We start from the raw sequence: 57,671 nt of genomic DNA on the forward strand, positions 1-57,671 counted from the left end.
GGGATCGTTGCCATGGCGACAAGCAACAGATTGAGAATGAGCTTCACCCGATCCTTGTCCGCATTGGCGTGAGGTCCCGTCCATTCAATGACAAGGCGTTTGTTGAGCGCCACCAGATCGCATGCTGCACGCTCGGCCTCACCGGTATCCAGCGGGGCAGCAATCGTGCCGGATGCGCCGAAAGCGAGGCGGGCAAATTTGAGATGCGTGGCGGCACTGTGCGTGCTCTGGCGGATAAGGCTCAACGCTTCCTCATCCATGCCCCCTTCATCAAGCAGCTCCAGCCCGTTTCCAGCCGCACCGATCGGGTTAACGACATCATGGCAGATGCGGCTCGCCAGCAATGCAGCCAGATCGGGCCCGCTCAGCGTCAGATTGGGGTTCCTTGCCATCATGTATTCCTTTCGGTTTCTCACCTGCGGTCCAGCTGCCGGAACCATCCGGTCGCTGTCGAGCCCTTTGTGGCGCCACACTCTGAAAAACACCACATTTGGTAAATCCATTGTTAAGAGGTGGTTGTCACAATGAAGTTCGAGCACACGCTTGTCAGATTCGCGAGAAATCGCAATGCCCGATCATGAAAAGAATGGAACTGCCATGCGCGCAACCCCATCCCCGATCCTAAAGCCGATCACGATGATCGCGCTTTTTCTTGCCCTTTGCGTTGCGCCGTCCGGAGCGGCCTTCGCCCAGCAGGCTCAACCCCAACCGCAGCAGAGCAACAGCTACTCGGCTGACGAAATCGTTGCCGCAGGCAGCAATTTCTTCGGTGAAGCCAGCGCTGGCCTTGCCACCGCGCTTCAGAACGCCTTTTCCAAATATGGCTTGCCAAATGGTTATGTTCTCGGCAAGGAAGGCTCCGGCGCCTTTATTGCCGGCCTGACCTATGGCGAGGGCACGCTCAACACCAAGAATGTCGGCCAGCACCAGGTCTTTTGGCAGGGCCCCTCCTTCGGCTTCGATTATGGCGGAGACGGCTCGCGCGTGATGATGCTGGTCTATAACCTGCCGGCCGTGAGCGAAATCTACCACCGTTTCGGCGGCGTTTCCGGCTCGGCCTATGTCGTCGCCGGTTTTTCGATGCAGGTTTACAAGTTCGGCAATATCATTCTGGTTCCGGTTCGCTCCGGTGTCGGCGCCCGGCTTGGCGTCAATGTCGGCTATCTGAAACTGACCCAGAAACCGACCTGGAACCCCTTCTGACCGCGAGTTCCCATGCGCAAAACCAGAGACGATGCATTGAAACAGGAAATCGAAGGGCGCAGCCGCGCCCTTCGCCTGTCGATCGCCCAAGCGCGAGACAGCCGGGACGACGATGCCCTGCGACAGGGGTTGGCCGAGCTTGGCGCACTGATGATTGCCCATACATGGCTGATCGAAGGGGCCGATCCAGCACTTGCCAAGACCCTTGAAACGGCTGCCTCTCATGGCGACCGGAAAAGCCTGGCCGCGCGGGCCGCAGAACTGATCGCCGCCCTTGAGCGCTGACGCGCCGCTACGGGCATCTCAGCCGATACGCTGCTTTTTCAAGGCCAGCTCATACAGTGCAATCCCCGCCGCCATGGACACGTTGAGACTGTCAAGCTCCGGCGACTGGGCAATACGCACAGGGCTGAAACGCTGCATGATTGCAGCCGGCAGTCCATCACCTTCCGTACCGAGAACCAGCGCTGTACGCCTTGACGGCTGAAGGTGATCAATCGTCGTTTCCCCGGCAGGTGACAGGGTGAGGATCTGAAAACCGGCCTCCGCCAGCATTGTCAGCAGGTTCTGCCCGTTTCCAGCCCTTATCCACGGCATCCTCAGTACCGAACCGACGGAAACCCTCAGGCTCTTGCGATAAAGCGGATCGCAGGACGTTTCATCCAGCAGCACGGCATCAGCGCCAAAGGCCGTCGCATTGCGAAACAGGCTTCCGGCATTGTCATGATTGGAAAGACCGATTGCCACCGCGACAAGCGCGTCCTCAGGCAGGCTTTCAACAAGCTGCACGGGGTCAGCGGTGGCTGATCGTGTTCCAAGAGCCAGAACACCGCGATGCATATCGAAACCGGCAATGGCATTCATCACGCCTGCATCGCAGACATAAACGGGTACATCGGCCGGAAAGTCCGCAAGAATATCGGAAATGCCGGAAAGACGGTTTTCCAGAACCAGAATGCGGTCTGCCCGAAAGACCCGGCCATGAACCTGAGACAGGACGCGAAGAACCACCGTGCCTTCGACAATGAAATGACCGCGCCGGCCGACAAGATCCCGTTCGCGGATGGCACGGAACGGCGCAACCCTCTCGTCATCCGGATCCGTAATCGTCTCGAAAGGCATGACGGCGTCAGGGAATGGAAACCGTTGCCGCCATGCGGCCGGTCGTCAGATCGAAAATATAAACGGCCTGCCTGCCATCGGCACGGGTACCGAAAAAGGTAACGGAGCCATCACCATAGGAAACCTGCTCAACCTTGAAACCATCCGGCAGTGGTGCAACAAATTCCAGCGGCGCCCCCGAAGGCACGGCAAGCGCATGACCGGCCGGAGCCGTGTCATCCGCGCGCGAGGAGATCTTGTAAATGATGGCACCAAAAACCGCGAACAGACTGACAATCATGATCACGGCAGAGATAATCTGCAGTCTCAACATCTTGCGACGAACGATATCGAGTGCCGGGTCGAGCGGCTTTTCATCCTCGGCGTCGTTGCGATCATGTGCCATAGTCAATTGCCCTTGAGCCTTGTTTGCCGTAAAAGCGCCAGTTCCTCAATGTCAGGTCCAGAAAAGAAATGACGGATAAAGCCCCCTTTAAACAAGCCGAGCCCAATAGAAAAGACTTTCTCGTCGAAGAAGACGGGAAAGAGCGGCTTGACACGTTTCTTTCCCGCCAGATGGGCGACGCCGTATCGCGCAGCCGGATCAAGGCCATGATCGTCAAACAGGCCGTGACCATCAACGGCGCGGTGTGCACCAACCCCTCACGCAAGCTGAAGCCGGGCGAAACCGTTGCGCTGGATGTGCCGGAGCCGGAAGACCCGACCCCCTTGCCGGAAAATATTCCGCTCGACATCCTGTATGAAGACGACGACCTGATCGTACTCAACAAGCAGGCCGGGCTGGTCGTGCATCCAGGGGCTGGCAATTGGACGGGAACGCTGGTCAACGCCCTGCTCCATCATTGCGGCAACACGCTGTCCGGCATCGGCGGTGTGAGACGGCCCGGCATTGTGCACCGGCTCGACAAGGATACGACGGGCGTCATGGTTGTCGCCAAGAATGACCGCGCCCACCAGTCGCTGTCTGCGCAATTTGCCGATCACGGCCGCACCGGACCGCTGGAGCGCGCCTATCTGGCACTTGTCTGGGGCCGTCCGAAAACCCTGACCGGCACGATCGACGCACCGCTCGGGCGCAGTGGCGACCGCGTGCGCCGCGCCGTCAAATCCGCTGAAAGCGCCGATGCCGATTTCGCCATCACGCATTACACAGTCGTTGAGCGCTTCGGTGAAAAGGCGGATGGAACCGCCACGGCAAGCCTGGTTGAATGCCGGCTGGAGACAGGGCGCACCCATCAGATCCGCGTCCACATGGCCCATATCGGTCACCCGTTGATCGGCGATCAGGCCTATGGTGCCGGCTACAAAACCAAGGCCAACAAGCTCGATGATGAGGCCCGTATCGCGGTGACGGCATTTCCGCGCCAGGCGCTCCACGCCTATCTGCTGGCCTTCGAACATCCCGCAACCGGTGAGACAATCCACTTCGAAGCCCCGCTGCCACCCGATATGGAAACCCTTTGTGAGGCTTTCAGGCAGGCCCGGACCGCCAGCTGAGCCTCTTGAAAGATTGAAGCGGCGACACCATATCTGAATTTCCCTTCGCGCGGTTCGCATGAACGCGCCTAACCTTGGAACCTGCTGAAGCTTCAATCATTCCGTTTGAAAATAGGGGTTCAACATACAGGGGTCTCTGCATGGCTAACAATATTATTCCCAGCATCCGTGCCGGCGAGAATGGCCTTAATCGTTATCTCGAAGAAATCCGTAAATTTCCCATGCTGGAACCGCAGGAAGAGTACATGCTCGCCAAGCGGTTTCAGGAACATGATGACCGCAAGGCTGCCCACAAGCTTGTCACCAGTCACCTGAGGCTCGTTGCCAAGATCGCCATGGGGTATCGCGGCTATGGCCTGCCGATCGGCGAAGTGGTTTCCGAAGGCAATGTCGGCCTGATGCAGGCGGTGAAGAAATTCGATCCTGAACGCGGCTTCCGCCTCGCAACCTACGCCATGTGGTGGATCAAGGCCTCCATTCAGGAATATATCCTGCGCTCCTGGTCTCTGGTGAAAATGGGTACCACCGCCAATCAGAAGCGCCTGTTCTTCAACCTGCGCCGCCTGAAGGGCAAGATCCAGGCCATTGAAGATGGCGATCTGAAGCCCGAACAGGTCAGCGAGATTGCAACCAAGCTCAATGTGAGCGAGGAGGAAGTGGTCTCCATGAACCGCCGCCTCTCCGGCGACGCCTCGCTCAATGCGCCGATCCGCGCTTCCGAAGGCGATGCCGGGCAATGGCAGGACTGGCTTGTCGATGATAGCGACAGCCAGGAGCAGATGCTGATAGATCAGGACGAGCACGACACCCGCCGGCAGATGCTGGTTGAGGCGATGAATGTGCTGAATGATCGCGAAAAACGCATTTTCACCGCTCGCCGTCTGAGTGAGAACCCGGAAACGCTTGAGGAGCTTTCCGCCGAATTCTCGATCAGCCGCGAACGCGTCCGCCAGATTGAGGTCCGGGCTTTTGAGAAGGTGCAGGAAGCGGTTCAAAAGCAGGTCCTGGCCAATGCACGCGCGTTGCGCGCCGTGCGCGAGGAAGAGGCCTGAGCCTCAGCCCGATCGATCATATGAAAAAGCCGCGGCGTGAAATCGCCGCGGCTTTTTTGCTGTTTTCGTTGTGGCGCCAGCAATCAGTCGGAATAATAGCCGGAATAATAGTAATAGTAGTTGCCAAACAGATTGGTCCGTTCCAGCTGATTCATGATCGCCAGTAGCGAGCCGTCATCCTTCATATTGGCCCGCAGCGCATTGGTGGAACGGCGTGCGCTCTGCTGCGAGGTGCTGGCCCACTTGATGACATATCCAACGACATCGGCGAAACGGGCAAGATACAGCCCGTCGACAACCGGCTCAATCGGCGGCGTATCAAGAATGATGAAGTCAAAGTGGCGACGCGCGCTTTCGAGCAGCTTGGCGATACGCTCGCCCATGAAGAGCTCATCGGTGGCAAAGTCGGTCCGGCGGCTGCCAAGCAGCACTGTCAGCCCCGTCAACGGATCAGTGACCGTGAGATTGGCAAGCGAAGATCCCGCCGAGGAGCCACGCAGGAAATCGACAAGACCAGAGCTGGGTTCCATGCCAAGGTAACGGTGCACACTCGGTTTGCGCAGGTCGCAATCGATCAGAAGCGTCTTCTTGCCCGAAATCGCATAGGTCCGTGCCAGAGAAAGCGACATGGTCGACTTGCCTTCACCAGGAACAGCCGACGTCATCATGACAATGGTCCCAAGACCGTCTTCATGATCCGTCGGCTGGCCGGCAGCGAGTGCGGCCTTGCGTTTGTTATATTGTGCCTGTTCAATCGCGACGCGCACACGCCGGATCGATTCGGCAAAAGTCGACAGCGGCGATTCAACCACCAGATTGGCGAGCGATGTCCGTCCGCCAGAGCCATCCTTCATATCTTCATTGCCCGCAGAGGAATTCTCACGCGGTGTAAGTGTCGCCAGCGGCAGGTGAAGAACCGATTCCACCTGCTCCTCGGTGGTAAACCCGCCAACATAGTGTTCACGAATGAAGGCAAGCCCCAGACCAATACCGAACGACAGCAGCAGAGCAGCAGCAAAGATAAGCTGCTTGTTGGGATAGGATGGGCCGGCCGGGATCATCGCCCGCGAAACAATGCGGCTGTCGGCGATCTGCAGCGACGAAAGGTTGTCGAGTTCCTGCTGACGCGACAGCAGGTTCTGATATTGCGTACGGGCGATATCAGCCGACTGGCGGAGGCCGTAAATTTCCGTCAGGACTTCGGGCGGCAGGTCACTCTGCAGCACGGAACTGCGCAATTGCGAACGCAGATCTTCCGATTGCGTTTGCTGGACGCTGATCTGATTGCGAAGATCACTCGCGGTATTTTGCGCCTGTTCCTTCAGCGAATTCTCGATCTTGGCCAGCTCAGCCCGCAAATCAACGGCGCGTGAACTGTTTTGCGGAGCATCGCCAAGCTCGGCATTGACCTGCTGCCACTGACCCTGAAGCGCCGAAGCCGCCTCCGTCTGCAGCGAAGCAACAAGCGTCGAAAAATCACTGGTGCCAAGACTGCGGTTAATGATTTCCAGACGCGACTGGTCGTCACTGCTCTGCTTTGAAAGGGTATTGAGCTGATCGCGCAGGGCAGCAAGATCGGAAGAGCCCGTCTCATCCTGCAGGCTGTCAATGTTGTCGAGAATATAGTTATCAAGCTTTTTCTCGGCTTCAACAACGGCCTGGCTAGCCGTCGATACACGGGACTGGATAATGTCACGTGCGGCAACGACCGAAGAAATCTTGGCCTGCACCTGCTGCTTGATATAGGCATCGACCACAGCATCGGCCAGCGTCGCAGCCTTTTGCGGATCCGTTGACGTGACGGTCACCGAAATCAGATAGGTCAACCCGCTTCGGCTGACAGAAACGGCCGTCTTGAAACGGTTGAGAACCTTGGACAGGGCGTCGGGGCCCTGAACGGAACTGGCGTCTGACAGGTGGAGCTTGCTCAAAACCCTTTGCATAAGGGAGATATGAACACCGAACTCCGGATCCTGAACAAGGTTCTGATCATTGATTACCTGCAGGAGCACACTATTCGAGGAGAGGATCTTAACCTCGGATTCAACCCTGGCATTATCACCCGATGCAGCACTGTAAGAGGTCTGCGGATCCAGCAGATTCTTCGAACTCGTATCGACAAAAACAAGTGCGGTCGCCGAATACTTAGGTGTAATTGAGTAAACAGCGGCTGAAGTGATTACCGTTATGCCAATGACCACTGACAGGATGAGCCAGATCTGCCGCCTGATCATGGCTACCAAGCTGCGAATATCAATTTCATTATCCATAATGCACTCAACGTTTCGAAAAGGTAATGACAGGATAATTCTGGAAAAAATTTACATAAGCAACATTCAATACCAGAATCCGATGCGGAGTAAACTCTTATCAAGAACCACTGCCACCAACCTCCAGCACGGCATCGGGCTTGCCGTAAGAAAGTTTCAGACAGGAAAGGCGACCGGAAAAATAGGCACCGGTATCCAGGTTAATGCGATTGCCGATCCGCTCCACCTGCTTGACAGGCGTATGCCCATGGACAACGACAGGCCCATCCGTCACGGGACCACCATGTTCGGCTTCCTCGCGATCCGGCCGGATCCACAGGAGATCGGCATCGACCTGATCTTCGAGCGCAACGCCATGTTTCAGGCCGGCATGCACGAAACACAGACCGGGAAACCTGATCATCGATGGCAGCCCCTCAAGAAAATCGACATGTTCTTCCGGAATATGGCTGGCAACAACAGTATCAAGATGCTTCCGCGCACGCTGCATATCCTGAACACCATAGGATTTAAGCGTCTCTTCACCACCGAAATTAAGCCAGTGATGATCACTCGCCGGCCGCCGCATGAAAGAGAGCATCTGCTCTTCATGATTACCGGCCAGACACAATCTGCGCAACCCCGCCTGCTGTCGCGCCATCAGGAAGTCGATCATCTGTGCACTTGCGTGCCCGCGATCGACATAGTCCCCGAGATAGACAATCCAGGTTTCACCGGCAATATTCTGCGCTGCGTGAGCAATTTCAGCTTCCATCTGACGGGCAAGATCAATGCAGCCGTGAACATCACCGATGGCGAAAATCGCAGCCGGCACTTTATCAAAGACCATATGGCGCCTGCCAGCAATCTGCTCCGGCTTCTTTTTGAACAACTTGCCCAGAAACTGCATATTCAGGATTCTTTAGCCTCCGCCGTCGCGTCGCGCTCACGCGGCAATCGTGTTTCGCCAATACCATTGGCAAGAATCGCCACGAACAGCAAGGTAACACCCTCCATTTCGAGACTGAAATCGACAGTCGAATGAACAGCCGCCGTTACGATGACGCCAATGGCAGCAATACTACCAGAAGGATCTTCGGCCAGAGAGAAGTCAGATCGGAGAATACGCCAGAAGACAAGTGCCACGATGACCAGCGGCATGGACCCGAAAATCAACCCATATTCACTCCACAGCGCCAGATAGGTGGAGTGGGCAAGATCCCAGAGATAGTCTGCCGACAACGCATCCTGATGGAACAGCGGAAAGGCAAATTCGAAGCCATTGCCACCGAAGCCGAGCAGCGGACGATCCATGAACATTCGCCATGTCTGTTCATAAAGCGCCGCGCGAACTGCAACGGAGATCGAGGCGGTGTCATAACTGAAGCGGTCCACAAGTGAAGAGCCGTAAAACGCGACCACGAGACCAAAGGCGGCCAGCAGAACAGCAAGAAGACCAACGATACTGCGTGTCGTGACAGCAGATCTGAAATTGGCCGCCATGATTGCACAGGTCACGATACCGCCCAAAAAGGCCGCGATATTGCCCATGCGCGACTCCGTCGCGACGAGAGCCATAACGACCAGAAGAAGGCCCACAACATATAGGATGACCCCGTCGCGCGCGGTCAGCAGATCAATCAGCTTGCGTCCGCCATCGCGCCGATATTTGGACACCCGCGTTCCGATAAGCGCGGCTCCCAGCGGGACGCCAAAGGCCAGGAAGGTGGCAAAAGAATTTCGATTGACGAAACCGCCTGTCACCGATCCGGTATAGGCCCATTTATGTACGAAAAGGATCTTGTCGCCGAACTGGAACCGCAAAAGCAGGCCATAAACGGCGTGGGCGACGATAATGGCAAACAGAACCCTGGTGAAGAATGCCGAGCGCCCCGGATTGGCCGCAATCTGCAGCACCAGATAAAAGACGGAGCCATATGTCAGCCAGCGCAGGAGCGCCAGAAAGGTATCCCCCGGGGCAACGGAAATTGTGTCGCCGCCGCCATAACCGGAAGGAAAGGCCAGTATGTTGTTCGACAAAAAAGAGAACACAGGCATGACCTGAACCAGACAGTAGGCCGCGAAGGCGAAGAAAAGCCCCGCAATCAACGGGAATTGTGACGGCAGTACACGTGGTGTTATGTCATAGCGCATGACGCGCCACACGTAGAGCACCATCCACCCGAAGACTACGGTGGCATCCAGCGCCCATACTGCCGGGCGGTTCCCGCCCAGCATGAGCGGCGTAACCAGCAGCAGCACAGCCAAAAAGAAAAGTGTCCGGTTGTTCAACACGGACCGCGCCTGACGGCTTGGTTTGGATTTTCTCTTACTCATGTGCGATTTTCGATTTTTCCTGCCCCATATCTACAAGCTCTGCCATCCCCAGTCATTGACCGGATTGCTCTTTTGCAAGGACCCTGACACGAGTGAGAAAACGCCTCTGTTCTGTCTGCGTAAGCGTTTCGACAATATCCACCGCGCGCGCCCGGAATGCTTCGTTGGCGACATAGCGGCGCGCCAGCATATTGCTGCCATTGTAGGTACTTGCAAGAAGCGCAATATCCTTGTCTTCCAAGGCAAGGTTCTCCTGCGACATCTGATCACGATAGGTTTCCACGAACCAAAGCCGTTGGTTTGCCAGCCAGCCCTCGTTGGGACCAAGTGCAAAAGCTTCGCTCAACAACGCGTTGGACAACTCGACATTGCCCTCAATCATAGCAGCATAGGAGCCAACGAACCGGGCAAAACTCATCGAGGGCATAACATCGTCAATCGCTGCAGCCGTCTGAACGCAGTTCGCAGCGAGCTGATTGACCTGCTCCTCGGTTGCGGCATAGCCGGACCGGCGCTGCAATACGTTGTAGCAGCGTTGCAACACCGCCTTCTTGGAGCGGGACGACGGTGCAAAAGCAAGCGGCCCCGAAAGAAGGGCCGTACCGTAAATCGGCTCGGACGCATCCGGGGACAGGATATCCTCAAATTCACGCCAAAATGTCGCAGCTGAAAATAACACAGCAAAAACAAAGCCTAAAAGAGCGGCCCAGCGCCAGAACTGCACTCTCGCCTTCACCATCGGCCTCCCAAGACGAACATGTCAGACATACATCCAGGCAACGATATATGGTTCAAACCAATACTCCTGTATTCCGACGCGACTGGCAAATGCCTGCAACATCTGGCCCGTTCAATGCCGGCACCGAAATCATCAACTGAAACCTTTGTTCATAGTTCGCTCATATACGGTGAGTGAACAAATTAGTACCCGAAATTCAGGTCTCAATGACAGACAGCGCTACCAAAATCAAAAAAAAGCCTGTCACGCCTCCTTTGGCTTACCTTTCTCGGCAATTGCAATACCTGTAATTGCAAGGGCAAGCGCAACAATATGAAAGAGTTGCAGCTCTTCACCAAGCAGGAAAACAGCCAAAAGAATACCAAAGACGGGAATCAGGTTGATAAACAGGCCGGCGCGGTTGGGACCGATCAATTCCACACCGCGAATGAAAAGCGCCTGAGAAACCAGCGACGGCAGCAGCCCGGTATAGATGACGGCGAGAATGCCGACCATATCCGTCGGCACCTGCAGTTCACCGCTTCTGGCTTCGATGAAAACCATGGGCAGGGCAGCAAGGAAAGCGCCGGAGCAACAAGCCATCATCATGGATCGCCAGTTCAGCTTCGGTTTCCACCGCAGCGAGACGGTGTAAAGCGAATAGCACAGGACAGCCATCACCATCAGAAAATCCCCGAAGTTGATGGTGAGGCGGGCAAGGTCGGCTGGCTGTCCGTGGGTTACGGCGATAACGACGCCGACAAGGGTCAAGAAGAAGCCAAAAAGCTGTGCGACGCTGGCTTTGATTCTGAACAGCGCAAAATTGAGCAGAAAGATCATCAGTGGAATGCCCGCCTGATCAACAGCGCCATTGATGGCGCCGGTATGTTTCAGCGCGGAATAGAGAAATGCGTTGAAAGCCGAAAAGCCGATCGCGCCATAAGCCAGCAGCAGCAACCAGTTGGCACGGATGACAGACCAGTCCCGGCGGATTTGAGGCAGTGAGAAAATCGTGACGGCAATGGCCGCGATCGCCCAGCGCGATGCATTGAGCATCATCGGAGACACATGACCGACAGCAAGCTTGCCCGCAACCAGATTGCCCGCCCACAAAAGCGTGGTTATCGTCAACAGACTATAGGCCTTGATCTGCATGGATGATTCGCTCCCGCCCGCGATGGCCGCGCCTGAAATGCCGCCAAAGGTGTGTTTTTATTTGTTTCCGGCCTTCGAATAGACTGCCGCTTGTGCCATTGTCACGCGAAAACATAGCCGGGTCATCTTGAAAGAGTCGCATTCTTGGACACAGGTCTTTATACATGCGCACGTTTTCAGTATCCGGGACAGACGGTCCTTATAGGTAGGTAAAATGACGAATGTTGTGGTGGTCGGCTCGCAATGGGGCGACGAGGGCAAGGGTAAAATTGTGGATTGGCTTTCGGAGCGTGCCGACATCGTCGTGCGCTATCAGGGTGGCCACAATGCCGGTCATACGCTGGTGATTGACGGTGTGAGCTACAAGCTCTCGCTTTTGCCTTCCGGTGTTGTACGACCCGGAAAACTCGCAGTTATCGGCAATGGTGTTGTCGTTGATCCCCATGCACTGATTGCCGAAATCGGCCGCCTGGAAGCCCAGAACGTCAAGGTTTCACCCGAAAACCTGCGGATCGCAGATAATGCAACGTTGATTCTGTCACTTCATCGCGAGCTTGACGGCATGCGCGAAGACGCCGCCTCCAACAGCGGCACGAAGATCGGCACGACACGCCGCGGTATCGGCCCGGCCTACGAAGACAAGGTCGGACGCCGGGCGATCCGGCTGATGGATCTGGCCAATCTCGAAACACTGCCGGCCAAGGTCGATCGCCTTCTGACACACCACAACGCACTGCGTCGCGGTTTTGGTGCACCGGAAGTCAGCCATGAGACCATCATGGAAGAACTGACATCGGTCGCTGATCGGGTGCTCTCTTTCCGCGAGACGGTCTGGCTGCTGCTCGACAAGGAGCGCCGTCGCGGTGCGCGTATCCTGTTCGAAGGTGCCCAGGGCAGCCTGCTCGATATCGATCATGGCACCTATCCCTTCGTCACCTCGTCAAACACGGTCGCCGGTCAGGCTGCGGCCGGGTCCGGCATGGGTCCGGGCGCGCTCGGCTATATTCTCGGCATCACCAAGGCCTATACGACCCGCGTTGGGGAAGGCCCCTTCCCGACCGAACTCACCGATGAGGTCGGTCAGTTTCTGGGAGAGCGCGGTCGTGAATTCGGCACAGTCACCGGGCGCAAGCGGCGCTGCGGCTGGTTCGATTCCGTTCTGGTGCGCCAGGCAGTCGCAACCAACGGCATTACCGGCATTGCGCTGACCAAGCTGGATGTTCTCGACGGTCTTGATGAAATCAAGATCTGCGTCGGCTATGAGCTGGACGGTAAAACACTGGAAAGCCTGCCGGCAAGCCAGGGCGATCAGGCGCGCGTCAAGCCGGTCTACATCACCCTAGAAGGCTGGAAGGAATCGACCGTTGGCGCCCGTAAATGGGCCGATCTGCCAGCGCAGGCGATCAAATATGTTCGCCAGATCGAGGAGTTGATCGGCGCGCCGGTTGCCCTTCTTTCCACCAGTCCGGAACGGGACGACACGATTCTCGTCACCGATCCATTTGAAGACTAGACATAGTCAGATTATTGTTCCGGCCCGTAACCGGGCAATTGGGGTTTATGCATGGCGGATTTCGCTTCAGTCATTCGGCGGGCGGTAGAAGGATTACCGGAAAACACGCCCGAACTGCGCGCGCGCGTTTATGAAAAAGCGCGGGCCGCAGTGATCAGGCAATTGGAGAACATGTCTCCAAAGCCTCCCGAATCCTTGATGAAACGGCAAATCGACAAGATTGACACGGCGATCGCCGAGGTTGAGAGCGAATTTGCCGAGGCGATTGGCGAAGATGAGGTGATTGACGCACCTGACGATGCGCCGCCGCCCGTGGCCGAAATGCCCGTACCCGCGCCAGCCCCCGCCCCCCCAAAGGCCCCGCCGGCGCCGGAACAATATGCACCCGCCCCGCCTGTGCAACGCATCGAGCCGGAAGCGCAGCCGGAGCCGGTTGAACAATGGCAGGAACCGCCACCATCGCGAACGCCGGAAAGATCCTGGCCTGCACAGCACCGCGACGTATGGGAAGAACCCGCAGCGGCTCCGGAACAGGAAGAGCCATCCCCCGAGCCGGAGGACCAGGGCGAGGATTATGACTTCGATGGTCGCCGCTCAGTGCCAGCACCGCCGCCTTCGCCGGAACCTGTTGAAGAAGAAGATATTTTCGGCCAGGGGCATCACGCGCGCAGCATGAGCGAACCGCTGGCGCGTGCACCGCTAACGCCGAGCCAGGATGAAGGCTGGGGCGGCACGGATGAAAGCGATGCGCCATCCGATGACGATGGCTGGCAGCCCGAAACGCCGCAGCGTCATGCTTCGCAGCCAAAATCTGCATCGCGAAATGACGCGGAAGACGACAGCTTCGACAGTGCCTATATGGCCGGGTCGATCCCACTGGCCCCTCCGCCGCCGGCACGCCCTGCCTCAAACGCAGAATGGGACCATGTCGATACCATTCTTGGTCTGGCACCCGGTGGCACCCATCCGGATTTTGACGATCTTGATGACGAAGACGACGACACGCCGTGGCATGATGACGACGAGCCCGGCCGGAGCAAATCCATTCTGCGCCGGATGCTTCTGCCGGTTATTGCCCTGGTTGTCGTGATAGCGCTTGGCATTGGCGGATATTTCGGCTGGATGCACCGCGACCAGCTGCAAAGTCTTGTTGCCAGCGGTGAAGGCACGCCTGCCACCGAAACGGCAGCACCGGCGGCATCAAGCCCTGCCACCTCCGACGATACGCCCACAGTTGCTGCCAGCGAAGGCGGCACGATCGACAAGCCTTATACGCAGCGCCTGCTGCCCGATGGCAACGAGGTTGATGAGGGGCTGCCCGCAGAAGGCTCAGGCAGCGGCACCACGCAGAGCGTTGCGGCACAGACCACGCCGAGTGCCTCGGCTGTGCCTGAGGGAACGGATACATCGACGACGCCGGCTCCACCGGTTGGCTCAGCCCAGAAAATGTATCTATATGAAGAACAGCTCGGCCAGTCCGTGCCGTCGGCCTTCCAGGGTACTGTGGAATGGAACCTGAAGCAGCAGAACAACAATACATCGGTCCCTGAACCGGTGATCGAAGGCAAGATGAGCGTTCCTGATGCCAAGCTTTCCGGTACGATCACCATTCGCCGCAATGATGATCCCTCGCTTCCGGCCAGCCATCTGATCGATATTTCGTTTGATCTTGGCGATGGTTTCGATGGCGGCGCCATCGACAATCTGCAGCGCATCTCGCTGAAGGAAACCGAAGCAGCCCGTGGTGATCCGCTGGTGGCGGTTTCGGCCAAGATTACCGACAATCTCTATATGGTCGCTCTCAATGATTTCGATCAGGCGCGCAACCAGAACCTGACCCTGCTGCAAGACCGTAACTGGATCGACATTCCGGTCACTTACAGAAATGGCCGGCGCGCACTGCTGACGCTCGAAAAGGGCACGACCGGTGAAGCGATCTTCGACCGCGCCATTCAGGAATGGCAGGCGCTTGGAGACATCACCAGCGGCAGCAACTGATCCGCAGGAGACCACCAGAGGCAGGCCCTCTGACCCTGTCTCATCAATCGCCCGCCGGCAATGCCGGCGGGTTTTTGCTATCGGCGATGCGCCGGCCTGGATCTCCCGATAGGAGCATTTGCGATTCTGCTCTCTATTTGGCATCACGCGGAGCGCAAAACGATGCTTTTGTCCGCCCTGCATTTTCCCTAAGCCTTGATCAGACGCAAAAACGCTCCGATTTACCCGGTCCGGCACGCCTGCCGGGGCGGACAGAACCTCAATGCGGTAGGGAACCATGGCAAAACGATTTTACTGGAACGAACTGATCAGCCGCGAATTTGCAGCGCTCGACCCGAATACGACAATTGCGGTTCTGCCGGTCGCTTCCACCGAACAGCATGGCCCGCACCTTCCCGTTGCGACGGATGTGGCGATCGCCCGCGGCATGCTGGATGCGCTTCAGGCGCGCCTGCCGGAAGACCTCGACGTGCTGGTGCTGCCCGTTCAGGAAGTCGGCAAGGCCAATGAGCATATTTACGGCCCCGGCACCCTGTCTCTGCCGGCAGAATTGCTGATCCAGGCCTGGACCACAATTGGCGAGAAGGTTGCCGCAGCCGGCCTGCGCAAGATGGTGATCATTAACAGCCATGGCGGCAACCTTGACGTCATGAACATCGTCGCCCGCGAATTGCGCGTGCGCTACCAGATGGCCGTGGTCGCTACGCAATGGGGCCGGTTCGGCCATCCGGAAGGCTTGATCAGCGAAGATGAGCGCACTTTCGGCATCCATGGCGGTGAGGTCGAGACATCGCTCATGCTCAAGTTCCGCCCGGAACTGGTCAGCATGGACCATGCCAAGGATTTCGTTTCGCTTGCCAAGTGGCAGAAGGAAAATACCAAACATCTTCAGCCGACCCCGCCACATACGCTTGCCTGGATCGCCCATGACCTGAACCCTGACGGCGCGCTCGGCAATGCTTCGATCGCCACCGTGGAAAAGGGAGAGGCCATCTGCGCCCACCAGATCACCGGCGTGATCGAACTGCTTTATGATCTGAAATCCTACCCGCTCGACAAGCTTTACAGCCCGGCCTGAGGCTGGCGAGAGGCTTTATTGCGCTGGCGGCGGCAGATGTTGCTGCTGCTGCAATTCCTCGATCATCGCGACCAGCTCCTGCAAAAGATAATCAACGAAAAGGCTGGTCGCGGCATCAAGTGGTGCCCGCGACCGCGAAAACAGTTTCATTGGCTGATGGCGCATATGGGCATCGGCGAGCGGCCGGAAAACCAGCTCGCCGCGCCTGCATTCCGAATAGACATCCAGCGGATTGAGGAAGGTCAGCCCTGTTCCCGCCTTCACCAGCAGCTTCAGCATCTCCGAGGCATTGGTTTCCAATACCGGCTCAATCGGCAGCGACAGAGGCGACAGCGCAAGATTGATGACATTGCGCAGGCTGGTGCCCGATTGTGCCAGCACCAGCGGCTCCTGCACCACATCCGAAAGATTGACCTTTTCGGCCGACGCCAGCGGGTGATCCGGCGGCATGACGACGCCGATCGGCACATCAAAGGACGCAAGCGCCCGGATGCCGGGCGTTGCCGGAATGTTGAAGCCGAGCCCGATATCCACATCGCCGGTCAGCACCATGGCAATCGTCGTCGTTCCACCATCGGAGCGCAGATTGATCCGCACACGCGGATTGTTTCGGATAAAACGGGCAATCACCTCTGGCAGCGGCCCGGCAGCCAGCCCCACCGTGGTCACCAGCGTCACCTTGCCGGCCTGCGGCATTTTCAGCGCCCTTATCCGGCTTTCCAGCTTTTCATAGCTCTTCAGCACTTCGCGGATATGTTCGACGCACATCTCTCCGGCCGCCGTCAGCCGCAATCCGCGCGGCAGGCGTTCAAACAGGGGGGCTCCCAGTTCTTCCTCCAGCGCAAGGATCTGTCGATTGACCGCAGACGAGGCCACATTCAGCCGCGCCGCCGCCTTTCTGATGGAGCCACAACGGGCGATTTCATCAATATATTGCAGTTTTCTGGAATGCAGCATGTCAGCACCCGCGACCCTCTTTGGCACGTGTCCGCGCATGCTTAGCGCAATTTCGCGACAGCTGCAAAAAAAGCATCGTCTCGCTCGATTTCAGGCACTTCCCAAGACGCACGCAAAACGTTCATATGATTTTGCTGATAATCAATTCCAACAGACAATAACGGGGAACAGCGGAATGATAAGACATACAAAGGCAGCGGCCCTTTCGGCCACGGCCATTCTCACCCTATTGGCCGCAAGCGCGCCGGCAATGGCGCTCGACAAGGTCAAATTCGGCACCAACTGGCTCGCCGAAGCCGAACATGGCGGTTACTACCAGGCGGTGGCTGATGGCACCTATGAGAAATACGGCCTTGATGTCGAGATCGTCCAGGGCGGCCCGCAGGCGGCCAACAGCGCATTGCTGATTGCTGGCAAGATCGACTTCTACATGGGCTCGCCGCAGGGTTCGATCAACGCGATTATCCAAGATATTCCGATCATGGACGTTGCCGCGATTTTCCAGAAGGATCCGCAGATCCTGATGGCGCACCCCGATCAGGGCATCGAAAAATTCGAAGATCTCGCCTCGCTGCCCACTATCCTGATGGGCAAGGACGGCTTTTTATCCTATTTCGAATGGATGAAAGCCAATTTTACGGGCTTCTCCGACAGCCAGTACAAGCCCTACACCTTCAATCCGGCCCCCTTCATTGCAGACCCGAAGTCGGCCCAGCAGGGCTATCTGACCTCGGAACCCTTCGCTGTCGAACAGCAGGCCGGCTGGACGCCCAAGGTCTTCCTCTTGGCAGATCAGGGCTATTCGCCCTATTCGGAAACCATAACCGTGCAGAAAAAGCTGGTGGAAGAGAACCCGGATCTCGTCCAGCGCTTCGTCGACGCGACGATCATCGGCTGGTACAACTATCTCTATCACGACAACAGCGCCGCCAACGCCCTGATCAAGAAAGACAATCCTGACATGACGGACGAGCAGCTCGCCTATTCGATCGCCAAGATGAAGGAATATGGCCTGGTCGAATCGGGCGATGCCGATGAAGGCGGTATCGGCTGCATGACAGACGCACATTACAAAAAATTCTACGATGAAATGGCCGCTGTCAGCCTGTTTGAAAGCGGCGTCGAGTTCACCAAGGCCTATACGACCGATTTCGTCTGCAAAAATGTCGGCGCCGATCTGAAACCGTAACAGATCGATCACATTTTGCGTGCACTGCCTAAGCGCATGACGACGCGCTGCGACATCGCTATCACGCCCGGCCTCCGGGGCTTCCATCTCGCCGGAGCATTTATCCTGACTAAAAATACACGCATTACAGATCATCGACATATGTTTACTTTTCATAGGTTGTATTTTCACCATTCGACTTCAGACATACTGTGTTTCTGCTGCGACATCTCAGCACGTAAATGCGGCGATCGGCATAGTTTTCAAAGGAAAATCGGGCTGATACGACCTCAAAGAACCCAGCAATTAAGCAGGTGCTGTTCAATTTTTACGCAGAACGAACACAAAAGCTTCATTTTACCAATTGGTGCAAAAAAGAGAGCGATGTGAACGAATTTTGGTGCTTCTCAAGGCGCAGTCCAGTCGCTCAAATAGACTTTCGGATCGTCAATTTCGTGACACCGTTACAGCGAAGGGGAATAGCTAAATGTCCATTTTTTCGAAAACCAGTTTGCTTGGCGCAGCAGCAACCGTTGCCGTAATGGCAGCGGTATCCAGCCCGGCAATGGCGCTCGACAAGGTCAAGTTCGGCACCAACTGGCTCGCCGAAGCCGAACATGGCGGTTACTACCAGGCCGTTGCCGACGGCACCTATGAAAAATACGGCCTTGATGTCGAGATCGTTCAGGGTGGCCCGCAGGCTGCCAACAACGCGCTCCTGATCGCCGGCAAGATCGACTTCTTCATGGGCACGCCGCTGACCAATCTGAACGCCGTCGCCGAGGGTATCCCGATCGTCGATGTCGCCGCGATCTTCCAGAAAAGCCCGGAAATCCTGATGGCCCATCCCGATCAGGGCATCGACAAGTTCGAAGATCTGGCAACGCTTCCGACCATTCTGATGGGCAAGGACGGCTTCCTGTCCTATTTCGAATGGATGAAGGCCAACTTCGAAGGCTTCTCCGATAGCCAGTACAAGCCCTACACCTTCAACCCGGCCCCCTTCATCGCCGATCCGAAGGCTGCCCAGCAGGGTTACCTGACCTCGGAACCCTATGAGATCCAGAAGCAGACCGGCTGGGAGCCGAAGGTCTTCCTTCTCGCCGACCAGGGCTACTCGCCCTATGCCGAAACGATCACGGCCCGAACCAAGCTGGTTGATGAAAACCCGGATCTGGTTCAGCGCTTCATCGATGCCTCGCTTGAGGGCTGGTACAACTACCTCTACGGCGACAACGCCGCTGCCAACGAGCTGATCAAGAAGGACAATCCGGACATGACGGATGGTCAGATCGAATATTCCATCGCCAAGATGAAGGAATATGGCATCGTTGAATCCGGTGACGCTGACGAAGGCGGCATCGGCTGCCTGACCAAGGCCCATTATGACGGCTTCATCGCTGACATGGTCAAGGCCGGCGTTGTCAAGGAAGGCCCGGATTACACCGCAGCCTACGATACGGACTTCGTCTGCAAGAAGGTCGGTATGGACCTGAAGAAGTAATTCTTCCCATCTGAACGCCGCTGGCCCGCACCATATTGCGGGCCGGCTCCAGCAACGCCCAAGAAACCGGATCGAAGCGAATGTCGCAAACAGGCGCCGCACTTGCGGATACTACTCCTCCATCGCTCGCCAAACCGCTGGTCAAGATGGAGCATGTGAGCAAGGTTTTCTCCAACGGAACGCTCGCTCTCAACGATATGTCGCTCACCGTGGAACGCGGTCAGTTCATCAGCCTTCTCGGTCCCTCGGGCTGCGGCAAGTCAACGGCGCTGCGCATCATGTCGGCACTCGGCGATATCACAACGGGCACGATCGACTGGCCGAGCTCGCGCATTTCCTCCAAGGGCCGTCCTGAAGGCGATATCAGCTTTGTCTTCCAGGAACCGACGCTGATGCCGTGGAAGACGGTGTTCGGCAATGTCTATCTGCCGCTGAAGCTGCGCGGCATCACCAAGGCTGCCGCAGCACCGGAAATCGAAAAGGTCTTGAAGACCGTCGGTCTGCAGGACTTTGCCGATGCCTATCCGCGTGAACTGTCCGGCGGCATGAAAATGCGCGTCTCCATCGCCCGTGCGCTTGTGACCAAGCCCAAGCTGCTGCTGATGGATGAGCCCTTTGCCGCCCTTGATGAAATCACCCGCCAGCGCCTCAATGACGACGTGCTGAAACTGTGGCGCGAGACCGGCATCACGGTCATCTTCGTGACCCATTCCGTTTTCGAATCCGCTTATCTTTCCAGCCGCATCGTTGTCATGCGCGCGCGCCCCGGCCAGGTTTTTGACGACTTCCCGCTCGTCACCAGCGCCGAGCGCGACGAAGACTATCGTACCTCGGAAGAATATCGCGCCGCCTGCGAGAAGGTTTCACACTCGCTGCAGGGCGCCATCCAGGCAGCCGGAGGACAACACTGATGAGCGATCAAGCCATTGAAGCCGTCAACATGCGGCCACAGCAGACTTTCTTCACCAAGAACAAGGATATGATCCTGCAGATCGGCATTCCGGTTCTGGTTATCTTGTTCCTCGTCTTCGTCTGGCAGATGATCGTTATCATCTATCAGACGCCGCCCTATATCCTGCCGGGCCCGACGCTGGTCGCCGAAGCCTTCGTGCGGGACTGGGGCATTCTGGCTCCGGCACTGTGGGTCACCACCAAGATCACCTTCATCTCGCTGTTCCTCGCCCTTGTCGGCGGTGTCGGCCTCGCCGTGATCATGGTCCAGTCACGCTGGCTGGAGCTGGCGCTCTACCCGATCACCGTCATCCTGCAGGTCACGCCGATCGTGGCGATCGCACCGCTGATCCTGATCTATACGCCGACCACCCAGGTCGCGCTTCTGATCTGCGCCTTCCTCGTCGCCTTCTTCCCGATCCTGTCCAATATGGCGCAGGGCCTGAAGAGCGTCGATCACAACCTCATCAATATGTTCGAACTCTACGGCGCCTCACGCTGGCAGACGCTCATTCATCTGAAGCTCCCGGCCTCGCTGCCCTATTTCATGACCGGTCTTCGGATTGGTGGCGGCCTTGCCCTGATTGCGGCTGTCGTTGCGGAATTTGCCGCCGGCTCTGCAGGCGCGGGCTCGGGCCTTGCCTTCCGCTTGCTGGAGGCACAGTTCCGCCTTAACATTCCGCGTCTCTTTGCAGCGCTGATCATGCTCGGCATGCTGGGTGTCGCAATCTTCGCGCTCACCTCCTTCATCGCCTGGCTCAGCCTGCATCGCTGGCATGAGAGCAGCATCAAGCGGGAAAACTGATGTCCATGAATTTCGTCGAACTTCCTTCAGCGCGTCGTTTCGCGCTGAAGCATTGCACATTGCCGAAAATTGCCGTGAATGGTGCCGATGACTTCACGGCCCGCGAAGGTCTGATCAAGGCTGATCTCATCATCGCCGATGGCAGGATCGAACAGATCCTGCCCTATGGCGCAGCTGATGCCGGACTTCCCGCAGCCGATCTGCGCGACGGCATGGTCTGGCCCTGCTTTGCCGAACTCCACACCCATATCGACAAGGGCCATATCTGGGAGCGCCGCCGCAATCCCGATGGCACCTTCATGGGCGCGCTGGAAAATGTGAAACTCGACCGCGAGGCCAACTGGTCGGCGGACGATGTGGCCGCGCGCATGGAATTCTCGCTGAAGACGGCCTATGCCCACGGCACCGCCCTTCTGCGTACCCATCTCGACAGCCTGCCGCCGCAGCACCGCATCTCCTTCGAGGTCTTCTCCGCGATGCGCGAGAAATGGAAGGGCAGGATCGAGCTTCAGGCGGTCGCGCTTTTCTCCACCGAGATGATCTTCGAGCCATTTTTTGACGACCTCGTTCAGGTGATCCGCACACATGGCGGCCTGCTTGGCGGCGTCACCATGATGCTGCCCGATCTCGACGCCCAGCTCGACAAGATGTTCCGCACCGCAAGCGATAACGGTTTCGATATCGACCTTCATGTCGACGAGACCGAAGAACGCGAAGTGCTGACGCTGAAAAAGATCGCCGAAGCCAAGATCCGCAACGGCTATGAAGGCAAGGTCACGGTTGGCCATTGCTGCTCGCTGGCGCGCCAGGATGAGGAAACGGCGAAACGCACCATTGATGTGGTCGCCAAAGCCGGTCTTTCAGTCGTCTCGCTGCCGATGTGCAACATGTATCTGCAGGACCGGCACCCGGGCCGCACACCACGCTGGCGCGGCGTCACCCTGTTCAAGGAACTGACCGCCGCCGGTGTTCCAACCTGCGTTTCCTCCGACAATACCCGCGACCCCTTTTACGCCTATGGCGATCTCGACGGTGTCGAAGTCGTTCGTGAGGCGGTTCGCATTCTTCAACTCGACCACCCTCTCGATGAGGCCGCGCGCATCATGACCCGCACGCCGGCCGAAATCATGGGGGTTGCCGACCGCGGCGTGATCGCCGAAGGCGGCCCCGCCGATCTCGTCTTGTTCAGCGCCCGGCGCTGGAGCGAGTTTCTGTCCCGTCCGCAGGCTGACCGCATCGTGATGCGGAATGGCATGGGCATCGACCGCAGCCTGCCGGATTATCGCGAACTTGACCCGCTCATGGATGAGTGAACATGACTGACTATCAGCAGATCAAGGCCGAACTTGAAGGCATTGCCATCGAAGACAATCCCGCAATGGTTCTGCGCAAGAGCCGGGACTTCTACTGGTATTCGCCGATCCTCAAGGCCCAGCTCGAAAATGTGACCGGTGACCTGATCATCTCGCCGGAAAATGAAGACGAACTGATCAAGGTGCTGAAGGTTGCCTTCAAGCATGACGCGCCCGTGACCGCGCGTGGCGGCGGTACCGGCAATTACGGCCAGTCCATGCCGCTGTCCGGCGGCATCGTGCTCGACATGACCAAAATGAACCGGATCAAGCTGATCGAGCCTGGCCGCGTCATTGCAGAACCCGGCATCATCTGCGCCGAGCTTGATCGCCAGACCAAGGCCCATTCCGGCCAGGAACTGCGGTTTCACCCCTCCACCACCGGTCAGGCTACCCTCGGCGGCTTCATCGCCGGTGGTTCGGGCGGCGTCGGCTCGGTTCACTGGGGCGGTCTGCGTGACCTCGGCAATGTGCTGCGTCTCAGGATCGTCACACTGGAAGCCGAACCGCGGGTGATGGAGCTGACCTCGCTTGATCTGCTCAAGGTCTCCCATGCCTATGGCACCAACGGCATCATCACCGAAGTGGAAATGCCGCTGGCACCTGCCTATGAATGGGTGGATGTGATCGTCGGCCATGACAGCTTCATGGATGCCGTGCGCTTCTCCGATCATCTGGCAAGCTCTACCGGCATTCTCACCAAGGAAATCGCGCCGATCGCGGCACCGGTTCCCTATAGCTACTTCACCCGGCTGAAGCCTTTCCTCGAAGAAGGCGAATCGATCTCGGTCGTCATGGTAGCACCGCATTCGATCGAGCCGTTCAAGGCGCTGGTCGAGGTTCATGGCGGCACGATCCGCTACCGTTCCGATACGGCTGAGAACACCAAGGGCGTGCCGCGCGCCTATGAGCTTGGCTGGAACCACACGACGCTGCGCGCGATGAAGATGGAGCCTGACAACTTCACCTATCTTCAGGTTCAGTATCCGAGCCCCGGCCATGTCGCCAAGGTTCAGGAAATGTGCGAAATCTTCGGCGACGAGGTAATCGGCCATCTGGAATTCCTGCGTTTTGATGGCGCAATCCAGTGCTCGGGCCTGCCGCTGGTGCGCTACACCACGCCGGAGCGCCTGGAAGAGATCATCCGTATTCACGAAGAAAACGGCTGCCCGGTCTTCAATCCGCACCGCTACACGCTGGAAGAAGGCGGCATGAAGCAGACAGATGAGCGTCAGCTGGAATTCAAGAAGGAAACCGATCCGAAGGGTCTGCTGAACCCCGGCAAGATGATTGCCTGGGACGACCCGGAATTCGATTTCAAGGCCGGCAAGAACTACCTGTTCAAGGGTATCACCGCCGTTACCGGAGAATAGCATGCGCGTTCTAGTCCTCTTTTCGCATCCGGTGGAGACCAGCTACGGCGCGGCTCTCCACCGCCAGGTGGTCGAAAGCCTGACGGCGGCCGGCCATGAGGTCGATGATTGCGATCTTTATGCCGAAAATTTCTCGCCGGTTCTGACCCGTGAGGAGCGGATGGGCTATCACACCTATCCGGAAAACACCGAACCAGTGAAAGGTTATGTCGAGCGGCTGAAGGCGGCGGAAGCGCTTGTCATCTGCACGCCGATCTGGAATTTCGGCTTCCCGGCGATTCTCAAAGGTTATTTCGACCGCGTCTGGCTGCCGGGTGTCAACTTCTCGATCGAAAACGGCAAGGTGCAGCCGTCGCTACGCCATATCCGCAAGATCGCCGCTGTCTTCACCTATGGCGGCGACCGCAAGCGGGCCTTTCTCGCTGGTGATCCGCCGCGGAAGCTGTTCATGCGGGCGATCCGCGTTCAGGTGAAGCTTGGTGCGCCGGCGAAGTTCCTCGCCCATTACGATATGAACAACTGCACACCGGAAACACGGGCGAAATTCCTCGCCAAGGTGAAGCGGGAAATGGAAGCTTTCTGATAGTTTTCTTGCGCCCGCCCTTTACAAAGCGGGTCATCTGACTAGGTCTTAAAGAGGCCCTGCCGTCATCAAACCACGGCAGGGCCTCTTGAACGTTTGTGGGAGGGGAGACGGAAAGGAAGAGAATGGCCGATCAGTTCATCGTCGACGAAAGCCGGTTGCGGAAACTCCGCGGCCATGTCCCCGTCAATGCCGTGCTTCACGTCTGGCTCAAGGCGACACAGCCGCATGCGGCGGCCGAGCTTCGCCTCGCTCTCAATGACCGGATTTTCGGCAATGTCTTCGTCGAAAATGCCGAGGAATATGAATTCCGAATGTTCTTCATGCCCCATGGCGGCGAGCTGGAATGTGCCTATGATCCCGAAACCACGACGATTTCGGTCGCCTACTGGTTCACCGATGCCTCGGTGCTTGAGGAAGGCATCACGGTTTTGCGCACCCATGCCGCCAATGCACCGGCGCCTGCCCCCGGCAGCTATCATTTCCGTCCGCCCTTCGGCTGGATGAATGATCCGAACGGATTTGGCCGCTTCAACGGCTCGGCTCACCTGTTCTACCAGCATTACTCCCATGGCCTCACATGGAACACCATGCATTGGGGTCACGCCATTTCCGAGGACTTTCTCCACTGGCGGCATCTGCCGATTTTCCTGTTTCCGTCAGAAGACCTGACCCACCGGCCGGACCGGCGCGGCGGCGCCTTTTCCGGCTCGGCCATTCCACTCGAAGACAGCGCCGGTATTCGCGTCTTCTTTACCGAACATGTCATCGAACGCGCGCCCGAACGCGAAATCCAGATGATGGCGACCTCACAATCGCTGATCTTCGCCGGCGCGGCAAAGCTTCTGATCGGCGAGCGGCCGGCGGACCAGAACCTGACCCAGGATTTCCGCGATCCTTATGTGTTCCGCGGGCCCGATGGCTACTGGAAGATGCTGCTCGGCAGCCGCAGCGGCGAAGCCGGTGTCGTGCTGCTCTACGAAACCGCCGATGTCACTGCGGCGTCAGGCTGGGAATTTGTCTCAATTCTGCATTCCGACAGCCGCTTCAATACCCAGGTGATCGAATGTCCCTGCCTGCTGCCGCTTGACGGCCCTGCGGGTGATCCGGCAACCCACTGGGTGCTGATTGCCGGTCTGATGCACAGCCATGACGCGGTGACGGGGCGCAAAAACCTGACCTCTGCCACTGTCGGCCATTTCGATGGCAAGCAATTCACGCCGGACTTCGAACAGGAACTGGATTTCATCGCCGACAATTATGCCTTCCAGGCCTTTCTCGATCACGGAACGCCGGTCGGCATTGGCTGGCTTGCCAACTGGGCCGATGCCCGCCCGGAAATCGATTTCCCGACGGCCATGACGCTGCCGCGCAATATCGTCTACGAGGACGGTGTGCTGAAAACACCGCCGATCGCTGGCGTCGAAGCCTTGCGCGCCGCACTGGTCGACGAGAGCGCTCTCGCCAGCGGCGAAGCGGTGGAGCTGGAACAGGGGCAGGCAGAGATCATCATCACGCTCCATGACGACGACGCGCCCTTCGAGCTTGATCTCTACCACCACAATCTGGAAATCATTCTCCGGCTTGACGGTGATGGCCTGCGCCTCACCTATCACGACGACACGCATCAGCCGAAGCCAGACTATGTCGCCCCCGGCGCCAGGCCGCGCGAACTGCGTATTTTCCTTGATATCGGGTCAATCGAGATCTTCGCCGATAATGGCCGCTGGACCGGAACCAAGCGCATTGCCGGCTTCGACCCCGTCCATTCACTCAGGATCCGCGAGGGCAATATTGCCTCGGCAAAGATCTGGACGCTGGCACTATGATGAAAAGGCGCCCTAAGGGGCGCCTCAGGCTGCTGAAAAACCTCGCCACCTTTTCTGGCGTCATGCCTGTGCTGGTCACAGGCATCCAGCCGGCGCGCGTCCGCGCGGCGAAAGAACTTTTCTATTCAATGCCTTATGAATCTGGATCCCCGTGACGAGTGTACGGCCTTGATACATACCTGACAGATGTTCGGAGACATGCCTGACACTTCTCGGATTGCAATCTGGGAGGTTCGGATGGGGTGGGAGACGAAGTCTTTGGTGGATCAGCGGTTGGAGTTTTGCCGGCTTTGTGCGCTTGAGGGCGCGAATGTTTCGCAATTGTGCCGACGTTTCGGGATTTCTCGCCAGACGGGCTATGTCTGGCTGAAGCGTTTCAGGGCCTGCGAGGGGATGCAGGATCGCTCGCGGCGGCCGCATGCCAGTCCGCGGCGCACCGATCAGGCGCTTGAACAGGCTGTGCTTGAGGTGCGCGATGCGCATCCGGCCTGGGGCGCCCGCAAGATTGCGTGCCGGCTGGAACGAGCGGGGATCGATCCGCCGGCGGCGTCGACAGTCCATGCCATCCTGGTCCGACACAAGCGGATCGCAACGCCTGAGGGCGCCGGCCCGGCCTATGGACGTTTCGAGCGCGAAGCGCCAAACCTGCTGTGGCAGATGGACTTCAAGGGACGTTTTCAGCTCGTCTCGGGAGACTGGTGTCATCCGCTCACCGTCCTCGATGATCATTCGCGGTTTGCCCTCGGGCTTGAGGCCTGCGCCGACGAACGGATGATGACGGTTCGCAGACGGCTGGAACGCATCTTTCATCACCACGGGCTGCCGATGGCAATCTATACCGACAATGGAAACCCTTGGGGAACCGGCGTTCCGCACGGCTGGACACGCTTGCGCGTCTGGCTCCTCAAGCTGGGGATAGAGCTCATTCACGCCCGCCCCTACCATCCACAGGGACGCGGCAAGAACGAACGCTTCCACCGCAGTTTCAAGGCTGAAGTTCTCGCCTTTCAACCGTTGTCAGACTTCAGGCAGGCGCAAAGGGCGTTTGATCGCTGGCGTGAACTCTATAACCATCATCGGCCGCATCAGGGCATCGCCATGGCCGTGCCCGCAAGCCGCTACAGCCCGTCGCCCCGAAGCTTTCCCGCCACTGTTCCCGAGCCCGTCTATGATCCAGGCGAAATCGTCAGGCGGGTCAGCAGCACAAAGGCCTATGTCGCATTCAACGGCAAGGCATGGCGTGTGCCGAAGGCCTTTCAAGGGGAAACCCTTGCCATCAGGCCCCTCGAAATCGACGGCCAACATGGCGTGTTCTTCGCAGCAAACCAGGTCGCCCTAATCGACCTCAACAAAGACGAATAACTGTCAGGCATGTCTCCGGGCTTTACAACGAGCACGGGGATGACGACGGAGGGGGCGGCCATTCCACCCCGAACAGGCAATCTGAACGACTTTGTCAGCAGGCTGAGACGCCCGAAGCGGCGCCTCATCAGTTCCGTTCAAAGCACCTTTGCCGCTGTGACTTCCACTTCGACGAGGAATTCTGCACGGGTAAAGCCGCCGACAACCAGCAGGGTCGAGACCGGCAGGGGATCAGACGTATAGCGGTCGCGCACTTCCATATAGGCCGGAAAATCCTCACGCATGGTGACATAGCCATTGATGCGGATGACATCGGCAAAGCTCATGCCGCCTTCTTCCAGGATCTTGCGGATCGTCTCGAAGCACAATTCGGCCTGACCCGTAACTGTACGCGGGATCACATCATCCGGCCCGATGCCGAGCTGCCCGGAGGTGACCAGCAGTGATGCGCCTGGCGGCACGTAAAGGCCATGGCTGTAATGGCCGAAAGGTTGGCGCACGCCGGGCGGGTTGATGCTCTTTTTCATCAGGATTGCCTCCGAAGCCAGCACATCGCCGATGAAGCCTGACGGCCGTCTTCGGAAAACAATGTGCAATCTCACGATGTTGTTGCGGCCCATATGCACCCGACCGGGCGATATGGGCAGCCTTTATGTCAGTCACGCATGGCCGGGATGGCCGCTGCTGTCAAGCTTTTCCCACACCCTGCCGGGCCTTACGCGCCATAGCCGCGCACGCCCTTGATCTCAAGAAAATCATGCATGCCCCAATCGGCAAACTCCCGACCATTGCCGGATTGCTTGTAGCCGCCAAAGGGAACCTTGGTGCTCCAGGCCGGACCATTGATCGAGACATTGCCGGCGCGCAGCTTTGCAGCCACATCGCGCGCATGGCCAAGATCGCCGGACTGGACATAGGCGGCCAGCCCGTAAACCGTGTCATTGGCGATCGCGATTGCCTGTTCTTCGGTTTCATAAGGCAGAACCGACAAGACCGGACCGAAGATTTCCTCACGTGCAATCGTCATGTCATTGGTGACGCTGCCGAAAATGGTCGGGCGGACATAATAGCCGCGATTGAGCCCATCCGGGCGGCCGGGGCCGCCGGTCACCAGTTCGGCACCTTCGGCAATCCCCTTTTCGATCAGCCCCTCGATCTTGTTGAACTGCACTTCGGAAACGACGGGCCCGAGATCCGTCCCTTCATTGGCCGGATCACCGGTCACAAGAGCCTCCGCCGTCGCCTTGGCGATGGACAGCGCCAGATCATGCCGGCTTTCCGGCACCAGCAGACGCGTCGGCGCATTGCAGGACTGGCCGGAATTCTCGAAACATTCGGTAACGCTGTAGCGCACGGCCTTTTCCAGATCGGCGTCGGCCAGGATGATATTCGGCGATTTGCCGCCCAGTTCCTGGCAGACGCGTTTGACCGTATCCGCGGCCGTCTTGGCGACAATGATGCCCGCCCGGGTCGAACCGGTAAAGGATACCATATCGACATCCTCATGACCGGCCATGACCTGCCCGACATCGGGACCGGTTCCGTTGACGAGGTTGAACACCCCCTTCGGCACGCCGGCCTCTTCCATGATCTCCGCAAAGATCAGCCCCGTCAGCGGCGCCACTTCCGAGGGCTTCAGCACCATGGTGCAGCCGGTGGCGATCGCCGGTGCCACCTTGGCGGCAATCTGGTTCAGCGGCCAGTTCCACGGCGTGATCAGGGCACAGACACCGATCGGTTCCCTGAGGATCATCGCCTCGCCGCAAGGGTCTGAGAAGGAAAATTCCGCCAGCGCTTCCAGCGTGGATTTGATATGCGATGCGCCAACCGGAACCTGCGAGCCTTTCGCAAGGTTGACCGGAGCGCCCATTTCCAGCCGCACAGCTTCGCTGAGATCGTCAAAGCGAGCCATATAGCAATCAAGGATCTTTTCCAGAAGCGCCATGCGCTCTTCCCGGCTGGTCTGCGAGAAGCTGGCAAAGGCGCGCTTTGCCGCCTTCACGGCAAGATCGGCATCTTCCGCCGAACCGCCGGAAATTTCCATGAAGGGCTCTTCCGTTGCCGGGTTGATCACCGGAATGATCTTTTCCCTGACGGGTGAAACCCAGCTGCCATCGATAAAGAATTTCAGATTATTGCTCATGGAGTGCTCCCTCAATATCACGATGCGGGCCTGATGCCCGGCCTTCATGCGCCGCTTGAAAACCTCAGCCTTCCGGATTTTCCGGAAGCTGCCAGTCGATCGGCTCCATGCCATTCTTTTCCAGAAACGCGTTGGCCTTGGAAAAGTGCCGGCAGCCGAAGAAGCCATTATGCGCGGAAAGTGGCGAAGGATGTGGCGCTGTCAGCACCAGATGGCGATTGCGGTCGACAAAGGCCGCCTTCTTCTGTGCATAGGCGCCCCACAGGATGAAGACCACATGCGGGCATTCCTCGTTGACGATGCGGATCACCTGATCGGTAAACTGTTCCCAGCCGCGTCCGCGATGTGAGGCGGCCTGCGCCTGCTCGACCGTCAGAACGCTGTTGAGCATCAGGACGCCCTGACGCGCCCAGTGTTCAAGAAAGCCATGGCGCACCGGTTTGAAGCCGATATCACTCGCCAGTTCCTTGTAGATATTGACCAGCGACGGCGGCGTGCGCACGCCGGGCTTGACCGAAAAGCAGAGCCCATGAGCCTGCCCCGGCCCGTGATAGGGATCCTGTCCGAGAATGACGACACGGACATTTTCAAGCGGCGTCAGATCGAGCGCGCGAAAATATTCGGACCCTTTGGGAAAAATATGCTTGCCAGCCTGTTTTTCCGCCGTCAAAAAAGCGCGCAGCGATTGCATATAGGGACTGGAAAATTCACCGGAAAGCCGCGTTTTCCAGCCTTCTTCAAGCCTGACCTCGCTCAAGGTGAGCCTCCCGTGATTCACGTTACGTCACATTCTTCGCAATTGGTTAGCGCCCTCACCCGGCAAATGCAAATCGACAACCGGTCAGGACACGTCTTTGCCTTGCTTTTCGCCAAGAGATGCAACGACAAAGATGTACAAGCAGGGCCGAGAACGATTGACCGGGCGAACGCTGCGCGCCAAACTGCCGCGCGTGATCAATCCCTACGAGAAACAATCCTGACACAAGGATTAGAATTATGCGCATGATGAACAAGACGATGCTGGCAGCTGTCGCCAGCCTGGCGCTTTGCGGCCTTGCCGGCCCGCTTGCCGCACAGGATGCAACCGAGAAGACCGTGGCCATCACCTATATCGTCGAGCACCCGGCTCTCGATGCTGTCCGCGAAGGCATCGTTGAGGGGCTCGCAGAGGCCGGCTTCACCGAAGGTGAAAACCTCAAGGTCGTGGCTCGCTCGGCCCAGGGCAATATGACGACCCAGACGCAGATCGCCGATGAGTTTGCCGGCCTGAAGCCCGATGTCGCCGTTGGCATTTCCACGCCGTCCGCCCAGGCGCTCAAGGCCTCCATGGGTGACAGCCCCGTCGTCTTCGCTGCCGTGACCGATCCGGTCGCCGCTGGCCTGGTCACCGACAAGGAAAAGCCTGAAGCCAATATTACCGGTACATCGGATCAGCAGGATTATGCGCCGATGCTCGCCCTGATCAAGACGCTCCTGCCTGATGCCACCAAGATCGGCGTCATCTACAATCCGGGCGAAGCCAATTCGGTCGCGCAGGTTGACGGTATGAAGGCCGTCGGCGAAACCATGGGCTTCACCATTGTCGACAGCCCTGCCGCCCAGTCGACCATGGTTCCCGATGCCGCCCGCAATCTGGTCGGCAAGGCCGACGCTATTCTGCTGCCGACTGACAATTCGGTGATTTCCGTGCTTGAAGCCATCATCACCGTCGGTGAGCGCGCCAAGCTGCCGGTCTTCACCTCCGATACGGAATCGGTTGAACGTGGGGCCGTCGCCGCCCTCGGCTTCAACTATGGCGAGATGGGCAAGGTCACCGGCAAGATGGTCGCCGACATTCTCAACGGCACGCCGATTGCCGATATCCCGGTCGTCGTTCCCGGCAACCAGGACCTCTATCTCAACATGAAGGCCGCAGCTGGCATGGGCGTCACGATCCCCGACGACATCAAGGCATCGGCCAAGAAGGTCATCGAATAATATGACGCTTTTCGCTCTTGCCGGTGCGCTGGAAACGGGGTTGCTTTACGCGCTCGTCGCTCTCAGCATCTACATGTCATTTCGGGTTCTTGATTTTCCCGATCTGACGGTAGACGGCAGTTTTCCACTGGGGGCGGCCGTTTCGGCCGCTGCCCTTATTCACGGCATTGACCCGTTTATCGCGACGTTTTTCGGCGCGCTGGCGGGAGCGATTGCAGGCTTTGTCACCGCATTGCTCAATGTGCGGTTCAACATCATGAACCTGCTGGCAGGCATTCTGGTGATGGTGGCGCTGTTTTCCATCAATCTGCGCATCATGGGACGACCAAACCTGCCCGTATACGGTCATGATACGGTCTTCACCCGCGCCGATCACCTGTTCAATGCGGGGCTGTGGAGCAACTCGATTCTGCTTCTCATCATCGCCGTTGCCGCCAAGCTGATTATCGACTGGTTCTTGAAGACCGAGCTCGGGCTTGGTCTCAGAGCATCGGGAGAAAACCCGGCCATGGCAGAGGCACAGGGCATCAGAAATGGCGCGATGACGCTTTTGGGCATGGCGATCGCCAACGCGCTCTGCGCACTTGCCGGTTCGCTCTTTGCCCAGATGCAGGGGGTTGCAGATGTCACCATGGGTGTCGGCACCATCGTAACCGGCCTTGCCGCGCTGATCATAGGTGAGGCGATCCTCGGCCGTCGCACGGTGTTTCTGGCGACACTCGGCTGCATTATCGGCGCTGTCGTCTATCGCGTCTTCATCGCACTGGCGCTTTCGGCCGGCTTCATCGGTATTCAGCCACAGGATCTCAATCTGATCACCGCCATTGTCGTCGCCGTTGCCGTCGTGCTGTCGCAACGGCGCGGCCGTAAGGGGCGTATCAAGCCGCTGTTCAATTTCCGCCTTGTCAAGGCGCCTGAACAGGCTGAGGAGAAGGTGGACTGATGCTGCGACTGACCGATATTCACATCACCTTCAACCCCGGCACTGCCACAGAAGTGCGGGCGCTGCGCGGCGTCAATCTCGATATTCCCGAAGGCGAATTTGTCACCGTGATCGGCTCCAACGGCGCTGGCAAGTCGACGCTTCTGTCGGCGGTTGTCGGCACAGTCCGCCCCGATACAGGTTCGATCTGGCTCGACACCGATGATGTCAGTGACTGGCCCGCTGCCAAGCGCGCCCGCCATGTCGGCCGCGTGTTTCAGGAGCCGCGTCTCGGTACATGCTCATCGCTGACGATCGAGGAAAATCTGGCGCTTGCGGCTGCGCGCGGCAAACACCGCTCGCTGAAGCTAGCACTTGGTGGACGCGGACAGAAAAAGCTCTTTGCCGAACAGCTTGAAAAGCTCGGCCTTGGCCTGGAAAACCGCATGGGCACGCCGATCGGCTCCCTCTCGGGTGGCCAGCGCCAGGCGGTCAGCCTGCTGATGGCAACGCTTCTGCCGATGAAGATCCTCGTTCTCGATGAGCATACGGCAGCGCTCGACCCGTCTGCGGCGGAAAAGGTGCTGACGCTGTCGGCAGAGATTGCCGAAACCCGAAAGCTCACCACGCTGATGGTCACCCATTCCATGCGCGATGCCCTTGCCTATGGCAGCCGCACGCTGATGATGAATGCGGGCCGGATCGTGCTCGACATCAAGGGCGAGGAACGGGCGAAGCTCACCGTCACCGACCTGCTGGAGCGCTTCGGCAAGGCGGCAGGCACCGTGATCGACGACGACCAGTTGATGCTGGCCTGATCGCCTCTCGACGGTCTGCGTATTGAAGCGCCGCCTCCGGGCGGCGTTCAGCTTGCTGACAAACCCTATCCCCTTCGCTAACGTCATGCCTGTGCTTGGTCCACAGGCATCCAGCCGCCGCGCATCCGCGTGGCGTAAAACTAAGCTTATTCAAAGCCTTAAGAATATAGATCCCCGTGACAAGCACGGGGATGACGACGGAGGGGTGGTTATCCTTCCCCCCAAACAGACAAGCAGAATGACTTTATCAATAGTTTGACGCCGCCTCCGGGCGGCGCTTTTCTTTTGCGCGAAAAAAGGGGCGGCCGGTCCCAAGCCAGCCACCCCTTCGCAGGAAAGCATTTCGGTGTGCGCGGGCGATCAGCCCGCCGCGCGCAACACTTCGGCAAAGGCCATCATGAACGGCCCGACGCCCTTGATATCGTCCGGATTGATCATTTCCGTCAGATAATAGCCCGGCGTGCCGTCACGGAACACACCGCCAAAGCCACCGAGACCCGCAACGCAGACGATCTTGCCAAGCACGCGCCGGCCTTCGGCACTGGTTTCGAAGGCATGGGCATAAAGCGCATCAAAAGCGTTGCGACCGATTGCCGGATCAACGCCCGTGAGGCCAAGCCTGCCGCTCTTCATATAGGCATAGGCGAACATGACCGAGGCCGAGCTTTCGGCATAGTTGCCGCCGAGCTGCGGCATGTCGGTCACCTGAAGCCAGCGGCCATCTGCCGTACGCAGTTCGGCGAGCCGTGCGGCAAGCGCCGTCCAGCGCGCAATCAGTTGATTGCGTTTTTCACCTTCGGGCAGGCACTCGATCTCATCGACCAGCGCCATGGCGAGCCAGCCGATGGCACGCGACCAGTGCGCCGGCGCCTGACCGGTTTCCTTGTCAGCCCAGGGCTGAACCTTTTTGGAATCATAGGCATGACGATAGAGCCGGCTTTCAGGATCATAGGTCAGATCGAGCCCGGTCAGCAGTTCATCTACCGCTTCCTCCACGAGCCCGGCATTGCCATAGGCCTTGCCATATTCCAGCTTGAACGGCAGCCCCATATAGAGCCCGTCAAGCCAGACCTGTTCGGGATAGCGGAACTTGTGCCAGTGCGGCCCCTCCGCGGTGCGCGGATGGCGAGACAGCTGAAGCGCCAGCGTATCGGCGGCCTTGCGGTAACGCTGGTCGCCGGTCTTTTCCTCAAGCCAGACAAGGGCCCGGCCGGACAGTACATTGTCGATATTGAAATCTTCCAGCGTATAGCCGGCGATTTTGCCGTCCTCGCTGATCTGGCCGTTGACCAGCCGGATCAGATGCGAAAGCCAGCGCTCCTCGCCCGTCACCTCATAAAGCGAGATCAGACCGCGATAGAGGCAGCCATCCTCATAGCACCAGGAGCCGCCCTTATAAGGGCTGTAGTCGCGGGCATAGTCATCGCAATAGCGCAGTAGTGCCTGCTTGTAGAAGGGCGTCGTCGCCCCCTCGCGCTCGAACACGATATTGGTGGCAGAGACGAAAGCATTTTCGGCAATGATGCCGCCATGGCGAACCGGATCGATATCGCAAGCCATAACCGGTGGCTGGGCGACGGCCTCAGGGGCAAAGGAAACCCGGTAATCTTCGATCGTGACGTTCTCGATCGGCATTTCCGGCAGCCCGTAAAAGGCGGCAGCGGCCGTGTGGACATTGCGGGCAACGATCCGTTTGAAGGCGATATCGGCCATCAGCGGCGTGCGCTCATCAACGGGAAGCAGATCGCGCGACTGAACATAGTCAGACTTGCCATCGGCATCGCAGAAATAAAAGCCGTTCATGACGAAGGGACTGGCGACATTGTCCATGACGCAATCCTCAACGAGAATGCGAGAGACAAAACCGCCACGGCCACGCCGCGTCTTGACGCGCAGGCCACGATCCGTGTCGCGCATTTCACAGCGGCGAACCGTGACACCGGACACCGAGCCGCTCATCTCCGAGCCGATGACGATGCCGCCATGACCGCGTTCCATGAAGCAGTTCTCGATCGTAACATTGCGGGTCGCACCCTCAAGGCCACCTTTGGGATCGCGCTTGCCCGCCTTGATGGCGATGCAATCGTCACCGACAGAAAAGCGGATGCCGCGCATGGCCACATCGGTGCAGCATTCCGGATCAAAGCCGTCCGTATTCGGCGAATGGGCATCGCTTTCGATCTTGATGTCGGCCGCAAGGATGTTACGGCAGTAAACCGGATGCACCATCCAGGACGGCGAGTTGCAAACCGTAAAGCCGGTCAGTGTCAGATTTTCACAACCCGACAGGAACAGTGAGCGGGCGCGGCGCGCGCCATTGCGGCTTTCCTTCGCCCAGCTCCACCAGTCACCCCGGTCGCCACCGGCGTCAATGCGCCCCGGACCGGTAATGGTAATATTGTTCTGATCAATGGCGGTGATCAGCGAGGCATAGCAGGGCTCGGCCACACCTTCCCAGGTGCCCAGCACCCGGCCATCTTCGTGGCGGGCCGGCAGGATCTGGTACTGATCGCGATCGGCAATACCCCAAAGCACCGCACCCTCATCCAGAAGAACCGTGAGACCGCTCTTCAAAAACAGCGGGCCGGACTTCCAGACGCCCGCACCGATCCGCAGCGTTCCACCCGCAGGCAGACCATCGATAGCCGCCTGAATGGCGCTCGCATTGTTTTCAGAGACCGTTGTCGCGCCGTGATCGGCGATATCGGCAAAACCCGTCTCTTCGGCCGTTGAAAATTCAAATGTCTCGCCGGCAATTGTCAGGCGGTATTTCGTGTCCGGCTGAAGGCCGGTCACGGTGAAGATTGTTTTCTCGGTCCTGCCCGTTTGCCGAACCTCGTCAAGCGTTTCGCTGACGATGTGCCAGTCAAGCGGCTGCTTGAGAAAATAGTGATTTTGCGACGAAAAAGCAGCAAAAGTCGCCGTCCTCGCCGAAGCGGCGAGCAGCTCTATGGCAGTCATGTCCTTGATCCAACTTGGAAAACCGGGGCGGCAACAGCAAAGGCCGCCGCCCCTTCGTTGACGCTATCAGTTATTGATGCTGTCGAGGACGTCCTGAAGGTTATAGACGATTTCCTCGGCAGCCGTTTCGGAGTCGATCTGACCGTAGGCGAATTCTTCCATCACGTCGCCAAAGGCCTGAACGACCTGCGGGTGCTCATTGAGCGGCGAGATGGTCGGGCCGGTGGCATCCATGATGATCTGATGTGCTTCGATCTGTTCCGGTTCAATTTCGCCGGCAGCACTCAGCTGATCAAAAGCCTTCTTGGAGGCCGGAATACCGCGTGTGGTGCCCAGAATTTCAACGGCCTTTTCGTCGTTGAGCAGGCAGTTCACCACAGCAGCAGCATCCTTCGGGTTCTTCGAATTCTTCGAGATCGAGAACAACATGGAAGGCTTGCGATAGACACCGTCATTGGTGGCACCGTCAGCCAGCAGGATCTTGTGCGGCACCAGCTTCTGGCCTTCCTGCAGCGGATCGGAGATCTTGAAATAGACCGTATCCCACTGGAAGGTACCGGCAATGTGACCGTCAGCCCAGTTCGGGTTTTCGTTCAGAGCCAGGTTACCGGCAGCCGCGACGTCCGGCCACGGAATGATGACGCCTTCATCCTCGAACTTCTTGTAGAGGTCGAGCGCATCCTTGAAGTCTGCCTCGGTGTAAAGAAGTTCACCCGTACCGGCATCGATCATGGTCTTGCCGGTCTTCTGCGTGAGGTAGGCCATCATCAGAAGGCGGGCATCGAGACCGTCCTGGCCGGTTGCTTCATAAGGGAAATAGTTGTCGCCAAGCTTTTCCTTGAAGGCCGCGGCTGCGGTTTCCAGATCGCTCCAGCTTTCCGGCAGGGCCACACCGGCCTTGTCGAAAGTGGTCTGGTTGAACCAGGGCAGACGACCGGTGGTCGACAGCGGAATACCCTGCAGGTGACCATTGACGGTGGACGAAGCCAGATCGGCATCGGAATACTGCGACAGGTCGATGATGTCGGCGAAGTCGTTCAGATCGGCAAAGCCCTCGCCGGTCGGCGTGAACAGCGGCAGCCAGGGCCAGTTGATCTGCATGATGTCGGCTTCCGTGCCGCCAGCAAGCTGCGTGGTGATCTTTTCCTGATGGCCCGACCAGCCGGTGAATTCCGGCGCGATCGTGTCGCCAAGTTTCTCCCCGCAATATTTCAGCGCTTCCTGCGTCGCGACGTGGCGGCTGTCGCCACCCCACCATGACATGCGCAGATCTGCGGCATGGGCTGCGGAAAGGCTGGTTGCGGCCATCAAAGTGGCCAGTACAGTCATCTTCAGTTTCATAAAATCCTCCCTGAAAAGATGAACATTGCGATAATCAGGCCGACAGCGAGATATTCTCGCCCGAACGGCGGTGGAAAATGTGCATGGCGTCCTCGCGGGGCGCGATGCTGATCTGCTGGTCACGCAGATATTGCTGACGGAAACCGGTGGCAGGCACCACGACAGTGAAGCTCTGATCCTCGATCGTCAGATAGAGGAAGATTTCATGGCCCATGAACTCAACATGGGAGACGCGGCCGTTAAGGCAATTGTCTGCACCGGCTTCAACGACTTCGAAATGCTGCGGACGAAGGCCATAGGTGACCTCGGTCGGGGCATCCTTGTCGAGACGGGCAAGCGTCTTGTCATCAAGCTTCAGCGTCTGGGTGCCGATCTTGATCGTGCCGTCATTGCCAAGCGTGGCATCGCCGATATTCATTTCCGGCGAACCGATGAAGCCGGCGACAAAGGCGTTTGCGGGCTTCTGATACAGCGTGTAGGGGTCGGCTACCTGCATGATCCGGCCTTCCTTCATCACGCAGATGCGGTTGCCCATGGTCATGGCTTCCGTCTGGTCATGGGTGACATAGCAGACGGTGGAATGCATGCCTTCCGCGAGAAGCTGCTTGTGCAGATCGGTGATGCGCACACGCATCGAGGCACGAAGCTTGGCATCCAGGTTCGACAGCGGTTCGTCAAACAGGAAGACCTGCGGCTTCTTGATCAGCGCACGGCCAACGGCGACGCGCTGGGCCTGACCGCCGGAAAGCTGCTTGGGCAGACGTTCCAGATATTCCTCGATCTCGAGAATATGCGAGACATCTTCAGTCGCAGCCGCGATCTGATCCTTGGGCGCGTGCTTCAGACGCAGACCGAAGGAGAGATTGTTCTTCACCTTCATATGCGGATAAAGCGCGTAGTTCTGGAACACCATCGCGATACCGCGCTGGCCGGGTGCCTTGTCGTTGACGAGGTCTTCACCGATGCGGATTTCACCGCCGGAGATCCGCTCCAGGCCTGCGATCATACGCAGGGTGGTCGACTTGGCGCAGCCCGACGGGCCGACCAGCACCATGAATTCACCGTCCTGGATTTCAAGGTTGATGCCATGCACTGCCTTGAACTTGCCGTAGACTTTTTCGAGATTCTTAAGCTCAACTCTGGCCATGGTTGTTATCCTTTGACTCCGCCAGCGGAGATACCTTCGATGAAATACTTCTGTGCCATGAAGAACACGATGAGGGCGGGTGCGATCGCGAGCACGGACATGGACAGGATCTTGTTCCAGTCAAATGCTTCCGTCGTATCGATCGACAGTTTCAGCGCCAGCGAGACCGGGTATTTGTCGACCGATGACAGGTAGATCAACGGGCCGAGGAAGTCGTTCATGGTCCACATGAACTGGAACAGGCAGACCGAGATCAGTGCCGGTGTCAAAAGCGGCACGACGATATAGACCAGCGTCTGCCAGCTCGATGCACCATCCACACGGGCCGCTTCTTCCATATCGCGCGGAATGGCGCGCAGGAACTGAACCAGCATGAAGACGAAGAACGCATCACCAGCCAGCGCCGAGGGAACCCACAGCGGCAGGAAGGTGTCCAGCCAGCCGAATTCGCGGAACAGCAGATATTGCGGAATACGGGTGACGACGTTGGGCAGCAGCAGAATCGCAATCAGCGATGCAAACAGCGGGCGCTTGCCGGGGAATTCGAAACGGGCGAAGCCATAGGCCACAGCCGTTGCCGAAATCGCGGTTCCGATCATCTTCGGGATCAGGATCCAGAAGGTGTTCAGGAAGAACCGGCCGAACGTATAGGGCGTCGAGGTCTTCCAACCTTCGATATAGCCCGACAGCGTCGGATTTTTTGGCAAGAAGCCGGCACTGGAGAAGATCTCCGCATTGGTCTTGAACGATGCGCCCACCAGCCAGATCAGCGGATAGAGCATGATCAGACCGACTGCGAACAGAACGATATAGCGAATGATCGACGAGATCAGCATTTTACGCTGTTCCCGCTTGCGGGCCTCAATGGCCTCAAGATCGCGGGCGCTCATGGTTGATGACAAGGTTTGCTCGGTCATGATCAGCTCCTCTTGTCGCCGGCATAGTAGACCCAGTGACGCGACGACCAGAAGGCGACCAGCGTCAGGACCATGATGATGGCGAACATCACCCATGCAATGGCCGAGGCGTAGCCCATCTTGAAGTGCTTGAAGGCCTCGTCATAAATGTAGAGCGGCAGCAGATAGGTAGCCTTGAGCGGCCCGCCCTGGGTGATGATGTAAGGACCGTTGAATTCCTGGAACGCCTGAACCGTCTGCATGATCAGATTGAAGAAAATGACAGGCGTGATCAGCGGCAGGGTGATGAAGAAGAAGGTCCGCCATTTGCCGGCACCATCGATGGCCGCAGCTTCGTAAAGCGAATTGTCGACGCTCTGCAAGGCGGCCAGGAAGATGACCATTGCCGAGCCGAACTGCCACAGACGCAGAAGCGTGATGGTGAACAGCGCATTGGTGGGATCGCCGAACCAGTTGACCGGATCAAGGCCCAGGCCCATCAGCGCCATGTTGACGAGGCCTTCATGGCCCGCGCCCGACTGGAACAGATAGCGCCACAGAACCGCAATCGCGACCGAACCGCCGAGAATGGACGGAACATAGAAGGCCGTGCGGAAGAAGTTGATGAACTTCAGCTTGTAGTTCAGGATCACCGCGATGAAGAGGGCGAAGGCCAGCTTCAAAGGAACGGTACTGAACACGTAGATCAGCGTGACGTTCAACGACTTGGTGAAGGTACGGTCATGGGTGAAGAGCTTGATATAGTTCTTCAGTCCCACCCAGTGGGGCGCACTCATCAGACTGTAGTCGGTGAACGACAGCACGAAGGAAGCGATAAAGGGCACTGCCGTGAAAAGCAGAAGGCCTATGATGTACGGAGACAGATAAGCCAAGCCCATGAAACGATTTTCGCCGCTCATGACTTAGTTCCCATTTCTGCGGTCGCGCCAACTTTGTTTATTTGTGAGGTCGCGACCAGTTCGCCCGGCATCGTGATGGCCGTGTCAGGACCGATGAGGGCAGTGAGTGGATCGGATGCAACGAGCCTTGAGGGCCGATTGCAGGCGTGTGCCGATGCGGCGTCGAGAACCTGATGCAAGGGCTCTTCCGGCAGATGCACTGGCACGGGGAAAAAGGCAGCGCGGAAGCCGGCATCAGCATTCCGACCGCTCAAACCCGGATCACGGGTATTGGGTCCGGCAGCGCCGGGGGCAAAAGCCCCCGGATCGCGCCGGTTACTCAGTCCGACCGCGTCAACGGTCCTGCCAGCCGTCAGTACGGTGCACGCCGCGCCGGCGATATGCTTCGCCTTGACACGATCAACACCTGGGAGGATGGCCGCGGCGGCATAGCCGGCGCCGGTCGGGACTGCAGAGCACCGGGCATCCTTCTGGACGCGCGGCAGCGCTCTGGGAAAAACATGCGGAACCTGATCGCGGTTACGCGTAACACTTTGTGCGGGAGCGAAGCTTATGCCATAACGAAGGACGGGGCCACGAAGATGCCCGTCACGTGCCAGATCGCCCGAACGGAAAGCCATCCGCTGACAAGCGACGGCGCCAAAAACGGCGAAATTGACTGCTTCGATATGGTCTGAATTGTGCATGACACAATCAGGTCAACAGGGCGTTCTAAACCGATTTAAGGTTAACCTTTGCCACGCTGACCTCTTCCTCCCGATGAATATTTCACTCCTACACCGGTTTTCCGGTGTTCCTGAGGGTAATATCCTAGTTTATTACTGGAATGAAAATAGAGGGTTTGGGACAAAAGGATGGAGAAAATCGAAGGAGGTGTGCTGGATGGTATCGCTGTGAACGCGCTAAACCTCACACTTACGCGTTCGGCCATCAAAATGCTCCATACACAGACCTGGAAAACCGACAAGATCAACCAGGTTCACGACCTTGCCATCTGTCTGACCGGCTGTGCGGAATATACGATTGCCGGAGAGACTTTTAACATGCAACCCGGCCGGGCACTACTGATCCCTGCAGGCCAGCGTTTTGTCGGCAAATCCCTGTCCGAAGAGCTTTATACCGGGGTTGCCCAGCATTTCACCGCTGAAGTTTTCGGCAGAATGGATCTTTTCGACCAGATGGAATGCCGCATGTGGGCCGATCTTCCGCGCTGGGACATGATGGAACCGCTGGTGCGCCACTATCGCGAATCATCTCCGCTTTCCTCCACCACCTTCACCCAGCACCATCTCTTCATGGTGCTGCTGATCGAGTTTATCGAAGCCGCTTTCATTCGCTGGCGCCCGCAGCAGGATGTGTCGGTGAACAATCCTGACAGCCTGTCGCTGGCCGTCATGGTGGCCGCCAGCCAGATCGCCTCCGACCCGATCAGCGATGACACGGTAGAGCGCGTGCTCGATGGCATTCCCTATAATGAAGATTATTTCCGCCGTGAATTCCGCAAGCAGGTCGGTCTCACGCCACAGAAATATCACGAATTCAAACGTATGGAGCGTGCCATGGCGCTTCTCGCCAGCGGCCAGTCGGTCAAGCAGGCCTCCGCCTTTGTCGGCTATGGCGATTCCTATTATTTCTCACGCATGTTCAAGCGCTATATCGGCGTCAGTCCGGCCGGCTATAAAATGCTGCAGAAACGCCACCAGGAAGGCGGTTTCCCACGCGGTGAAGAAGACGGCATGACGCCATTCCCACTGCTCAGACCGAAGCTCTGACACGAAAAACCGGCCGGACATGACTGCCCGGCCGGTCTTGAATTCCCACACCTGCCACGTATCAGGCGACGGCATCTTCCACGAGCGCACCGCGTGCACCGATGACCCGCGCCGACAGTGCCGAGCCCCTGGCAAGGGCATCCACCAGCGAATGACCGGTCATCAGCGCCGAAATCATCCCGGCGTTGAAGCTGTCACCGGCCGCCGTCGTATCAACGACATTTTTCGACGGCGTTGGCGCGAAGGTAACCGGGCCTTCCACGCTGTCTTCGGCATAGATCGTCTCCGGCCCGTTCTTGACGATGACGGTATTGACGCCGATGGCGCGATAGCGGGCAATTGTTGCCTTCGGATCGGCATCGCCAAAGATCACACCATCCTCATCGAAAGAGGGCAGCACGATATCGCTGACGGCAGCCGATTGCATGATTGTCTCGGCCATGACCTCCTTGCTCGGCCACAGCCGGGCGCGCATGTTCGGATCAAAGGCAACAACCGTGCCCTCGGCCCGGGCTTCCGACAGGACATCGAGAAGGTTCTGGCGGTGCTCGGCATAGATGACGGCCATGGTGATGCCGGAAAACAGGATCATTCCCCTGCCCTTCACGGCAGCACGCAATGCATCCTTGTCTTCGGCCAGAAGCTTGGCAGCGGAAACATCGCGCCAATAGGAGAAGGAACGCTCGCCGTTTTTCAGCGCAATCATGTAGAGCCCGACCGTGCGATCGGCGATGCGGCGGATCGACGAGGTGCCGACGCCAGCCTTTTCCATGAAGGAAAGCATTTCGCCGGAAACGGCATCATTGCCAGCGCCACTGAAATAATCGACCGTGAAGTGATCCGGCAGAACCTTGGAGAGATACCAGGCGGAGTTGAATGTATCGCCGGCAAAGCCGCGATTGTAGGCGCCATCTTCGCGCGGCGCCATTTCGACCATGCATTCGCCGATGCAAAGAATGTTTTCGGGCAGTTTTTTCATTTTTCGTCCATTTCGAAAAAGGCAGGATGACTGAGATGGATCCGCTCGACGATCGTGCCGATCCTGGACAGGTGATCTCGCATCGCTTCTACAGCTGCAGTTCCGTTCCCCGCCTTGATCGCGCTCACGATGAATGCGTGTTCGTCAATGGCTGCCTGCGCACCGAAGGAAAGACTGAGATAACGCACCCGGTCCATATGCGCCTTATGGTCGCGGATCAATGACCAGGCATAACCATGGCCGGAAATTTCGCTGATGAGTTTGTGAAAATTGTCGTCCAGCTCATGAAAACGCAGCTTGTCACCGGCGGCCAGAGCCAGTTTCTGCTCCTCAAGCAATTGGTCAAGCGCCTCACCATCATCTGCGGATATCGCATCTGCCGCAGCCTGAACAGTAGCCATTTCCAGTGCGGTTCTGATAAAGTGGGCCTGCATGACCGCTTCTTCGGAAATATGGGTCACCAGCGTGGCGCGCTGCGGCCTGATCAGAAGAAAGCCCTGCTGTGACAGGCGATAAAAGGCGTCGCGCACCGGCTGGCGCGACACACCGAGCTGACGGGCGACCTCGACTTCGGACAGCTTCGCCCCCGGCGGCAGTTCGAGACCGACGACCTGGTTATAGAGGTGCTCGTAGACCAGATCAGTGACCGAAGGCAGACGCTGAGGTTCAAGCGAGCCAATTTTAAGTTTCTCGGCCATGCGACCTCCATTGACACTCAATGCATACTAACATATTAGTTTTCTGGTAAATTGCAATCGCGCTTTTTCAGCGTGAGACGAAAGCCCTTTAGGGGAGGCCAAAAAATGCTCGATAAAGACCGGCTTTTTCCGATCGAACCTGGCGCGCGAAACATCGCCCGCGCCCTCTACAATGAAATCGCAGACCTGCCGATCGTGTCGCCCCACGGGCACACCGATCCGCGCTGGTATGCCGAAAATCTTCCCTTTCCGGATCCGGCCAAGCTCTTTGTCGTACCCGACCATTATGTTTTCCGCATGCTCTGCTCGCAGGGCGTTGCCCTGACCGATCTTGGCGTTCCGCGCATTGACGGCGGACAGACGGAAACCGACAGCCGCAAGATCTGGCGCCTGTTTGCCGAAAACTTCTATCTGCTGCGCGGCACACCGAGCCGCGGCTGGCTTGAACATTCCTTCGAACATGTCTTTGGTCTCACGAAGCGCTTCGGCCCGGATACGGCCGACGAGTTTTATGACCATATCAGCGACTGCTTGCAACGGCCGGAATTTCTGCCGCGTGCCTTGTTTGAACGTTTCAACATTGAAGTGATCGCCACGACAGAAAGCCCGCTCGATGATCTGAAATGGCATCAGATGATCAATGATTCGGGCTGGACCGGCGGCAAGGTCGTCACAGCCTACCGTCCTGACCCGGTTGTCGACCCGGATTTCGAAGGCTTTGCCGAGAATATCGAGAAGTTCGGCGAAATGGCTGGCATCGATGCCACCAGCTTCGACAATTATCTCGAAGCCCACCGCATCCGCCGCGCCTTCTTCAAGCAGTATGGCGCCACCTCGACCGACCACGGCCATCCGACGGCGCGCACCGAAGATCTGCCGAAGGCAGAAGCTGCAGCGCTCTTTGACAAGGCACTGGCCGGTAAATGCACACCAGAGGAAGCTGACGCCTTCCGCGGCCACATGCTGACGGAAATGGCCCGCATGAGCATCGAGGACGGCCTCGTCCTGCAGATCCATCCGGGTTCAACCCGCAATCATTCCGATGAGGTCATGGCCCGTCACGGCCGCGACAAGGGCTTCGATATTCCGAGCCAGACCAATTATGTCACGGCGCTGCGTCCGCTTCTGAACGCTGTCGGCATGAACCCTGACCTCACCGTCATCCTGTTTACACTGGATGAAACCGCCTATTCGCGTGAACTTGCACCGCTGGCCGGCGCTTATCCGGCCTTGAGGCTCGGTCCCGCATGGTGGTTCCACGACAGCCCCGAAGGCATGCGCCGCTACCGTGAAATGGTCACGGAAACGGCCGGCTTCTACAACACGGTCGGCTTCAACGACGATACGCGGGCATTCTGCTCGATCCCCGCACGTCATGATGTCGCCCGCCGTGTCGACTGCGCTTTCCTGGCGACCCTGGTCGCCACGGGGCGTCTCGCTGAGGACGAGGCCCCGGAAGTCGCGCGCGACTTGACCTACAATTTGGTGAAGCGCGCTTACCGGCTGTAACAACAGCCATTTTCAAGCTGGAGGACAAAATGAGACGCTTGAAAGAACTGGGAGTGGGAATATCAATCGCAGCCGTCGCCATCGCGACGACTGCAGTTTCGGCGGGCGCAGCGGAGATGATGCTGCGCTCCTCCGATACACATCCGGCCGGTTATCCGACCGTGGTGGCAGTTCAGCATATGGGGGAACTGCTCGAACAATGCACCAGCGGCAAGATCGGGATCGAAGTCTATGACTCGGCCCAGCTTGGTGAGGAAAAGGATACAATCGAACAAACACGGTTCGGCGTTATCGACATGCTGCGCGTGAGCCTTGGGCCATTCAACGGCCTGATCGAGGAAACGCAGATCCCGTCCCTGCCCTATATCTTCCGCTCCACCGACCACATGCACAAGGTCATGGATGGCGAGATCGGCCAGGAAATCCTGGACGCCTTCCAGCCCTATGGCCTCGTCGGCCTGGCCTTTTATGATGGCGGTTCACGTTCCTTCTACAATCGCGAAAAGCCGATCACCTCGATCGACGATCTGAAGGGCATGAAATTCCGCGTCATGCAATCGGATATCTTCGTCGACATGGTCGATGCGCTCGGCGCAAACGCCACGCCAATGCCCTATGGCGAGGTCTATTCCTCGATCCAGACCGGCGTTATCGACGGTGCTGAAAACAACTGGCCCTCTTACGAGTCATCCAGCCATTATGATGTCGCGCCCTATTACACGCTCGACGAACACCTGATCGTTCCGGAAGTCCTCGTCATGTCGAAGACCACCTGGGACAAGCTGACGCCTGAGGATCAGGCCTGCGTCAAGGAGACCGCCAAGCAGTCGGTCGCCTATCAGCGCGAGCAGTGGCAGGCCCGTGAGGCTGAATCCGAAAAGGTCGTGGAAGCCGCAGGCGTTCAGGTCGTCACTGACATCGACAAGACCCCGTTCATCGCGGCGATGCAGCCGATCTACGACAAATATGTCACCAGCGACAAGCTGAAGGACATGGTCGCTCGTATTCAGGCTACCCAGTAATCCCGACGGACGCGGCAGTTCACCTGCCGCGTCCGCTCCTTTTGAGAGGGGAGTAAGCATCGTGCAAGAGACTATGAAATCGATTGCCAAGGGATTGGGCGTCCTGTCTACGATCGCGCTTTGGGGCGCTGCGATCGGGCTGGCACTCATGACAGCCTTCATCGCCTGGCAGGTCTTCGGACGTTACATTCTCAACAACACGCCGATCTGGACGGAACAGACCTCTGTCCTGCTGATGGGCTGGTTTATCTTCCTTGGTGCTGCCGTCGGCATCCGCCAGGGCTATCACTTGAGCTTCGACATTCTGCTGCATGTCATTCCGCGCAAGGTGAAGCTGGTCTTCTACACCATCTCCGACGTCTTCGTCATAGCTTTCGGCCTTGGCATGGTTGTCTATGGCTCACAGCTCGTTGCCGGCACATGGGGGGCAACCATGCCTTCGCTCGGCATTCCCGATGGGGTCGGTTATCTTTCCATCGTCGCCGGTGGCGGCCTGACCGTGCTGTTCTCGCTGGAGCGCATCGCGCGCCGCGCCTGTGGCCTGCCGACGGCCCGCTTCGGCGAAACCGATCTGTTCGAGGATTAAGCCCATGGAACTCCTCGTCCTTTTCGGAACTTTCGCCGTGCTGCTTTTGATCGGCACGCCGGTGGCCTTTTGCCTCGGGATCTCGTCCTTTGCGACGATCCTCTATCTTGGCCTGCCGCCGCTCGTGGTCTTCCAGCGCCTCAATTCCGGCGTTTCGGTCTTCGCGCTGATGGCCATTCCCTTCTTCATCTATGCCGGCGAAATCATGGTTCGCGGCGGTATCGCCCGCAGGCTGGTAGCACTGGCAGGTGCGGTGGTCGGCCATTTCCGTGGCGGCCTCGGCCAGGTCAATATCGCCGCTTCCGTTCTGTTCGGTGGCATTTCCGGTTCGGCTGCTGCCGATGCCTCGGCCATTGGCGGCTTGATGGTGCCGCAGATGAAGGAACGCGGCTACGATCCCGACTATGCGGTCAACATCACGGTCACGGCGGCAATGATCGCCTTGATGCTGCCGCCGTCGCACAATCTGATCATCTATTCGATCGCCGGTGGCGGCCGCATTTCGATTGCCGACCTGTTCACCGCAGGCATCATTCCCGGCATCGTGCTGGCAATGTCACTGATGGTGGCGGCCTGGTTTGTCGCCACCAAGCGCGGCTACCCGACCGAAAAGTTCCCCGGCATGAAGATTGCCGGTGCGCTCTTCATCGATGCCATTCCTGGCCTGATCCTGATCGCGATCATCTTCGGCGGCGTACGTTCGGGCATTTTCACGGCCTCGGAAAGCTCCGATATTGCCGTTGTCTATGCGCTGGCCTGTACGCTGTTCCTCTACAAGACCATGGATTTCAAGGCCTTTGTCGAGGTAACGGTGGGCGCCGTCAAGACCACAGCCATGGTGCTGCTGGTAATCGGCTGCGCGGCCTGCTTCGGCTGGCTGATGGCCTATCTCAGGGTACCGGCCAATATCGTCCACTTCATGCAGACGGTATCCGACAATCCGATCATCATCATGCTCCTGATCAATGTGGCGCTGCTGATCCTCGGTACATTCATGGACATGTCACCGTTGATCGTGATCACCACGCCGATCTTCCTGCCGGTCGCCTCCGCCTTTGGCGTCGATCCGGTTCAGTTCGGTGTGATCATGATCCTCAATCTCGGCATCGGCCTGTGCACACCACCGGTTGGTTCAGTGCTGTTTGTCGGCTGCGCCGTCGGCAAGATCCCGGTCTCGCAGGCTATCAGGACGATCTGGCCCTTCTATCTGGCGGCCGTCGTGACGCTGATGCTGGTGACATACATTCCGGCGCTGACGCTCTGGCTTCCGGCCCTGTTCCACTGAGGAATGGCGGCCGCGGCCAGGACGCCGCACCTCGCGAATTTCCCTCGCCTCTGGGCGGGGGGAGAAAACAAGAACCGGGGCATCCCACCCGGAACAAAGACCCGTTACCAAGGAGAAACTGATGCTGAATATCGAAATTCGCCATGCCATTGACCCCGTCACGGCCAGCACCTTCGGCACGGAGGAACTCCGCGATCACTTCCGGGTCAGCGACATATTCGTCGATGGCGAAATCAACCTTATCTACACCCATTATGACCGCATGATCGTCGGTGGCGCTGTCCCCGGCGATGCCGAACTCGAGCTTGACCATGTCGCCCCCTGCGGCACCGCGTCGATCCTTGATCGCCGCGAGATCACCATCGTCAATGTCGGCGGTCCCGGCAAGGTCGTGGCTGACGCCGAATATGACATGGTCAAGGGTGACATGCTTTATCTCGGCATGGGCGCCGGCAAGATCACCTTTTCCGGTGAAGGCCGCTTCTACATTCTCTCCGCCCCGGCCCATCAGACCTATCCCTCACGGCTGATCAAGATCGCCGAGGCCGCCAATGTGACGCTTGGTTCGAAAGAAACCTGCAACGAGCGCACCATCTACCAGTTCGTCCATCCTGACGTGATGAAATCCTGCCAGCTGGTGGTTGGCATGACCAAGCTTGCCGCCGGTTCGATCTGGAACACCATGCCCGCCCATGTCCATGACCGCCGCATGGAAGCTTATCTCTATGTCGATGTGCCGGAAGGTCAGCGCGTCTTCCACATGATGGGCGAACCCGACGAGACCCGCCATCTGGTGCTGAAGAACGAAGAGGGCGCGATCTCGCCGCCCTGGTCGATCCATGCCGGCGCGGGCACCGCGTCCTACACATTCATCTGGGCCATGGCCGGCGACAATATCGACTACAAGGACGTCGAAATGGTCTCGATGGAGACGCTGAAGTGATTTCTTTTGCGGTCCCCAAGCGCTGAAAGCCTGCCTGCGGACCGCGAAGCAAACGACACCGGCGGCAACCCCGCCGGCGCCATCCCCGGACGGCTTATGGCACCCTTTTCTGCCTGCTGCCCGTCGATAAACGCGACGCGCCATTTGCGAAATGACGATCTGCCGCATCAACAACAATAACTGAAATTCCCAATCTCTATGGAGGCTGGCTTGGCCGATAATATTCAGGATCTCCCCCGTCTGAAGCGCCCCGACGTGAAGCGTCCGGGCTCCGGGATCGTTCACCTGGGCCTGGGAGCGTTCTACCGCTCGCATGGCGCCATCTATTTTTATGAAGCAATGCAGAAGTCCGGTGGCGACTGGGGCATTGTCGGCGTCAACCTGATGACCCCGCCGAAGCAGCGCGAAATTTTCGAGCCGCAGGGCTTTGCCTATACCGCCGTATCGCTGGCGCCCGATGGCATCAAGCCGCAGGTCATACCGGTTCTGAACGACGTCATCGACGCACCGGATGATCCGGAAGTCGTGCTGTCGCTGATGGCCGATCCCAAGATCAAGATCGTCACCTCGACGGTCACCGAAAAGGGCTATTGCCATTTCCCCTCCACCGGCAAGCTCAACCGCGAACATCCCTTCATCATTGAAGACCTGAAGGACCCGAACAAGCCGAAATCGGCAATCGGCTACATTGTCCGTGCGCTCGACCGCCGCCGCAAGGCCGGCATCCGCCCCTTCACCATGATGAGCTCCGACAACCTGCCCAACAACGGCCACGTCGTTCACGCCGTCGTCGTCGAGCTGGCTGGCATGATCGATCCCGAACTGCAGGCCTGGATCGAGAAGGAAGTCACCTTCCCCTGCACCATGATCGACCGCATCGTTCCGGCCACCAAGCCGGAAGATATCGTCCGCGTTGCCGAACTGACCGGCGTTTATGATCCGGTCCCGGTCATGCATGAACCCTTCCGCCAGTGGGTTGTCGAAGACAAGTTCGTTGACGGTCAGCGCCCGGATATCGGCGCCGTCGGTGCCCAACTGGTCGAAGACGTCACCCCCTTCGAGCACATGAAACTGCGCTGCCTCAACGGCACGCATTCCTCGATTTCCTATCTTGGCTATCTGGCTGGCAAGGAAACCATCTTTGACACGGTCTCCGACCCGGTCTTTGCCGCCTATTGCAAGTTCCTGTGGGAAAAGGAAATCATTCCGGCCGTTGATGCCCCTCCCGGCGTCAGCCTCGAAGAGTATACGGCTGCCCTGTTCGAACGCTATTCCAACCCCTCGATCCGTCACCTGACCTGGCAGATTGCCATGGACGGCTCGCAGAAGCTGCCGCAGCGCATTCTCGAAACCGTTGCCGAAGATATCGCCGCAGGCCGGCCAATCCCGGGCCTGACGCTCGCGGTTGCGGCATGGATGCGCTATGTCGGCGGCGTTGATGAAAAGGGCAACCCGATCGACGTTCGCGACCCGCTGGCCGAGAAGTTCAAGGCCCTGTCGGATGCAGGCGCTACGCCGCGCGCGAAAGTCGAAGCCCTGGTTGGCGTCTCCGACGTCTTCCCCAAGGCGCTGCAGGACAACAAGGCCTTTGTCGAAGGTCTGGTTGCCGCCTATGAGGGCCTCGTCACCAAGGGCGCCCGCGCCATGGCTGAAGAAGTCGTCAAGTAAATTTGACGCAGGAAGCCGCCTTGCGAAGGCATTGGCGGCTCCCTCTACCGACAAGATAAACATGCCGGTTTGCTGCGCCTCCCCCTGATGCGTCAATGAACCGGATAGGAAGAAAATCGCTTCCAAACTCAATCGCCGGGCAATCCCCCCCAAACGCCCGCCTGGAGGTCTATTGTGGCTGAACATTCCGACTGTCTGAAACTGCACCCCAAGGATACGGTCTCGATCCTGACGGTGCGCGCCGATGCCGGCGCAACCCCGCTCGGCTACGGTGTACCACTTGAAAAACCCGTGACACGCGGTCACAAGATCGCCAATGTCGATATCCCTGAAGGTGGCGAAATCTACAAATTCGGCCAGCTGATCGGCTATGCCGCCCGCGACATCAAGGCTGGCGAGCATGTGCATGTGCATAACTGCACCTTCGGCGATCATGGCCGCGACTATCAGATCGGTGCCGATCTTGAAGCCGCCAAAGCCGCCATTCCCGACGTCAAACCGGCGTCTTTCATGGGCTACCGCCGCGCCAATGGCGCTGCCGGCACCCGCAATTACATCGCCATTTGCGGTACGGTGAACTGCTCGGCGACGGTCATCCGCCGCGCCGCCGACATCATCAATCATTCCGGCATTCTCGATCAGTACCCGAATATCGACGGTATTGCCGCCTTCGCCCATGGCACCGGCTGCGGCATGGCCAATTCCGGTCCGGGCTTTGACAATCTGCAGCGTGTTCTGTGGGGCTATGCGACGCATCCCAATGTTGGCGCTGCGCTCTTTGTCGGCCTTGGCTGCGAGCAGATGCAGCTGGCCCGGATGCGCGAAATCCATGGCGAGATGGATGAAAGCCGCTTCTTCCAGATGACCATTCAGGAAAATGGCGGCACGATGAAGTCGATCAACATGATCGTCGATCACATCAAAGCACTGTTGCCAACGGTCAACGACGTCACCCGCGTTGAAATTCCCGCTTCCGAACTGAAGCTTGCCCTGCAATGCGGCGGTTCGGACGGCTTTTCCGGCATCACCGCCAATCCGGCCCTCGGCATCGCCTCCGACCTGCTGGTCGGCATGGGCGGCACCGTGATCCTGTCGGAAACCCCGGAAATCTACGGTGCGGAACAGCTGTTGCTGCGCCGTGCCGTCAGTGCCGACGTTGCAGAGAAACTTCTCACCCGCATCAAGTGGTGGGAAGATTACACCGCCGCAGCCCATGGCTCGATGGACAACAATCCGAGCCCCGGCAACAAGCAGGGCGGGTTGACCACGATTCTTGAGAAATCACTCGGCGCCGTTGCCAAGGCTGGCAGCACACCGCTTGCCGATGTGCTCGAATATGCCGAGCAGATCCGCGAAAAGGGATTGCTCTTCATGGACACCCCCGGCTATGACCCGGTTTCGGCCACCGGCCAGATCGCCGGCGGCGCACAGATGCTGTGCTTCACCACCGGGCGCGGCTCTGCCTTCGGCTCCAAGCCGACGCCGACTATCAAGATCGCTACCAATTCTGCCCTCTTCGCCGCCATGCCGGATGATATGGACCTGAATTGCGGCGACATCCTCTCCGATGGCGCCGATATCCAGGTGAAGGGTCAGGAGATCCTTGATTTAATCCTGAAATCGGCCTCGGGGCAGAAGACCAAATCCGAAAGCATGGGGCTTGGCGACAACGAATTCGTGCCATGGCAGGTCGGCGCGGTGATGTAATCGCTGCGTGCAGGATATGCGATAAAAATGTTTACGAGGCCGCCGGGGCAGTCCGGCGGCCTCTTTCGTTGCACAACAAGACGGTTGTCGAAAAATAGAAATGGAATAATTCTAAAATATCATACGGTTATAAAAAGCTTCTGCAAATAGTTAAGTCTGTTGCGCCTTTTCACTAAAAGTGTCATAGATCGGAGGAAGATTTAAACAGGTGGATCTGGCACCAGTTTGAAGCGCACAAAGCCTTTCAAATAGCGCAGCCAGAAGATTTCCAGGACTGGAACTGCCCATGCTAAACAATCCTGCCATGGCAACCGCCCTTGAGGGACGCATCATTTCTCTCGATATGCTCGAGCCGGGCGAAAGCGGCATTGTAGAGATTGTCGACAGTGGCACCTGCGAAATCGGCCTTTCCAACCGCTTGAAGGCACTCGGGCTTTCTGCAAGTCATGAAGTCTCGATGCTCCGCCGTGGCTGGTTCGGTGGTCCGCTTGTTGTGCGCGCCGGCCGGACAACCGAGATCGCCATCCGTCGTTCCGAAGCCGCTATGGTGCGGGTGCGCAGAAGCGAAAAATAGTCACGCAACGCCCGATGCCAAGCGGGCCTTTCTACAACATGCGACAACAAACAACAGGGCGGCCACCCTTTGAGGCAAGCCAATCCGCTGACGGCACGTTTGCGATAGGCTATTGTCCGACAGATGCATCATCGGAATAGCCATGTCACATTGTTCGCCTGCCGAAGCCAACCTCTCCGAAAATGACGTGCCACGCATTGCCGTTCTGGGCCAGCCCAATACCGGCAAATCGATGCTCTATAACCGCATCACCGGCGCCAATGCCTATGTCGGCAACTGGCCGGGTATCACGGTCAGCCTGTCCAATGCGCGGGTGAAGCTTGGCGGTCAGACCGTGGAAATCGTCGATCTGCCAGGCATTTATGATCTGGAAGGCTATTCCGAAGACGAGACCATCGTCGCGGAATTCCTGAAGACCTATCCCGTCGACATGGTGATCGTGGTCGTCAATGCCAGCCAGATTGACCGGCAGGTGCTGATGCCGCTGCAGATTGCGCGTCTGAAATTGCCCGCTGTCGTCATGCTCAACATGGCTGACGAGGCACGCAAGAATGCCATCAGCATTGATTCGGACGGCCTGTCTGAACGCCTTGGCATGCCGGCCCACCTGATCAGCGCAAAATATGGTGAAGGCTATCCGGCCGCCATGGCCAGCGTCAGCGCGGTTCTGGCGGGCCGCGCCGGGCTGCCCCCGGTTATGGCCGATTATGAAACACTGCGGGCAACGCTGATTACCGAGGAAACCCTGCGGGACACGCTTGATGGCGTTGTCACCTATCCCGAGACGCCGCCAAAGACGCTGACGGAAAAGCTTGATCGCGTGCTTTTGAACCCCATTTTGGGGCTGCCGCTCTTCTTCGCTGTCATGCTCGGCATTTTTTACCTCATCTGGTCGATTGGCCTGCCCTCGCAAGGCGTGGTCGGCACCCTCACCGACTGGATCCAGGCGCATATGCTGGAGCCGGTGCTCCATCTGGGGCCTGCCTGGCTTGAGAATTTCGTTGTCAACGGCATCTGGCTCGGCGTTGCCACAGTTGCCTCCTTCGTGCCGCTGATCATGCTGTTCTTCTTCTGCATGGCAGCCGTCGAAGACAGTGGCTATCTCTCCCGTGCTGCCTATCTGATGGATGCCTGGATGGGGCGGATCGGGCTCGATGGCCGCGCCTTCGTCATGCAGATGATGGGTTTTGGCTGCAATGTGCCGGCCCTGATGGGCACACGGGTGATGCGCTCACAGCCGCTCCGCTTGTTGTCGATGCTGATCATCCCCTTTTCGCTCTGTTCGGCGCGGCTGGCGGTATTCGTCTTCATCATTGCTGCTGTTTTCCCGCCCGCTCATGGCCCGCTGGTGCTGTTTTCCTTCTATGTCATCAGCTTTGCCTCGGCTTTTCTCGCCGCCGCAATCTTCTCGCGCTCGAAACAGTTCAAGAACACCGAGCCCTTTGTGCTGGAACTGCCGCCCTACCGTGTGCCAACGCTGCGCCAGGTCTGGCTGCGCGGCTATGGTGAACTGCGTGAGTTCCTGCGCCGCGCTACCCGGTTCATCATTGTCGGCACCATTGCGGTCTGGTTTCTCACCAATTTCCCGACGGATGCCACAGGACTTGATACCTGGGGCGGCAAGCTGGGCGAACTGCTGCAGCCCGTCATGGCGCCCATCGGCGTCAACCCCTATCTGACGCTGGCGCTGATCTTCGGTTTCATTGCCAAGGAAGTGGTGATCGGCTCGCTGTCAACCATCTACGCCATGTCGTCCGGGCTGGTGGCGCATCAGATCGCCATCACGGTGTCGCCGGTCGCGGCCTATTCCTTCTGTCTGTTCTGCCTACTCTACACGCCGTGCCTCACCACGGTCGCAACGGTGAAATCCGAAAGCCGGTCATGGCGCTTCACGGCATTCACGCTGATAACCTCGCTGATCTATGCCTGGCTGGTCGCGTTTATTTTCTATCAGGGTGCCCGACTTCTGGGCTTCAGCTGAGGCTTTTCAGCCGCATTTGCGCTGCCTTGCACGTCAAGCATGTCTGCTGATGGCAAACTCGCTCTTTTGTTTTTATCAAAATGTGTGTATGAGCAGGCCCAAGAGCAACTGGCGCCTCCTCCCAATGTGACTGCGCCCCAGCCCCAGAGATACATTTATGGCTATCCGCAATATCGCGATCATCGCGCATGTTGACCATGGCAAGACGACCCTTGTCGATGAACTTCTGAAACAGTCCGGTTCCTTCCGCGAGAACCAGCGCGTCGACGAACGCGTCATGGATTCCAATGACCTGGAAAAGGAACGTGGTATCACGATCCTTGCCAAGGCAACTTCGGTTGTCTGGAAAGGCACACGCATCAACATCGTCGACACACCCGGCCACGCCGATTTCGGCGGTGAGGTCGAGCGCATCCTGTCTATGGTGGACGGCGCCATCGTTCTGGTGGACGCTGCCGAAGGCCCGATGCCGCAGACGAAATTTGTCGTCGGCAAGGCGCTGAAGGTTGGCCTGAAGCCGATCGTCGCCATCAACAAGATCGACCGCCCGGATGCCCGTGCGGAAGAAGTGGTCAACGAGGTTTTCGACCTTTTCGCCAATCTTGACGCGACCGACGAGCAGCTCGATTTCCACATCCTCTATGGCTCGGGCCGTGCCGGCTGGATGAACACCTCGCCGGAAGGTCCGACGGATCAGGGCCTCGGCCCGCTTCTTGACCTCGTTGTCGATCACGTTCCGGCTCCCAGCGTCGGCGACGAAGACGGCGCCTTCCGCATGATCGGCACGCTTCTGGAAGCCAACAACTTCCTCGGTCGCATCATCACCGGCCGCATCCATTCCGGTTCGATCAAGCCGAACCAGGCGATCAAGGTTCTGAACGCAGATGGCAAGACGGTTGAAACCGGCCGTATTTCCAAGATCCTCGCCTTCCGCGGCATCGAGCGCCAGCCGATCGATGAAGCCCATGCGGGCGACATCGTTGCAATCGCCGGCCTGTCCAAGGGCACGGTTGCCGATACGTTCTGCGACCCCTCGGTCAGCGAACCGCTGCATGCCCAGCCGATCGATCCGCCGACAGTGACCATGTCCTTCCTCGTCAATGACAGCCCGCTTGCCGGTACTGAAGGCGACAAGGTGACGAGCCGCGTTATCCGCGACCGTCTGCTGAAGGAAGCCGAAGGCAATGTCGCGCTGAAGATCGAAGAGGCAGAAGGCAAGGACAGCTTCTACGTCTCCGGCCGTGGCGAATTGCAGCTCGCCGTTCTGATCGAAACCATGCGCCGTGAAGGCTTTGAACTGGCTGTATCGCGTCCGCGCGTCGTCATGCACAAAGATGAAAACGGTACACTGATGGAGCCGATGGAAGAAGTCGTCATCGACGTCGATGAGGAACATTCCGGTATCGTCGTGCAGAAGATGTCCGAGCGCAAGGGCGAGATGGTCGAACTGCGTCCTTCGGGCGGCAACCGCGTCCGCATGGTCTTCTATGCGCCGACCCGTGGTTTGATCGGCTACCAGTCGGAACTTCTGACCGATACGCGCGGCACGGCGATCATGAACCGCCTGTTCCACGACTACCAGCCCTATAAGGGTGAGATCGGTGGCCGCGTCAACGGCGTTCTGCTGTCGAACCAGGCAGGCGAAGCCGTGGCTTATGCCATGTTCAACCTGGAAGATCGCGGCCCGATGATCATCGAGCCCGGCGACAAGGTTTACACCGGCATGATCGTCGGCATCCACTCGCGCGACAATGATCTCGAAGTCAACGTGCTGAAGGGCAAGCAGCTCACCAATATCCGCTCGGCCGGCAAGGACGAAGCGGTGAAGCTGACGCCGCCGATCCGCATGACGCTGGACCGTGCGCTTTCCTGGATCCAGGATGACGAGCTGATGGAAGTGACGCCGAAGTCGATCCGCCTGCGCAAGCTCTACCTCGACAGCAATGAGCGCAAGCGTTTTGAAAAGGCCCGCGCCGCCAGCTGATCGGCCGCACAAGGCTTCTGAATTTGAAACGG

At 58.3% G+C, this 57,671-nt stretch carries 50 protein-coding genes (1 of these 50 cut by a window edge); 31 read left to right on the forward strand and 19 right to left on the reverse strand.

The features are described 5' to 3' along the window. Positions 1 to 392: the 5' portion of a histidine phosphotransferase family protein gene (locus FJU08_RS09515; protein ID WP_141148768.1), read on the reverse strand. 253 nt of this gene lie to the left of the window's left edge; 392 of the gene's 645 nt are visible here — the first part of the coding sequence; the start codon lies at positions 390 to 392; the stop codon falls past the left edge of the window. Positions 393 to 567: 175 nt separating this feature from the next. Here FJU08_RS09515 and FJU08_RS09520 point away from each other — a divergent pair, with 175 nt between their 5' ends. Together FJU08_RS09520 and FJU08_RS09525 are read left to right on the forward strand one after the other, a co-directional pair. Beyond that, positions 568 to 1,203, forward strand: a complete 636-nt coding sequence (locus FJU08_RS09520; RefSeq protein ID WP_407943696.1) for a DUF1134 domain-containing protein — start codon at positions 568 to 570, stop codon at positions 1,201 to 1,203. Positions 1,204 to 1,215: 12 nt separating this feature from the next. Continuing rightward, entirely contained in the window at positions 1,216 to 1,488 is a 273-nt protein-coding gene (locus tag FJU08_RS09525; RefSeq protein WP_141148769.1) for a hypothetical protein, read from the forward strand. Between the two features lie 18 nt (positions 1,489 to 1,506). Here the strand turns inward: FJU08_RS09525 and FJU08_RS09530 are convergent, their stop codons facing one another. Then, on the reverse strand, positions 1,507 to 2,325 hold the full coding sequence (locus tag FJU08_RS09530; protein ID WP_141148770.1) for a TrmH family RNA methyltransferase: 819 nt from the start codon (positions 2,323 to 2,325) through the stop codon (positions 1,507 to 1,509). Between the two features lie 7 nt (positions 2,326 to 2,332). Then, positions 2,333 to 2,710 (reverse strand): hypothetical protein, encoded by a 378-nt coding sequence (locus tag FJU08_RS09535; RefSeq protein WP_141148771.1) that lies wholly within the window; start codon positions 2,708 to 2,710, stop codon positions 2,333 to 2,335. A 68-nt stretch (positions 2,711 to 2,778) separates the two neighbouring features. Between FJU08_RS09535 and FJU08_RS09540 the strand changes: the two genes are divergently transcribed. Continuing rightward, on the forward strand, positions 2,779 to 3,822 hold the full coding sequence (locus FJU08_RS09540; RefSeq protein WP_141148772.1) for an RluA family pseudouridine synthase: 1,044 nt from the start codon (positions 2,779 to 2,781) through the stop codon (positions 3,820 to 3,822). A 140-nt stretch (positions 3,823 to 3,962) separates the two neighbouring features. Further along, entirely contained in the window at positions 3,963 to 4,874 is a 912-nt protein-coding gene (gene rpoH / locus FJU08_RS09545) for an RNA polymerase sigma factor RpoH (RefSeq protein WP_141148773.1), read from the forward strand. 83 nt (positions 4,875 to 4,957) lie between these two features. Here the strand turns inward: rpoH and FJU08_RS09550 are convergent, their stop codons facing one another. From FJU08_RS09550 to FJU08_RS09570, 5 genes are all read right to left on the reverse strand, one after another. Continuing rightward, positions 4,958 to 7,144 (reverse strand): GumC family protein, encoded by a 2,187-nt coding sequence (locus FJU08_RS09550; RefSeq protein WP_141148774.1) that lies wholly within the window; start codon positions 7,142 to 7,144, stop codon positions 4,958 to 4,960. A gap of 100 nt (positions 7,145 to 7,244) precedes the next feature. Then, the gene (locus FJU08_RS09555; protein ID WP_181409796.1) at positions 7,245 to 7,973 is read right to left on the reverse strand and encodes a metallophosphoesterase; all 729 of its coding nucleotides are present in this window, start codon (positions 7,971 to 7,973) and stop codon (positions 7,245 to 7,247) included. A gap of 62 nt (positions 7,974 to 8,035) precedes the next feature. After that, the gene (locus FJU08_RS09560) at positions 8,036 to 9,460 is read right to left on the reverse strand and encodes an O-antigen ligase family protein (RefSeq protein WP_141148776.1); all 1,425 of its coding nucleotides are present in this window, start codon (positions 9,458 to 9,460) and stop codon (positions 8,036 to 8,038) included. Between the two features lie 52 nt (positions 9,461 to 9,512). After that, the gene (locus FJU08_RS09565; protein WP_141148777.1) at positions 9,513 to 10,184 is read right to left on the reverse strand and encodes a hypothetical protein; all 672 of its coding nucleotides are present in this window, start codon (positions 10,182 to 10,184) and stop codon (positions 9,513 to 9,515) included. Between the two features lie 258 nt (positions 10,185 to 10,442). Further along, positions 10,443 to 11,333, reverse strand: coding sequence for a DMT family transporter (locus tag FJU08_RS09570; RefSeq protein ID WP_141148778.1), 891 nt, complete (start codon positions 11,331 to 11,333; stop codon positions 10,443 to 10,445). A gap of 214 nt (positions 11,334 to 11,547) precedes the next feature. On the opposite strand from FJU08_RS09570, the gene FJU08_RS09575 reads away from it, so the two are divergent. The 3 genes from FJU08_RS09575 to FJU08_RS09585 all read left to right on the forward strand — a co-directional run bounded on the left by FJU08_RS09575 (position 11,548) and on the right by FJU08_RS09585 (position 15,922). Beyond that, positions 11,548 to 12,846: an adenylosuccinate synthase gene (locus FJU08_RS09575; protein ID WP_141148779.1), complete on the forward strand. Its 1,299-nt coding sequence runs from the start codon at positions 11,548 to 11,550 to the stop codon at positions 12,844 to 12,846. Between the two features lie 198 nt (positions 12,847 to 13,044). Beyond that, a complete protein-coding gene (locus FJU08_RS09580; protein ID WP_141148780.1) occupies positions 13,045 to 14,844 on the forward strand; it encodes a flagellar basal body-associated FliL family protein in 1,800 nt (599 codons plus the stop codon). Between the two features lie 277 nt (positions 14,845 to 15,121). Then, entirely contained in the window at positions 15,122 to 15,922 is an 801-nt protein-coding gene (locus FJU08_RS09585) for a creatininase family protein (RefSeq protein ID WP_141148781.1), read from the forward strand. Between the two features lie 15 nt (positions 15,923 to 15,937). On the opposite strand, the gene FJU08_RS09590 is transcribed toward FJU08_RS09585, so the two are convergent. Continuing rightward, the gene (locus FJU08_RS09590; RefSeq protein ID WP_141148782.1) at positions 15,938 to 16,879 is read right to left on the reverse strand and encodes a LysR family transcriptional regulator; all 942 of its coding nucleotides are present in this window, start codon (positions 16,877 to 16,879) and stop codon (positions 15,938 to 15,940) included. A 175-nt stretch (positions 16,880 to 17,054) separates the two neighbouring features. Here FJU08_RS09590 and FJU08_RS09595 point away from each other — a divergent pair, with 175 nt between their 5' ends. The 9 genes from FJU08_RS09595 to FJU08_RS09635 all read left to right on the forward strand — a co-directional run bounded on the left by FJU08_RS09595 (position 17,055) and on the right by FJU08_RS09635 (position 27,806). Then, on the forward strand, positions 17,055 to 18,068 hold the full coding sequence (locus tag FJU08_RS09595) for an ABC transporter substrate-binding protein (protein ID WP_141148783.1): 1,014 nt from the start codon (positions 17,055 to 17,057) through the stop codon (positions 18,066 to 18,068). Positions 18,069 to 18,534: 466 nt separating this feature from the next. Further along, positions 18,535 to 19,551: an ABC transporter substrate-binding protein gene (locus FJU08_RS09600; protein WP_141148784.1), complete on the forward strand. Its 1,017-nt coding sequence runs from the start codon at positions 18,535 to 18,537 to the stop codon at positions 19,549 to 19,551. Positions 19,552 to 19,631: 80 nt separating this feature from the next. Beyond that, positions 19,632 to 20,462 (forward strand): ABC transporter ATP-binding protein, encoded by an 831-nt coding sequence (locus FJU08_RS09605; protein WP_141148785.1) that lies wholly within the window; start codon positions 19,632 to 19,634, stop codon positions 20,460 to 20,462. Positions 20,463 to 20,491: 29 nt separating this feature from the next. Then, on the forward strand, positions 20,492 to 21,307 hold the full coding sequence (locus FJU08_RS09610; protein WP_407943700.1) for an ABC transporter permease: 816 nt from the start codon (positions 20,492 to 20,494) through the stop codon (positions 21,305 to 21,307). Then, complete coding sequence (locus FJU08_RS09615) at positions 21,307 to 22,620, forward strand: cytosine deaminase (RefSeq protein ID WP_141148787.1); 1,314 nt, start codon at positions 21,307 to 21,309, stop codon at positions 22,618 to 22,620. The genes FJU08_RS09610 and FJU08_RS09615 overlap by 1 nt, the downstream gene beginning before the upstream one ends. Before the next feature lie 2 nt (positions 22,621 to 22,622). Then, the gene (locus tag FJU08_RS09620) at positions 22,623 to 24,032 is read left to right on the forward strand and encodes an FAD-binding oxidoreductase (protein ID WP_141148788.1); all 1,410 of its coding nucleotides are present in this window, start codon (positions 22,623 to 22,625) and stop codon (positions 24,030 to 24,032) included. Position 24,033: 1 nt separating this feature from the next. Further along, positions 24,034 to 24,615, forward strand: a complete 582-nt coding sequence (locus FJU08_RS09625; RefSeq protein ID WP_141148789.1) for an NAD(P)H-dependent oxidoreductase — start codon at positions 24,034 to 24,036, stop codon at positions 24,613 to 24,615. A gap of 125 nt (positions 24,616 to 24,740) precedes the next feature. Continuing rightward, positions 24,741 to 26,444 (forward strand): glycoside hydrolase family protein, encoded by a 1,704-nt coding sequence (locus FJU08_RS09630; RefSeq protein WP_141148790.1) that lies wholly within the window; start codon positions 24,741 to 24,743, stop codon positions 26,442 to 26,444. Positions 26,445 to 26,681: 237 nt separating this feature from the next. Beyond that, on the forward strand, positions 26,682 to 27,806 hold the full coding sequence (locus tag FJU08_RS09635) for an IS481 family transposase (RefSeq protein ID WP_141148791.1): 1,125 nt from the start codon (positions 26,682 to 26,684) through the stop codon (positions 27,804 to 27,806). A gap of 137 nt (positions 27,807 to 27,943) precedes the next feature. Here the strand turns inward: FJU08_RS09635 and FJU08_RS09640 are convergent, their stop codons facing one another. The 3 genes from FJU08_RS09640 to ung form a co-directional block, all read right to left on the reverse strand. After that, complete coding sequence (locus tag FJU08_RS09640) at positions 27,944 to 28,333, reverse strand: RidA family protein (RefSeq protein WP_141148792.1); 390 nt, start codon at positions 28,331 to 28,333, stop codon at positions 27,944 to 27,946. A 188-nt stretch (positions 28,334 to 28,521) separates the two neighbouring features. Beyond that, a complete protein-coding gene (locus FJU08_RS09645; protein WP_141148793.1) occupies positions 28,522 to 29,949 on the reverse strand; it encodes an aldehyde dehydrogenase family protein in 1,428 nt (475 codons plus the stop codon). A gap of 64 nt (positions 29,950 to 30,013) precedes the next feature. Beyond that, positions 30,014 to 30,706 carry a uracil-DNA glycosylase gene (ung, locus tag FJU08_RS09650; RefSeq protein ID WP_141148794.1) on the reverse strand — a complete coding sequence of 231 codons (693 nt, stop codon included), beginning with the start codon at positions 30,704 to 30,706 and terminating at the stop codon, positions 30,014 to 30,016. 248 nt (positions 30,707 to 30,954) lie between these two features. On the opposite strand from ung, the gene FJU08_RS09655 reads away from it, so the two are divergent. Genes FJU08_RS09655 through FJU08_RS09665 form a run of 3 tightly spaced genes read left to right on the forward strand, consistent with a single transcriptional unit; the run spans position 30,955 to position 33,666 of the window. Further along, positions 30,955 to 31,926, forward strand: coding sequence for an ABC transporter substrate-binding protein (locus tag FJU08_RS09655; protein ID WP_141149025.1), 972 nt, complete (start codon positions 30,955 to 30,957; stop codon positions 31,924 to 31,926). A gap of 1 nt (position 31,927) precedes the next feature. After that, entirely contained in the window at positions 31,928 to 32,869 is a 942-nt protein-coding gene (locus tag FJU08_RS09660; protein WP_141148795.1) for an ABC transporter permease, read from the forward strand. Further along, positions 32,869 to 33,666 (forward strand): ABC transporter ATP-binding protein, encoded by a 798-nt coding sequence (locus FJU08_RS09665; protein ID WP_141148796.1) that lies wholly within the window; start codon positions 32,869 to 32,871, stop codon positions 33,664 to 33,666. The genes FJU08_RS09660 and FJU08_RS09665 overlap by 1 nt, the downstream gene beginning before the upstream one ends. 360 nt (positions 33,667 to 34,026) lie before the next feature. Here the strand turns inward: FJU08_RS09665 and pglA are convergent, their stop codons facing one another. The 5 genes from pglA to FJU08_RS09690 form a co-directional block, all read right to left on the reverse strand. After that, positions 34,027 to 36,627 (reverse strand): polygalacturonase PglA, encoded by a 2,601-nt coding sequence (gene pglA, locus FJU08_RS23255; RefSeq protein ID WP_328592409.1) that lies wholly within the window; start codon positions 36,625 to 36,627, stop codon positions 34,027 to 34,029. 66 nt (positions 36,628 to 36,693) lie between these two features. Then, the gene (locus tag FJU08_RS09675) at positions 36,694 to 37,968 is read right to left on the reverse strand and encodes an ABC transporter substrate-binding protein (RefSeq protein ID WP_141148797.1); all 1,275 of its coding nucleotides are present in this window, start codon (positions 37,966 to 37,968) and stop codon (positions 36,694 to 36,696) included. 34 nt (positions 37,969 to 38,002) lie between these two features. After that, positions 38,003 to 39,115, reverse strand: coding sequence for an ABC transporter ATP-binding protein (locus FJU08_RS09680; RefSeq protein ID WP_141148798.1), 1,113 nt, complete (start codon positions 39,113 to 39,115; stop codon positions 38,003 to 38,005). A 5-nt stretch (positions 39,116 to 39,120) separates the two neighbouring features. Further along, positions 39,121 to 39,951: a carbohydrate ABC transporter permease gene (locus FJU08_RS09685; protein ID WP_407943701.1), complete on the reverse strand. Its 831-nt coding sequence runs from the start codon at positions 39,949 to 39,951 to the stop codon at positions 39,121 to 39,123. Between the two features lie 83 nt (positions 39,952 to 40,034). Further along, a complete protein-coding gene (locus FJU08_RS09690) occupies positions 40,035 to 40,931 on the reverse strand; it encodes a carbohydrate ABC transporter permease (protein WP_141148799.1) in 897 nt (298 codons plus the stop codon). Positions 40,932 to 41,104: 173 nt separating this feature from the next. On the opposite strand from FJU08_RS09690, the gene FJU08_RS09695 reads away from it, so the two are divergent. Both FJU08_RS09695 and FJU08_RS09700 read left to right on the forward strand, forming a co-directional pair. Continuing rightward, positions 41,105 to 41,608, forward strand: a complete 504-nt coding sequence (locus tag FJU08_RS09695) for a hypothetical protein (protein WP_141148800.1) — start codon at positions 41,105 to 41,107, stop codon at positions 41,606 to 41,608. A gap of 177 nt (positions 41,609 to 41,785) precedes the next feature. Then, positions 41,786 to 42,703, forward strand: a complete 918-nt coding sequence (locus FJU08_RS09700) for an AraC family transcriptional regulator (protein ID WP_141148801.1) — start codon at positions 41,786 to 41,788, stop codon at positions 42,701 to 42,703. A 61-nt stretch (positions 42,704 to 42,764) separates the two neighbouring features. Here FJU08_RS09700 and FJU08_RS09705 read toward each other — a convergent pair whose 3' ends face one another. Together FJU08_RS09705 and FJU08_RS09710 are read right to left on the reverse strand one after the other, a co-directional pair. Beyond that, positions 42,765 to 43,682, reverse strand: a complete 918-nt coding sequence (locus tag FJU08_RS09705; protein WP_181409798.1) for a sugar kinase — start codon at positions 43,680 to 43,682, stop codon at positions 42,765 to 42,767. Further along, entirely contained in the window at positions 43,679 to 44,380 is a 702-nt protein-coding gene (locus tag FJU08_RS09710) for a GntR family transcriptional regulator (RefSeq protein ID WP_141148802.1), read from the reverse strand. The genes FJU08_RS09705 and FJU08_RS09710 overlap by 4 nt, the downstream gene beginning before the upstream one ends. A 105-nt stretch (positions 44,381 to 44,485) precedes the next feature. Between FJU08_RS09710 and uxaC the strand changes: the two genes are divergently transcribed. The 10 genes from uxaC to typA all read left to right on the forward strand — a co-directional run bounded on the left by uxaC (position 44,486) and on the right by typA (position 57,639). After that, a complete protein-coding gene (uxaC, locus tag FJU08_RS09715) occupies positions 44,486 to 45,889 on the forward strand; it encodes a glucuronate isomerase (protein WP_141148803.1) in 1,404 nt (467 codons plus the stop codon). Between the two features lie 29 nt (positions 45,890 to 45,918). After that, on the forward strand, positions 45,919 to 46,911 hold the full coding sequence (locus tag FJU08_RS09720) for a TRAP transporter substrate-binding protein (RefSeq protein ID WP_141148804.1): 993 nt from the start codon (positions 45,919 to 45,921) through the stop codon (positions 46,909 to 46,911). 61 nt (positions 46,912 to 46,972) lie between these two features. Further along, entirely contained in the window at positions 46,973 to 47,497 is a 525-nt protein-coding gene (locus FJU08_RS09725) for a TRAP transporter small permease (protein ID WP_235890644.1), read from the forward strand. A 4-nt stretch (positions 47,498 to 47,501) separates the two neighbouring features. Beyond that, the gene (locus FJU08_RS09730; RefSeq protein WP_141148805.1) at positions 47,502 to 48,782 is read left to right on the forward strand and encodes a TRAP transporter large permease; all 1,281 of its coding nucleotides are present in this window, start codon (positions 47,502 to 47,504) and stop codon (positions 48,780 to 48,782) included. Positions 48,783 to 48,903: 121 nt separating this feature from the next. Further along, positions 48,904 to 49,725: a 5-dehydro-4-deoxy-D-glucuronate isomerase gene (kduI, locus tag FJU08_RS09735; protein WP_141148806.1), complete on the forward strand. Its 822-nt coding sequence runs from the start codon at positions 48,904 to 48,906 to the stop codon at positions 49,723 to 49,725. 210 nt (positions 49,726 to 49,935) lie between these two features. Next, positions 49,936 to 51,393 carry a mannitol dehydrogenase family protein gene (locus tag FJU08_RS09740; protein WP_235890645.1) on the forward strand — a complete coding sequence of 486 codons (1,458 nt, stop codon included), beginning with the start codon at positions 49,936 to 49,938 and terminating at the stop codon, positions 51,391 to 51,393. A gap of 174 nt (positions 51,394 to 51,567) precedes the next feature. Beyond that, positions 51,568 to 53,100: a UxaA family hydrolase gene (locus tag FJU08_RS09745; protein ID WP_141148808.1), complete on the forward strand. Its 1,533-nt coding sequence runs from the start codon at positions 51,568 to 51,570 to the stop codon at positions 53,098 to 53,100. A gap of 286 nt (positions 53,101 to 53,386) precedes the next feature. Further along, positions 53,387 to 53,674 (forward strand): FeoA family protein, encoded by a 288-nt coding sequence (locus tag FJU08_RS09750; RefSeq protein WP_210245219.1) that lies wholly within the window; start codon positions 53,387 to 53,389, stop codon positions 53,672 to 53,674. Between the two features lie 142 nt (positions 53,675 to 53,816). Further along, complete coding sequence (gene feoB / locus FJU08_RS09755) at positions 53,817 to 55,655, forward strand: ferrous iron transport protein B (RefSeq protein ID WP_141148809.1); 1,839 nt, start codon at positions 53,817 to 53,819, stop codon at positions 55,653 to 55,655. Positions 55,656 to 55,812: 157 nt separating this feature from the next. Beyond that, a complete protein-coding gene (gene typA / locus FJU08_RS09760; RefSeq protein WP_141148810.1) occupies positions 55,813 to 57,639 on the forward strand; it encodes a translational GTPase TypA in 1,827 nt (608 codons plus the stop codon). Positions 57,640 to 57,671 lie beyond the last annotated feature (32 nt).

Source organism: Martelella alba, from assembly GCF_006516955.1.
GTDB lineage: Bacteria > Pseudomonadota > Alphaproteobacteria > Rhizobiales > Rhizobiaceae > Martelella > Martelella alba.

Coding starts and splice junctions, on each gene's coding strand:
- kduI (WP_141148806.1), top strand. CDS start 48,904: ATGCTGAATATCGAAATTCGCCATGCCATTGACCCCGTCACGGCCAGC.
- feoB (WP_141148809.1), top strand. CDS start 53,817: ATGTCACATTGTTCGCCTGCCGAAGCCAACCTCTCCGAAAATGACGTG.
- FJU08_RS09575 (WP_141148779.1), top strand. CDS start 11,548: ATGACGAATGTTGTGGTGGTCGGCTCGCAATGGGGCGACGAGGGCAAG.
- FJU08_RS09580 (WP_141148780.1), top strand. CDS start 13,045: ATGAAACGGCAAATCGACAAGATTGACACGGCGATCGCCGAGGTTGAG.
- FJU08_RS09540 (WP_141148772.1), top strand. CDS start 2,779: ATGACGGATAAAGCCCCCTTTAAACAAGCCGAGCCCAATAGAAAAGAC.
- pglA (WP_328592409.1), bottom strand. CDS start 36,627: ATGACTGCCATAGAGCTGCTCGCCGCTTCGGCGAGGACGGCGACTTTT.
- FJU08_RS09620 (WP_141148788.1), top strand. CDS start 22,623: ATGACTGACTATCAGCAGATCAAGGCCGAACTTGAAGGCATTGCCATC.
- FJU08_RS09525 (WP_141148769.1), top strand. CDS start 1,216: ATGCGCAAAACCAGAGACGATGCATTGAAACAGGAAATCGAAGGGCGC.
- uxaC (WP_141148803.1), top strand. CDS start 44,486: ATGCTCGATAAAGACCGGCTTTTTCCGATCGAACCTGGCGCGCGAAAC.
- FJU08_RS09550 (WP_141148774.1), bottom strand. CDS start 7,144: ATGGATAATGAAATTGATATTCGCAGCTTGGTAGCCATGATCAGGCGG.
- FJU08_RS09705 (WP_181409798.1), bottom strand. CDS start 43,682: ATGAAAAAACTGCCCGAAAACATTCTTTGCATCGGCGAATGCATGGTC.
- FJU08_RS09665 (WP_141148796.1), top strand. CDS start 32,869: ATGCTGCGACTGACCGATATTCACATCACCTTCAACCCCGGCACTGCC.
- FJU08_RS09585 (WP_141148781.1), top strand. CDS start 15,122: ATGGCAAAACGATTTTACTGGAACGAACTGATCAGCCGCGAATTTGCA.
- FJU08_RS09520 (WP_407943696.1), top strand. CDS start 568: ATGCCCGATCATGAAAAGAATGGAACTGCCATGCGCGCAACCCCATCC.
- FJU08_RS09535 (WP_141148771.1), bottom strand. CDS start 2,710: ATGGCACATGATCGCAACGACGCCGAGGATGAAAAGCCGCTCGACCCG.
- rpoH (WP_141148773.1), top strand. CDS start 3,963: ATGGCTAACAATATTATTCCCAGCATCCGTGCCGGCGAGAATGGCCTT.
- FJU08_RS09750 (WP_210245219.1), top strand. CDS start 53,387: ATGCTAAACAATCCTGCCATGGCAACCGCCCTTGAGGGACGCATCATT.
- FJU08_RS09560 (WP_141148776.1), bottom strand. CDS start 9,460: ATGAGTAAGAGAAAATCCAAACCAAGCCGTCAGGCGCGGTCCGTGTTG.
- FJU08_RS09610 (WP_407943700.1), top strand. CDS start 20,492: ATGCGGCCACAGCAGACTTTCTTCACCAAGAACAAGGATATGATCCTG.
- typA (WP_141148810.1), top strand. CDS start 55,813: ATGGCTATCCGCAATATCGCGATCATCGCGCATGTTGACCATGGCAAG.
- FJU08_RS09700 (WP_141148801.1), top strand. CDS start 41,786: ATGGAGAAAATCGAAGGAGGTGTGCTGGATGGTATCGCTGTGAACGCG.
- FJU08_RS09590 (WP_141148782.1), bottom strand. CDS start 16,879: ATGCTGCATTCCAGAAAACTGCAATATATTGATGAAATCGCCCGTTGT.
- FJU08_RS09570 (WP_141148778.1), bottom strand. CDS start 11,333: ATGCAGATCAAGGCCTATAGTCTGTTGACGATAACCACGCTTTTGTGG.
- FJU08_RS09730 (WP_141148805.1), top strand. CDS start 47,502: ATGGAACTCCTCGTCCTTTTCGGAACTTTCGCCGTGCTGCTTTTGATC.
- FJU08_RS09695 (WP_141148800.1), top strand. CDS start 41,105: ATGCAAGGGCTCTTCCGGCAGATGCACTGGCACGGGGAAAAAGGCAGC.
- FJU08_RS09605 (WP_141148785.1), top strand. CDS start 19,632: ATGTCGCAAACAGGCGCCGCACTTGCGGATACTACTCCTCCATCGCTC.
- FJU08_RS09710 (WP_141148802.1), bottom strand. CDS start 44,380: ATGGCCGAGAAACTTAAAATTGGCTCGCTTGAACCTCAGCGTCTGCCT.
- FJU08_RS09720 (WP_141148804.1), top strand. CDS start 45,919: ATGAGACGCTTGAAAGAACTGGGAGTGGGAATATCAATCGCAGCCGTC.
- FJU08_RS09640 (WP_141148792.1), bottom strand. CDS start 28,333: ATGAAAAAGAGCATCAACCCGCCCGGCGTGCGCCAACCTTTCGGCCAT.
- FJU08_RS09625 (WP_141148789.1), top strand. CDS start 24,034: ATGCGCGTTCTAGTCCTCTTTTCGCATCCGGTGGAGACCAGCTACGGC.
- FJU08_RS09655 (WP_141149025.1), top strand. CDS start 30,955: ATGAACAAGACGATGCTGGCAGCTGTCGCCAGCCTGGCGCTTTGCGGC.
- FJU08_RS09690 (WP_141148799.1), bottom strand. CDS start 40,931: ATGAGCGGCGAAAATCGTTTCATGGGCTTGGCTTATCTGTCTCCGTAC.
- FJU08_RS09680 (WP_141148798.1), bottom strand. CDS start 39,115: ATGGCCAGAGTTGAGCTTAAGAATCTCGAAAAAGTCTACGGCAAGTTC.
- FJU08_RS09630 (WP_141148790.1), top strand. CDS start 24,741: ATGGCCGATCAGTTCATCGTCGACGAAAGCCGGTTGCGGAAACTCCGC.
- FJU08_RS09555 (WP_181409796.1), bottom strand. CDS start 7,973: ATGGTCTTTGATAAAGTGCCGGCTGCGATTTTCGCCATCGGTGATGTT.
- FJU08_RS09595 (WP_141148783.1), top strand. CDS start 17,055: ATGATAAGACATACAAAGGCAGCGGCCCTTTCGGCCACGGCCATTCTC.
- FJU08_RS09660 (WP_141148795.1), top strand. CDS start 31,928: ATGACGCTTTTCGCTCTTGCCGGTGCGCTGGAAACGGGGTTGCTTTAC.
- FJU08_RS09600 (WP_141148784.1), top strand. CDS start 18,535: ATGTCCATTTTTTCGAAAACCAGTTTGCTTGGCGCAGCAGCAACCGTT.
- FJU08_RS09530 (WP_141148770.1), bottom strand. CDS start 2,325: ATGCCTTTCGAGACGATTACGGATCCGGATGACGAGAGGGTTGCGCCG.
- FJU08_RS09685 (WP_407943701.1), bottom strand. CDS start 39,951: ATGCTGATCTCGTCGATCATTCGCTATATCGTTCTGTTCGCAGTCGGT.
- FJU08_RS09645 (WP_141148793.1), bottom strand. CDS start 29,949: ATGAGCAATAATCTGAAATTCTTTATCGATGGCAGCTGGGTTTCACCC.
- FJU08_RS09635 (WP_141148791.1), top strand. CDS start 26,682: ATGGGGTGGGAGACGAAGTCTTTGGTGGATCAGCGGTTGGAGTTTTGC.
- FJU08_RS09675 (WP_141148797.1), bottom strand. CDS start 37,968: ATGAAACTGAAGATGACTGTACTGGCCACTTTGATGGCCGCAACCAGC.
- FJU08_RS09615 (WP_141148787.1), top strand. CDS start 21,307: ATGTCCATGAATTTCGTCGAACTTCCTTCAGCGCGTCGTTTCGCGCTG.